Annotated in this window: 47 protein-coding genes (1 of these 47 running past the window's edge); 38 read left to right on the forward strand and 9 right to left on the reverse strand. The window is 73.1% G+C overall.

Annotation, left to right across the window (positions count from 1 at the left end; translation table 11 throughout):
• The 7 genes from ftsZ to ACFSHS_RS11795 form a co-directional block, all read left to right on the forward strand.
• Positions 1-39, forward strand: the end of a protein-coding gene (gene ftsZ / locus ACFSHS_RS11765) for a cell division protein FtsZ (protein ID WP_465252826.1). Its footprint begins 1080 nt before the window's first position; only the last 39 of its 1119 coding nucleotides appear in the window; its start codon lies off the left edge, out of view; its stop codon occupies positions 37-39.
• Complete coding sequence (locus ACFSHS_RS11770; RefSeq protein ID WP_376875759.1) at positions 36-161, forward strand: hypothetical protein; 126 nt, start codon at positions 36-38, stop codon at positions 159-161. Before ftsZ ends, ACFSHS_RS11770 begins: the two co-directional genes overlap by 4 nt.
• Before the next feature lie 96 nt (positions 162-257).
• Positions 258-989, forward strand: coding sequence for a peptidoglycan editing factor PgeF (pgeF, locus tag ACFSHS_RS11775; protein WP_376875762.1), 732 nt, complete (start codon positions 258-260; stop codon positions 987-989).
• Positions 990-1072: 83 nt separating this feature from the next.
• Positions 1073-1837 carry a YggS family pyridoxal phosphate-dependent enzyme gene (locus ACFSHS_RS11780; RefSeq protein ID WP_376875765.1) on the forward strand — a complete coding sequence of 255 codons (765 nt, stop codon included), beginning with the start codon at positions 1073-1075 and terminating at the stop codon, positions 1835-1837.
• 50 nt (positions 1838-1887) lie between these two features.
• Positions 1888-2700, forward strand: coding sequence for a cell division protein SepF (locus tag ACFSHS_RS22570; RefSeq protein ID WP_458199747.1), 813 nt, complete (start codon positions 1888-1890; stop codon positions 2698-2700).
• 67 nt (positions 2701-2767) lie between these two features.
• Positions 2768-3064 carry a YggT family protein gene (locus ACFSHS_RS11790; RefSeq protein WP_376875768.1) on the forward strand — a complete coding sequence of 99 codons (297 nt, stop codon included), beginning with the start codon at positions 2768-2770 and terminating at the stop codon, positions 3062-3064.
• Positions 3065-3173: 109 nt separating this feature from the next.
• Positions 3174-3893 carry a DivIVA domain-containing protein gene (locus tag ACFSHS_RS11795; RefSeq protein ID WP_376875771.1) on the forward strand — a complete coding sequence of 240 codons (720 nt, stop codon included), beginning with the start codon at positions 3174-3176 and terminating at the stop codon, positions 3891-3893.
• 177 nt (positions 3894-4070) lie between these two features.
• Here the strand turns inward: ACFSHS_RS11795 and ACFSHS_RS11800 are convergent, their stop codons facing one another.
• The 3 genes from ACFSHS_RS11800 to ACFSHS_RS11810 form a co-directional block, all read right to left on the reverse strand.
• Positions 4071-4991, reverse strand: a complete 921-nt coding sequence (locus ACFSHS_RS11800; protein WP_376875774.1) for a carbohydrate ABC transporter permease — start codon at positions 4989-4991, stop codon at positions 4071-4073.
• Entirely contained in the window at positions 4988-5977 is a 990-nt protein-coding gene (locus tag ACFSHS_RS11805) for a carbohydrate ABC transporter permease (protein WP_376875777.1), read from the reverse strand. Before ACFSHS_RS11805 ends, ACFSHS_RS11800 begins: the two co-directional genes overlap by 4 nt.
• A 148-nt stretch (positions 5978-6125) precedes the next feature.
• On the reverse strand, positions 6126-7496 hold the full coding sequence (locus tag ACFSHS_RS11810; protein ID WP_376875780.1) for an ABC transporter substrate-binding protein: 1371 nt from the start codon (positions 7494-7496) through the stop codon (positions 6126-6128).
• Between the two features lie 305 nt (positions 7497-7801).
• Between ACFSHS_RS11810 and ACFSHS_RS11815 the strand changes: the two genes are divergently transcribed.
• Positions 7802-8923, forward strand: a complete 1122-nt coding sequence (locus tag ACFSHS_RS11815) for an ABC transporter ATP-binding protein (protein WP_376875783.1) — start codon at positions 7802-7804, stop codon at positions 8921-8923.
• A gap of 52 nt (positions 8924-8975) precedes the next feature.
• Entirely contained in the window at positions 8976-9557 is a 582-nt protein-coding gene (locus ACFSHS_RS11820) for a hypothetical protein (protein ID WP_376875786.1), read from the forward strand.
• Positions 9558-9638: 81 nt separating this feature from the next.
• On the opposite strand, the gene ileS is transcribed toward ACFSHS_RS11820, so the two are convergent.
• Complete coding sequence (gene ileS, locus ACFSHS_RS11825; protein ID WP_376875789.1) at positions 9639-12806, reverse strand: isoleucine--tRNA ligase; 3168 nt, start codon at positions 12804-12806, stop codon at positions 9639-9641.
• 121 nt (positions 12807-12927) lie between these two features.
• Here ileS and ACFSHS_RS11830 point away from each other — a divergent pair, with 121 nt between their 5' ends.
• The 17 genes from ACFSHS_RS11830 (at position 12928) to ACFSHS_RS11910 (ending at position 35991) form a co-directional block, all read left to right on the forward strand.
• Positions 12928-14439, forward strand: coding sequence for a potassium/proton antiporter (locus ACFSHS_RS11830; protein WP_376875792.1), 1512 nt, complete (start codon positions 12928-12930; stop codon positions 14437-14439).
• A 177-nt stretch (positions 14440-14616) separates the two neighbouring features.
• Entirely contained in the window at positions 14617-15855 is a 1239-nt protein-coding gene (locus tag ACFSHS_RS11835; protein WP_376875795.1) for a DUF4032 domain-containing protein, read from the forward strand.
• A 139-nt stretch (positions 15856-15994) separates the two neighbouring features.
• Positions 15995-17347 (forward strand): extracellular solute-binding protein, encoded by a 1353-nt coding sequence (locus tag ACFSHS_RS11840; RefSeq protein WP_376875798.1) that lies wholly within the window; start codon positions 15995-15997, stop codon positions 17345-17347.
• Positions 17344-18303, forward strand: coding sequence for a carbohydrate ABC transporter permease (locus ACFSHS_RS11845; RefSeq protein ID WP_376875801.1), 960 nt, complete (start codon positions 17344-17346; stop codon positions 18301-18303). Before ACFSHS_RS11840 ends, ACFSHS_RS11845 begins: the two co-directional genes overlap by 4 nt.
• 3 nt (positions 18304-18306) lie before the next feature.
• Positions 18307-19140, forward strand: a complete 834-nt coding sequence (locus ACFSHS_RS11850; RefSeq protein ID WP_376875804.1) for a carbohydrate ABC transporter permease — start codon at positions 18307-18309, stop codon at positions 19138-19140.
• 64 nt (positions 19141-19204) lie between these two features.
• Positions 19205-20461, forward strand: a complete 1257-nt coding sequence (locus ACFSHS_RS11855; RefSeq protein WP_376875807.1) for an ABC transporter ATP-binding protein — start codon at positions 19205-19207, stop codon at positions 20459-20461.
• Positions 20462-20527: 66 nt separating this feature from the next.
• Complete coding sequence (locus ACFSHS_RS11860; RefSeq protein ID WP_376875810.1) at positions 20528-22174, forward strand: glycoside hydrolase family 13 protein; 1647 nt, start codon at positions 20528-20530, stop codon at positions 22172-22174.
• 48 nt (positions 22175-22222) lie between these two features.
• Positions 22223-22846, forward strand: coding sequence for a signal peptidase II (lspA, locus tag ACFSHS_RS11865; RefSeq protein ID WP_376875813.1), 624 nt, complete (start codon positions 22223-22225; stop codon positions 22844-22846).
• 35 nt (positions 22847-22881) lie between these two features.
• The gene (locus ACFSHS_RS11870) at positions 22882-23850 is read left to right on the forward strand and encodes an RluA family pseudouridine synthase (protein WP_376875816.1); all 969 of its coding nucleotides are present in this window, start codon (positions 22882-22884) and stop codon (positions 23848-23850) included.
• A 10-nt stretch (positions 23851-23860) separates the two neighbouring features.
• Complete coding sequence (locus ACFSHS_RS11875) at positions 23861-24643, forward strand: CPBP family intramembrane glutamic endopeptidase (RefSeq protein WP_376875819.1); 783 nt, start codon at positions 23861-23863, stop codon at positions 24641-24643.
• Positions 24644-24669: 26 nt separating this feature from the next.
• Positions 24670-25083, forward strand: a complete 414-nt coding sequence (locus ACFSHS_RS11880; protein ID WP_376875822.1) for a GNAT family N-acetyltransferase — start codon at positions 24670-24672, stop codon at positions 25081-25083.
• A gap of 339 nt (positions 25084-25422) precedes the next feature.
• Positions 25423-28998 carry a DNA polymerase III subunit alpha gene (gene dnaE / locus ACFSHS_RS11885; RefSeq protein WP_376875825.1) on the forward strand — a complete coding sequence of 1192 codons (3576 nt, stop codon included), beginning with the start codon at positions 25423-25425 and terminating at the stop codon, positions 28996-28998.
• 88 nt (positions 28999-29086) lie between these two features.
• Complete coding sequence (locus ACFSHS_RS11890; RefSeq protein ID WP_376875827.1) at positions 29087-29743, forward strand: DUF2567 domain-containing protein; 657 nt, start codon at positions 29087-29089, stop codon at positions 29741-29743.
• Positions 29744-29920: 177 nt separating this feature from the next.
• Positions 29921-31384: a class I adenylate-forming enzyme family protein gene (locus tag ACFSHS_RS11895; protein WP_376875830.1), complete on the forward strand. Its 1464-nt coding sequence runs from the start codon at positions 29921-29923 to the stop codon at positions 31382-31384.
• A gap of 79 nt (positions 31385-31463) precedes the next feature.
• Positions 31464-33269 (forward strand): DUF3556 domain-containing protein, encoded by a 1806-nt coding sequence (locus ACFSHS_RS11900; protein WP_376875833.1) that lies wholly within the window; start codon positions 31464-31466, stop codon positions 33267-33269.
• Positions 33266-34681, forward strand: coding sequence for a phytoene desaturase family protein (locus ACFSHS_RS11905; RefSeq protein WP_376875836.1), 1416 nt, complete (start codon positions 33266-33268; stop codon positions 34679-34681). Before ACFSHS_RS11900 ends, ACFSHS_RS11905 begins: the two co-directional genes overlap by 4 nt.
• Positions 34678-35991, forward strand: coding sequence for a PucR family transcriptional regulator (locus ACFSHS_RS11910; RefSeq protein ID WP_376875839.1), 1314 nt, complete (start codon positions 34678-34680; stop codon positions 35989-35991). Before ACFSHS_RS11905 ends, ACFSHS_RS11910 begins: the two co-directional genes overlap by 4 nt.
• Positions 35992-36021: 30 nt before the next feature.
• On the opposite strand, the gene ACFSHS_RS11915 is transcribed toward ACFSHS_RS11910, so the two are convergent.
• Entirely contained in the window at positions 36022-36855 is an 834-nt protein-coding gene (locus ACFSHS_RS11915; protein ID WP_376875842.1) for an LON peptidase substrate-binding domain-containing protein, read from the reverse strand.
• Positions 36856-36961: 106 nt separating this feature from the next.
• Between ACFSHS_RS11915 and hisD the strand changes: the two genes are divergently transcribed.
• Genes hisD through ACFSHS_RS11935 form a run of 4 tightly spaced genes read left to right on the forward strand, consistent with a single transcriptional unit; the run spans position 36962 to position 40161 of the window.
• Positions 36962-38266, forward strand: a complete 1305-nt coding sequence (gene hisD / locus ACFSHS_RS11920; protein ID WP_376875845.1) for a histidinol dehydrogenase — start codon at positions 36962-36964, stop codon at positions 38264-38266.
• A complete protein-coding gene (locus ACFSHS_RS11925) occupies positions 38266-39378 on the forward strand; it encodes a histidinol-phosphate transaminase (RefSeq protein WP_376875848.1) in 1113 nt (370 codons plus the stop codon). Before hisD ends, ACFSHS_RS11925 begins: the two co-directional genes overlap by 1 nt.
• A gap of 5 nt (positions 39379-39383) precedes the next feature.
• Positions 39384-39980 (forward strand): imidazoleglycerol-phosphate dehydratase HisB, encoded by a 597-nt coding sequence (gene hisB / locus ACFSHS_RS11930; RefSeq protein ID WP_376875851.1) that lies wholly within the window; start codon positions 39384-39386, stop codon positions 39978-39980.
• 4 nt (positions 39981-39984) lie between these two features.
• Complete coding sequence (locus ACFSHS_RS11935) at positions 39985-40161, forward strand: hypothetical protein (RefSeq protein WP_376875854.1); 177 nt, start codon at positions 39985-39987, stop codon at positions 40159-40161.
• A 32-nt stretch (positions 40162-40193) separates the two neighbouring features.
• On the opposite strand, the gene ACFSHS_RS11940 is transcribed toward ACFSHS_RS11935, so the two are convergent.
• On the reverse strand, positions 40194-41276 hold the full coding sequence (locus tag ACFSHS_RS11940) for a GGDEF domain-containing protein (protein WP_376875857.1): 1083 nt from the start codon (positions 41274-41276) through the stop codon (positions 40194-40196).
• A 162-nt stretch (positions 41277-41438) separates the two neighbouring features.
• Here ACFSHS_RS11940 and hisH point away from each other — a divergent pair, with 162 nt between their 5' ends.
• Both hisH and ACFSHS_RS11950 read left to right on the forward strand, forming a co-directional pair.
• A complete protein-coding gene (gene hisH, locus ACFSHS_RS11945; protein WP_376875860.1) occupies positions 41439-42077 on the forward strand; it encodes an imidazole glycerol phosphate synthase subunit HisH in 639 nt (212 codons plus the stop codon).
• Between the two features lie 40 nt (positions 42078-42117).
• Complete coding sequence (locus tag ACFSHS_RS11950; protein ID WP_376875863.1) at positions 42118-44457, forward strand: M20/M25/M40 family metallo-hydrolase; 2340 nt, start codon at positions 42118-42120, stop codon at positions 44455-44457.
• 85 nt (positions 44458-44542) lie between these two features.
• Here the strand turns inward: ACFSHS_RS11950 and ACFSHS_RS11955 are convergent, their stop codons facing one another.
• Positions 44543-45142, reverse strand: a complete 600-nt coding sequence (locus tag ACFSHS_RS11955) for a nitroreductase family protein (RefSeq protein ID WP_376875866.1) — start codon at positions 45140-45142, stop codon at positions 44543-44545.
• Between the two features lie 62 nt (positions 45143-45204).
• Between ACFSHS_RS11955 and priA the strand changes: the two genes are divergently transcribed.
• The 3 genes from priA to hisF are packed head-to-tail and all read left to right on the forward strand — an operon-like array spanning position 45205 to position 47131.
• Positions 45205-45951 (forward strand): bifunctional 1-(5-phosphoribosyl)-5-((5-phosphoribosylamino)methylideneamino)imidazole-4-carboxamide isomerase/phosphoribosylanthranilate isomerase PriA, encoded by a 747-nt coding sequence (gene priA / locus ACFSHS_RS11960; RefSeq protein ID WP_376875869.1) that lies wholly within the window; start codon positions 45205-45207, stop codon positions 45949-45951.
• On the forward strand, positions 45948-46340 hold the full coding sequence (locus ACFSHS_RS11965) for a RidA family protein (protein WP_376875872.1): 393 nt from the start codon (positions 45948-45950) through the stop codon (positions 46338-46340). The genes priA and ACFSHS_RS11965 overlap by 4 nt, the downstream gene beginning before the upstream one ends.
• A complete protein-coding gene (hisF, locus tag ACFSHS_RS11970; protein WP_376875875.1) occupies positions 46337-47131 on the forward strand; it encodes an imidazole glycerol phosphate synthase subunit HisF in 795 nt (264 codons plus the stop codon). The genes ACFSHS_RS11965 and hisF overlap by 4 nt, the downstream gene beginning before the upstream one ends.
• Here the strand turns inward: hisF and ACFSHS_RS11975 are convergent.
• Together ACFSHS_RS11975 and ACFSHS_RS11980 are read right to left on the reverse strand one after the other, a co-directional pair.
• The gene (locus tag ACFSHS_RS11975) at positions 47124-47540 is read right to left on the reverse strand and encodes a hypothetical protein (protein WP_376875878.1); all 417 of its coding nucleotides are present in this window, start codon (positions 47538-47540) and stop codon (positions 47124-47126) included. The two genes, hisF and ACFSHS_RS11975, sit on opposite strands and share 8 nt — an antisense overlap.
• 111 nt (positions 47541-47651) lie before the next feature.
• Complete coding sequence (locus tag ACFSHS_RS11980) at positions 47652-48263, reverse strand: TIGR03085 family metal-binding protein (RefSeq protein ID WP_376875881.1); 612 nt, start codon at positions 48261-48263, stop codon at positions 47652-47654.
• Between the two features lie 101 nt (positions 48264-48364).
• On the opposite strand from ACFSHS_RS11980, the gene ACFSHS_RS11985 reads away from it, so the two are divergent.
• The 3 genes from ACFSHS_RS11985 to ACFSHS_RS11995 are packed head-to-tail and all read left to right on the forward strand — an operon-like array spanning position 48365 to position 52427.
• On the forward strand, positions 48365-50140 hold the full coding sequence (locus ACFSHS_RS11985; RefSeq protein ID WP_376875884.1) for an ABC transporter ATP-binding protein: 1776 nt from the start codon (positions 48365-48367) through the stop codon (positions 50138-50140).
• Positions 50137-51987 carry an ABC transporter ATP-binding protein gene (locus ACFSHS_RS11990; protein ID WP_376875887.1) on the forward strand — a complete coding sequence of 617 codons (1851 nt, stop codon included), beginning with the start codon at positions 50137-50139 and terminating at the stop codon, positions 51985-51987. Before ACFSHS_RS11985 ends, ACFSHS_RS11990 begins: the two co-directional genes overlap by 4 nt.
• Positions 51988-52004: 17 nt before the next feature.
• Entirely contained in the window at positions 52005-52427 is a 423-nt protein-coding gene (locus ACFSHS_RS11995; RefSeq protein WP_376875891.1) for a hypothetical protein, read from the forward strand.
• Positions 52428-52482 lie beyond the last annotated feature (55 nt).

Genomic DNA, 52482 nt, shown 5'->3' on the forward strand with positions numbered 1-52482 from the left:
CGCCTGCCGCGGCGGCGTCCCGCCCGGCGGCCGCGGTGAACGGCGGCGGGATCACGGTTCCGCCGCTGCCGCCGATCCCGGGCCCGGTCTCCGGGCGGCGTCCGTTGTCCAGCGAGGACTTCGAGGAGGAGCTCGACATCCCGGAGTTCCTCAAGCAGTAACAGGACCCCCTTGCCCCCCCACCGCTCGCAGGCTCCCGGCGGGGCCCCTGCAAGGGGGCCGTTCCAGCGGACCGTCACCTCGTAGGCTTCGCCTACATGAGCACCTTCCCGGCCGCTCCGCAGGCGGTGCGACCCCGCAGGGTCGTCACAGACCGGCGGGGCGGCCGGTCCCGTTCCCCGTACGACTCCTTCAATCTCGGCGACCATGTGGGCGACGACGCGGGCGACGTCGCGGCCAACCGCAGCAGGGTGGCCCGCGAGCTCCGGGTGCCCGAGGACCGGCTGGTCTGGATGGAGCAGGTGCACGGTGCGTCCGTCGCCGTCGTGGACGGCCCCCAGGCGGGTCCGGTGGCTGCCACCGACGCCCTGGTGACCGCGACCCCGGGGCTCGTCCTCTGCGTGCTGGTGGCCGACTGCGTCCCGGTGCTGATCGCCGACCCCGTGGCCGGCGTCGTCGCGGCGGTCCACGCCGGACGGGAGGGCGTCGGGAAGGGCGTCGTCCCCGCCGCGCTGTCGGCCATGGCGAGCCTGGGTGCGCGCGCCCGCAACGTCAGCGCGCTCCTGGGGCCCGCCGTGTGCGGTGAGTGCTACGAGGTGCCGGCGCAGATGCAGGCCGACGTCGCCCGCGTCGCACCCGCCGCGGCGGTGCGCACGCGCGCGGGCACGCCGGGGCTCGACCTGCGCGCCGCCGTCGCCGACGGCCTGCGGCGTGCCGGGATCCCGGAGGTCGTCCAGGACCCGCGCTGCACCGTGGAGGACCCCCAGCTGTTCTCCCACCGGCGTGACGGCGTCACGGGGCGGCAGGCCGGGATCGTCTGGCTCGGCTGAGAGAGCACTGCGGTTCCCGCCGCTCGGGGCGCTGGAGGCGGGGGCTTGCGGAGAGACCGTGGCGAGCGGGCAGGATCGTCCCCGTGGCTCGCCTGGAGGAGAACCTGCGCGCGGTGCGGGAGCGGATCGCCGCGGCCGCCCGTGCGGCCGGCCGCGACCCCGCGACGGTCGCCCTGCTCGCCATCAGCAAGACGTGGCCGGCCTCCGACGTCCGGGAGCTGGCCGCGCTGGGCCAGCGGGACTTCGGCGAGAACCGGGCGCAGGAGCTCGTGGGCAAGGCCGGCGAGCTCACCGACCTCCCGCTGCGGTGGCACTTCGTCGGCCAGCTGCAGCGCAACAAGGCGGCCGCCGTCGCCCGCCTGGGCGCGACCGTCCACTCGGTCGACCGCCCCTCGCTGGCGCAGGCCCTCGACCGGGCCGGGCGGCAGGGGCGACCGGTGGACGTGCTGGTCCAGGTCGACCTCGGCGGGCCGGCCGGGGGAGCCGCGCCCCGGGGCGGGGCCCCGCCCGCCGACGTGCCGGCCCTGGCCGACCTCGTCGCCGGGTGCGAAGGCCTCCGGCTGCGCGGGCTCATGGCGGTGGCACCGCTCGGTGAGGACCCGCGGCCGGCGTTCGACCGTCTCGCCGCGCTGGCGGCGCGGGTGCGGGTCGACCATCCGGAGGCCGTCGAGCTCTCGGCCGGCATGAGCGGCGACCTGGAGGCGGCGATCGCGGCCGGCTCGACGATCGTGCGTGTCGGAACCGCGCTCTTCGGGAATCGGCCCCTACCCTGCGACGGAGATCAGAACTCACCAGCCACACGAGTCACACCGGTCACCCGGCCCCCCGGAGCACCCGCGGGGCCGTGACGACCGCAGACAGACGCGACGCGCAGGACGCCAGCAGAGGGGGAGGTCCGATGGCTGGAGCCATGCGGAGGATGGGGATCTACCTGGGGCTCGTCGAGGACGATGACGTCCGCGGCTACGGCCGGTACGACTCCCGTCAGTCCGAGCACCCGGACCATGAGCGGCGCTACGGCGGCCGCTACGCCGACGAGCGGTACGACGACCACTACGACGACGAGTACTCGGCCGGCTATGTCGAGGACGACGTCGACGACCTCCCCCCGGCCCGTGAGCCCGAGGCCCTGCCGGTGCGCCGCGAGCGTGCCGCGCGCCCGCTCGGCATCGCCCCGGCGGGCGCCTCCGGCGGCCCCTCCCGGGTGAGCGCCCTCGGCGCGGTCGGGCCGACCATGGGCGGCAGCGCCATGGCCGGCAACGGCGTGGGGGGCAAGGGCGTGGGCGGCAACGGTGTGGGGAGCAACGGCGTGGGCGGCAACGCCATGGGCGGCAACACCATGGGCAGCGGCCCGGTCGGCGCGACCGCGGCGAAGCTGGCCGTCCGCGAGCCGGTCGTGGTCGCGCCCGAGCCGGCGCCCGCGCCGCCGCAGCCCTACCGGATCACCACGCTGCACCCCCGCACCTACAACGAGGCGCGGACCATCGGCGAGCGGTTCCGGGAGGGCATGCCGGTCATCATGAACCTCACCGAGATGGACGATTCCGACGCCAAGCGCCTCGTCGACTTCGCTGCGGGCCTGTCCTTCGGACTGCGCGGTAGTATCGAGCGCGTCACGGCGAAGGTGTTCCTGCTCAGCCCGCAGAACGTCGACGTGACGGCCGAGGACAAGGCCCGGATCCGCGAAGGCGGGTTCTTCAACCAGTCCTGAGGCCTGCGCGAGGCGACTCGCGCGACGGTGGACACGGCACGCACAGTGCCCCGAACGAGCGAGGACCGTGGCTCTCTTCTGGCAGATCGTGTCGTCGGTCCTGCTCGTCTTCCTCGTCCTCCTGTTCGCGCGGTTCGTCGTGGACTGGGTGATGGTGCTGGCCCGCAGCTGGCGTCCCTCCGGGCTCGTTGCCGCAGGGCTCGAGGTCGTCTACACCACGACAGATCCTCCGCTGAAGGCGGTGCGCAAGGTCATCCCACCCCTGAACCTGGGGTCCATCAGACTGGACCTCGGGTTTATGGTGCTGTTGATCGCCGTGTTGTTCCTCCGTGGCATCACGACCTCACTCGCCGCCGCTGCGTGACTCCTGACCCCCACCGGGGCGGGGACGTGGAGCGGGCAAGCAGGCGGAGGTCCGCCGCCGCTCGCCCGAGAACGTCCCTGTTCCCGCCGTCCGACCCGAGGTGACCCCGATGCCACTGACGCCTGCCGACGTGCACAACGTCGTCTTCAAGAAGCCGCCCATCGGCAAGCGGGGCTACGACGAGGACGAGGTGGACGCCTTCCTCGACGTCGTGGAGGCCGAGCTGGCCCGCTTGATCGAGGAGAACAACGAGCTGCGCGCCAGCGTCGGTCGTGCCGCGGAGGCGCCGGCTCCCGTGCCGGCGTCGGCTCCGGCCGCGGCACCGCCGCCCCCGCCGGTGCAGCAGGCGCGTGAGGACGACAGCGCCCGGGCCTCCCGGATGCTCGCCCTGGCCACCGAGACCGCCGACCGGTACGTCAACGAGGCCAAGACCCAGGCCGAGCAGATGCTCAGCGGGGCCAAGACCAACAGCGAGCGGCTGATGAGCGAGGCCCGCGCCAAGAGCGAGCAGATGGTGGCCGAGGCCAAGCACCGCGCCGAGTCGATGGTCAGTGACGCCCGGACCCGCGCCGAGACGATGGAGCGGGAGTCCCGCGCCAAGGCCGCCGCCCTCGAGCAGGACGCCGAGCGCCGCCACGTCGAGGCCATGAGCGGCCTCGAGGAGAAGCGCAGCAGCTTGGAGCGGAAGATCGAGGAACTGCGCACCTTCGAGCGCGAGTACCGCACCCGCCTGCGGTCCTACCTCGAGTCGCACCTGCGCGACCTGGACAGCCGCGGGTCCGCCGAGCCGGCCGCGGCCAACCGGCAGAACCAGCACGCGCCCGCGTAACCGGCGACGAGAAGGGCCCCCGGACACGATGTCCGGGGGCCCTTTCTCGTCCGGGCCGGTTCGCCCGGGCCTCCCAGGCGCCGCCCCAGTCCGCGAGGTGGCCCCGCCGGGGCAGCGCCGCGAGCCTGCCGAGCGGTGGGGAGGACAGGGTCCTTCCGGGCGTTCCTCCGGGGGCCTTCAGCCCTTGACGCTGCCGGCCAGGAGCCCCCGGACGAAGTAGCGCTGCAGCCCGAGGAAGACCACGAGCGGCAGGATGATCGACACGAAGGCACCGGCCGCGAGCAGGTACCAGTCGGAGCCACGGGTCCCGACCATGTCCGCCAGGCGCACCGTCAGGGGAGCCACCTCGGGAGCACCGCCGGCGAACGTCAGGGCCACGAGCAGGTCGTTCCAGACCCAGAGGAACTGGAAGACGCTGAAGGCCGCGATGGCCGGGGTCAGCAGCGGCAGCAGGACCTGGAAGAAGATCTTGACGTGGCCGGCGCCGTCCATGCGCGCGGCCTCGACCAGCGAGGCCGGGATCTCCTTCATGAAGTTGTGCAGGAGGAAGACCGCCAGAGGCAGCGCGAAGATGGCGTGCGACAGCCAGATCGTCCAGAACGAGCCCGACAGGCCGGTGTCGACGTAGAGGCTCAGCAGCGGGATCAGCGTGACCTGGATCGGCACCACCTGCAGGGAGAAGACGGCGACGAACAGCACGTTGCGCCCGCGGAACTTCACCCAGGCGAACGCGTAGGCGGCCAGGACTGCCAGCGTGATCGGGATGACCACCGCCGGCAGCGTGATGACCAGCGAGTTGACGAACAGCGACGCGAAATTCGTGCCGCCGTAGAGCACCTCGTTGTAGTTGTCGAGGGTGAGCGTCGGATCGGTGAACACCGTCCACCAGCCCGAGCGCCGGATGTCGAGCTCCGGGCGGAACGACGTGACCAGCAGACCCAGCGTGGGCACGGTCCACAGCACCGCGATCACGATGGCCACGGCGGACGCCGCCGGCGAGCTCAGCTTGGTCTTGGCGGCCACCGCGCGCCGCTCGGCGCGGCTGAGCTTGCGCTCCTGGAGAGCGGCCGGGGACATCACGGGAGTCGTCGTGGTCATCGGATCTCCTCGGCCAGGCGCAGCTGACGGACGTTGTAGGCGATGATCGGGATCACCAGGACGAACAGCAGCACCGCGAGCGCCGCACCCAGGCCGACGTTGAACTGGCGGAAGGACTGCGTGTAGAACTCGTTGGCCACGACGCTCGTGCCGAACTGGCCCCCGGTCATGGTCCGCACCACGTCGAACACCTTGAGCGTGACGATGGCGACCGTCGTCAGGACGACGACCAGGGCCGGGCGGATGCTCGGCACGGTGACGTAGCGGAACATCTGCAGTCCGCTGACCCCGTCGAGCCGGGCGGCCTCGACGATGTCGTCGGGGATGGCCTTGATGGCCGCCGAGAGCACGGTCATGGCGAAGCCGGCCTGGATCCAGATCATCACGACGATCAGGTACAGGTTGTTGGACGGCTGGTTGAGCAGGAACTGCTGCGGTTCGATGCCCACGAGGACGAGCAGCTGGTTGAGCAGGCCGATCTGGTTCACCCCGGGCTGGTCGGGGCGGTACTCGTAGACGAACTTCCAGATGACGCCGGCACCGACCATGGAGATCGCCATGGGGAGGAAGACCAGGGCCTTGGCGAGCGCCTCGAAGCGGGTGCGGTCGACCAGGTAGGCGTAGACCAGCCCGAGGCCGGTGGTCACCAGCGGGACCAGCACCACCCAGAGGACGGTGTTGCGAAGGACGGTCTGGAAGCTGTCCTGGGTGAAGACGGTGACGTAGTTGTCCAGACCCACGAACTCCGAGCCGTCACGGTCGTAGAAGGAGCCGCGGATGGTTTCCAGGGCGGGATAGACCAGGCCCACCAGCAGCAGCACCAGGGTGGGGCCGAGGAAGCCGGCGGCGACCACCCAGTTGGGCACCCGCTTGGGCCGGTCGACGGCGAACAGGATCGCTCCCATCACGGCCGCGAACATCAGGATGGCGACCACCATCAGGGCGATCTTGTGCCCCGTGGTGTTCGCGTCGAGGAACCACGACACCGTTGACGACCTCTCCTCGAAAGCGGACGCCGGGGGACCGCAGCGCAGCTGCGATCCCCCGGCCTCCGGGGCTGGGTGGAGCGGCCCCGGTCAGCGCTCGGCTGACCGGGGCCTCTTCCCGGGACGGTGGGTCACCGGGATGGTGACATCAGGACGCCGGCCAGGCGTTCTCGACGTCGGTGAGGACCTGCTGGGTCGGCTTGTCGTTGGCGATCCAGTTGGTCAGCTCGGTCCACAGGGCACCAGCGCCGATCTCACCGGGCATGAGGTCCGAACCGTCGAAGCGGAAGACCGCCTCGGGGTCCTGGAACAGCTCGGCGGCCAGCTGGTCGATGGGCGAGGCCAGCAGTTCCGGGTCCAGACCGGTGTTGGCGCTCACCCAGCCGGGGCCGGAGACCTGGGCCTTGACGTTGGCCCAGTCGGCCGAGGACAGGTAGGTCTGCAGCGCCTGGGTGGCCGGGTCGTCGTTGAACGCGGCGGTGAACTCGCCACCGCCGAGAACCGGCGCGGCGTCGCCCTCCATGGGCGGCAGCGGGAAGGCGAAGACGTCGCCGTCCTCGGCCACCTCGGTGCCCTCGGGCCAGTTCGCCTGGTAGAAGGACGCCTGCCGGTGCATCCAGCAGCTGCCGTCGAGGATGGGCAGACCGGCGTCACCGAACTCGGTGGACGCGATGGACTGCACCTCGCCGAGGCCGCCGTTGACGTAGTCGGGGTTCTTGAGGATGCCGCCGACGACGTCGAGCGCCTCGACGATCCGCGGGTCGTTGAACGGGATCTCGTGGTTGATCCACTGGTCGTAGACCTCGGGGCCCGCGGTCCGCAGGACGACGTCCTCCAGCCAGTCCGTCGCCGGCCAGCCGGTCGCGTCACCGGAGCCGATGCCGGCACACCACGGCTTGGCGCCCGTGGCGGCGATCTCGTCGGACAGCTCGATCATCTCGTCCCAGGTCTGGGGGATCTCGTAGCCGGCCTCCTCGAAGGCCGACGGCGAGTACCAGACGAAGGACTTGGCGTTGGCCCCGAGCGGGGCGGCGTAGAAGGTGTCGCCGACGGTGCCGTAGGCCTTCCAGCTCTCGTCCCAGTACTCGTCGACGTTGGCCTCGACCTGCTCGGGAGCGGGGACGACGGCGCCGGTGTCGACCAGGGTCGCCAGGAGCCCCGGCTGCGGGATGAAGGCGATGTCGGGGGCGTTGCCGCTCTGGACGCGCACGACCAGCTGCGCCTCGAACTCGCGGGAGCCCTCGTACTGCACGTCGATGCCCGTGCACTCCTCGAAGGGCACGTAGGAGTCGATGTGCGGCTGGTCCTCGGGGTCGACGATCGAGGTGTAGACGCTGACCGTCTCGCCCTCCAGATCGCCGAACTCCTCGTAGGGGGCGCAGTCGATGGTGAGCTCGGAGGCCTCCGAGGTCCCTCCGCCGCCGTCCCCGCCGGTCTCGTCGGCGCCGCAGCCGGCGAGCACCAGGGCCACTCCGAGGCCGCTGGCCAGGGCCGCCGACCGCCGACCTCTCGCGCGCATGTTCATGTGCTTCCCTTCAGGTTCCTTGCGGCTCCGTCGCCGCATTGCCTTGCTCGACGCGTTCGGCACCGTGCCCGCCATCACGTTCGTCCGGGGACCATAACGTCGCGCTACGGCGACCTGCGGGGACAGTTCTGTAACCGTTATGAAACAGGCCCCGACGCCCGCCGTCCGGGGGAACCGCAGGTCACGCGCGGGTCACGGTCGGGGACACGGACGAGTAGCGCGCCGGCACGTGGGTGGTCTCCGGGACCGCGCGCATGTCAGAGTTGGGCCCGCTCTGCACCGGCGCAGAAGGGAACTCCATGGCCGCCATCACCTACGACCGGGCCACGCTCGTCTACCCGGGCGCGACGCGCCCGTCGGTCGACGCGCTCGACCTGTCCATCGCCGACGGGGAGTTCCTGGTCCTCGTCGGCCCGTCCGGGTGCGGGAAGTCCACCTCGCTCCGGATGCTCGCCGGGCTGGAGGAGGTCACCGACGGCACGATCCGGATCGGTGACCGGGACGTGACCCACCTGCCGCCCAAGGAGCGGGACATCGCCATGGTGTTCCAGAACTACGCGCTGTACCCGCACATGACGGTGGCCGACAACATGGGCTTCGCGCTCAAGATCGCCGGCATGCCCAAGGAGGAGCGCATGGCCCGGGTGCGCGAGGCGGCCAAGTTGCTCGACCTCGAGCAGTACCTGGACCGCAAGCCCAAGGCGCTGTCGGGCGGGCAGCGGCAGCGGGTCGCGATGGGGCGGGCGATCGTGCGCCAGCCGCAGGTGTTCCTGATGGACGAGCCGCTGTCCAACCTCGACGCGAAGCTGCGGGTGCAGACCCGCACCGAGATCGCCGCGCTGCAGCGCCGGCTGGGGACGACGACGGTCTACGTGACCCACGACCAGGTCGAGGCCATGACCATGGGCGACCGGGTGGCGGTGCTCAAGGAGGGCGTGCTCCAGCAGGTCGACACGCCCCGCAACCTCTACGACCGGCCCGCCAACGAGTTCGTCGCCGGCTTCATCGGGTCCCCGGCCATGAACCTGGTGTCGGTACCCCTGGCCGAGGGCGGCGCCGTCCTCGGCGGGCACCCCGTGTCCCTGCCCCGTTCGGCCCTGGCGCGGCTGGCCGAGGAGGGCAGTCGCACGGCGACGCTCGGGTTCCGGCCCGAGGCGGTCGAGTTCGTCGGCGCCGGGGAAGGCTTCCCGGTCGAGGTGCAGGTGGTGGAGGAGCTGGGTTCCGACGCCTTCGCCTACGGCCGCCTGCACACCGGCACCCCCGAGGGCGTCCACGACGTCGAGGACCGGCCTCTGGTGCTGCGGGCCGACGCCCGCAAGCCACCCGCGAAGGGGGAGATCGTCCACGTGGCCATCCGCGCCGGCGAGGCCCACGTCTTCTCCCCGCAGAACGGCCTGCGGGTCTCGCATGCGGACAGCTGAGAGGGGTCTCCGCCGCCGGGCGGCGGAGACGCCGGGCGCCTAGGGGGCGGCGGTGATCGCGGCTGCCGCACTCCTCGTGCTGCTGGGCCTGGGACTCTTCGTCGGGGGCATCCTCACCGGCCTGACCACCCTGTACTGGGCGTGCGTGGCCGTGTGCGTGGTAGCCGCCGTCCTGCTCGTCCTGGCGCGGCGGCAGGTGGACGCGCCCCCGCGGGCCACCGCGGCGACGGCTCCCGCGGCCACCCATCCGCTCGCCAGCGCCACCCCGGTGACCGCCGGGGGAGCCGCGGTGCAGCGCGCGGAGGCCGCGGACGCGCCGGCGACCCCGCCCGGCGCCACCACGCCCGCCGCGCCGGTCGCGCCCGGGCCGCCGCAGGACCTGCCGGACCCCCCGGTGGAGGAGGTGGAGGTCACCGACCTGCTCCTCGTCGTCGATCTCACCGACGAGGTGCTGGTGATCGACGAACACCCGCGCTACCACCTGGCCGGGTGCGTCCACCTCGCCGGGCGCACCACGATCCCCCTGCCCCTGGACGAGGCGCGCGCCGACGGCTTCACCCCGTGCGCGGTCTGCGCTCCCGACCGCAACCTGGCCGAGCGCGCGCGGGCACGGAAAGCCGCCGGCAGCACCTAAGCCCCTTCCAGGGCACCGGCCCGAGCCCCTTCCAGGGCACCGGCCCGAGCCTGCGAGGGACGGGGAGGAAGGGGTCCTCCATCAGGTGGCGCGGGCGAGCCAGAAGCGGAGACCGTCGGGTCCCTCGAACGCCGGTCCCGGGCCGGCTTCGGCGGGGTGGACCTGCGTGGCCAGGACCTCGCCGGCGACCCGGTCGGCATGCTCGCTCAGCGCCTGCGCCACCGCGCCCTCGGCCGTCCACCACAGCTCGATCCGGTCGCTGACCTCGAGGCCGCTGGACTTGCGTGCCTCCTGGACCAGGCGCACCACCTCGCGGACGAGACCGGCCCGTTCCAGCTCCGGCGTCAGGGTGAGGTCGAGGGCGACGGTCAGACCGCTGCCGCTGGCCACCGTCCAGCCCTCCCGCGGCGTCTCGGTGACGATCAGGTCGCCCTCCTCCAGCGCGACGGCGGTCCCGTCGACGTCGACGGTCGCGGTGCCCGCGCGATAGGCCGCGGCCAGCTCCGCGGCGTCGGCGGCGGCCACCGCCCTGGCCACCTCCTGCACCTGCTTGCCCAGCCGGCGTCCGACGGCCCGGAAGTCGACCTTCAGGCTGACGTCGACCAGGTTCCCGCTGCCGCCGGAGAGCTCGGCGAGGTCCACCACGTTGAGCTCGTCGGCCACCTCGGCCACCAGGTCCCGGGGCAGCGACGACCAGCCGGGGGCGGCCACGACCGCCCGGGCCAGCGGCTGGCGGGTGCGCACCTTGGCCGAGGTCCGGGCCGATCGGCCCAGCTCCACCAGGCGCCGGACGAGAGCCACCTGGGCGACCAGTGCGTCGTCCCGGGCGTCCTCGTCGGCGGCCGGCCAGGAGGCGAGGTGGACCGAGTCGGGAGCGTCCGCCCCGAGACCCGGCAGCACCGCCCGGGCCCACACCTCGTCGGTGACGAACGGCGTGAAGGGGGCCATCAGCCGGGTCAGCCCGTCGAGCACCTCGTGGAGCGTGGCCAGCGCCGCGGGGTCACCCTCCCAGAACCGCCGCCGCGAGCGGCGCACGTACCAGTTGGACAGGTCGTCGACGAAGCCGGCGATCAGCCGGCCCGCTCCCTGGGTGTCGAAGTCCTCCAGCGCCGCGGTGACGCCGTCGGTCACCGACGCCAGCTCCGCCAGGGCCCACCGGTCCAGCAGCGGCCGCTCGCTCCGCGCCGGACCGGGCGAGGCGGCGGCGTCCCAGCCCGCGGCCTCGGCGTAGAGAGTGAAGAAGCTGGCCGTGTTCCAGTAGGTGAGCAGCACCTTCCGGACCACCTCGGACAGCGTCTCGTGACCGACCCGGCGGGCCGACCACGGCGAGCCGCCGGCGAGCATGAACCAGCGGACGGCGTCGGCGCCGTGCCGGTCCATCAGCGGGATGGGCTCGAGGATGTTGCCCAGGTGCTTGCTCATCTTGCGGCCGTCCTCGGCGAGGATGTGGCCGAGGACGAGCACGTTCTCGTACGAGTTCCTGCCGAAGACCAGCGTGCCCACGGCCATGAGCGAGTAGAACCAGCCGCGGGTCTGGTCGATGGCCTCGGCGATGAACTGCGCCGGGTACGACGCCTCGAACTCCGCCTGGTTGCGGTAGGGCGCGCCCCACTGCGCGAAGGGCATCGAGCCGGAGTCGTACCAGGCGTCGATGACCTGCGGCACCCTCCGGTACGTGCCCTCCTCGCCGGGCCGGGTGAAGGTCACCTCGTCGATGAACGGCCGGTGGGGGTCGAGATCGGTGAGGTCGCGGCCGGTGAGCTCGGACAGCTCGGCCAGCGAGCCCACGACGACGAGCCGCGTCGGGTCGGCCTCGTTGCGCCAGACGGGCAGCGGCGTGCCCCAGTAGCGGTCGCGGGACAGCGCCCAGTCGACGTTGTTGTGCAGCCAGTCGCCGTACCGGCCCCACTGGATGTTCTCCGGGTGCCAGTGCGTCCGCTCGTTCTCGGCGAGCAGCTGCTCCTTGATCACGCTGGTGCGGATGTACCAGGAGGGCTGCGCGTAGTACATGAGCGGCGTGTGGCAGCGCCAGCAGTGCGGATAGCTGTGCTCGTAGCGCAGCTCCCGGTACAGGACGCCCCGCCCGCTCAGGTCCTCGACCAGCGCGGCGTCGGCGGCCTTGAAGAAGTGCCCACCGACCAGCGGGACCTCGGGGAGGAAGTGTCCCGTCGGGTCGATCGGGTTGACGACCGGCAGCCCGTAGGCCCGGCAGACGGCGAGGTCCTCGGCGCCGAAGGCGGGGGACTGGTGCACCAGTCCGGTGCCGTCGTCGGTGGTGACGTAGTCGGCGAGGACGACGTGGTGGGCGTCCCCCTCGGGGAACTCGACGAGCTCGAACGGCCGCTGGTAGTGCACCCGTTCCCAGTCCCGGCCGGTCGTGCGGGCCAGCACCTCGGCGTCCTCGCCGAGGACGGCGGTCAGCAGCGGCTCGGCGACGACGAACGTGCCGGCTGCCGGCCCGTCGCCGCCCACCCGCGCGACGACGTAGGTCACCTCGGGGTGGACGGCGACGGCGGTGTTCGACGGCAGCGTCCACGGCGTCGTCGTCCAGATCAGCAGGTCGGCCTTGCCGGCCCACTCGCCGCTGGTGACCGGCAGGCGGACGTAGACCGAGGGATCGGTGAGGGTCTCGTAGCCCTGGGCGACCTCGTGGTCGGACAGGCCGGTGCCGCAGCGCGGGCAGTAGGGCGCCACCCGGTGGTCCTCGACCAGCAGACCCTTCTCGAAGATCTGCTTGAGCGACCACCAGACGCTCTCGATGTAGGCGGGGTCCATCGTCCAGTAGGCGGTGGACATGTCGACCCAGTAGCCCATGCGGCGGGTGAGCTCGGAGAACGAGTCCACGTGCCGCTCCACCGACTCGCGGCAGCGGGCGTTGAACTCGGCGATGCCGTAGCGCTCGATGTCGGGCTTCCCGGCGAAGCCGAGCTCCTGCTCGACGGCGATCTCCACCGGCAGGCCGTGGCAGTCCCACCCGGCCCGGCGGGGCACGTGCCAGCCCTGCATGGTCTTGAACCGGGGGAAGACGTCCTTGAACGCCCGCGCCTCGATGTGGTGGGTGCCCGGCCGGCCGTTGGCCGTCGGCGGCCCCTCGTAGAAGTTCCACTGGGGCGAGCCCGCGGTGTTCTCCATCGATCGGGCGAAGACCTTGTCGGCCTCCCAGCGCTGCAGGACCTGCTGCTCCAGGGCGGGCAGGTCGACCTGCGGGGGCAGCGCGGTGAAGGGACCGGCGGGGGAGGCAGCACTCACGGGGACCATTCTCCCCGACCCGCCAAACCGTTTGCGGGCGTGTCCGCGGCCGGCCCGGCCGGCCCGACCGGCACGGCGGGGACGTGGGCGTACGGGAGACTGCCCCCATGGACGGTGCCCGGTGAACACCACGGTCACCGTGGCCCTGGCCGCCGGGGCGCTCGTCGTCCTGGTGGCCGCGATCGCCCTGCGGCTGGCCGACCGGGTGGGCCTGCCCAGCCTGCTGCTGTACCTCGCCCTCGGCATCGCCATGGGCGAGAGCGGGCTGGGCGTGCAATTCGAGGACTACCGGCTCACCCACACGCTGGGGTACGCCGCGCTCGTCGTCATCCTGGCCGAGGGCGGTCTCACGACGAGATGGGCCGACGTCCGCCGGGCGATCGGCCCCGGCGTCGCGCTGTCCACCATCGGCGTCGGGGTCAGCGTGGGCGTGACCGCGGCCGTCGGCGTGCTGCTCCTCGGCTTCGACTGGGGCTTCGCCCTCCTGCTGGCCGCGGTGATCAGCTCCACCGACGCCGCCGCCGTCTTCGCCACGCTGCGACGGCTGCCCCTGCCGCGCCGGCTGGCCGCCTCCCTGGAGGCCGAGAGCGGCCTCAACGACGCCCCGGTGATCCTGCTGGTGACCGTGCTGGCCGAGTCGCTCACGGGGGAGACGACGCAGCCGTGGTGGCTGGTGGGCCTGGTGGTGGCCGCCGAGCTCGCGGGCGGCGCGGTCATCGGCATCGGCATCGGCTTCGCGGGCGCCGCGCTGCTGCGCCGGGTGGCCCTCCCCGTCGCCGGCTTCTACCCCCTGGCGACGCTGGCGCTCTGCGTCCTCGCGTACTCGTCCGCGTCGCTGGCGCACACGTCGGGCTTCGTCGCCGTCTACCTCTGCGGTGTCGTGCTCGGCAACGCCGCGGTGCCGCACCGCACCGCCAGCGTCGGCTTCGCCGAGGGCATGGCCTCGCTCGCGCAGATCGGGCTGTTCGTGCTGCTCGGTCTGCTCGTGTCCCCCGGCCGGCTGCCCGAGGCGGTGGGGCCGGCGCTCGTCGTGGGCGTCGCGCTGCTGCTGCTCGCCCGGCCGCTGTCGGTGGTGGCCAGCCTGGTGTGGTTCCGGTTCCCCTGGCCCCAGCAGGTCTTCATCTCCTGGGCGGGCCTGCGCGGGGCGGTGCCGATCGTGGCGGCCATCATCCCGCTGACGGCGCAGGTGCCCGAGGCGACGAGGGTCTTCGACACGGTCTTCGTGCTGGTGGTCGTCTTCACGGTGATCCAGGGCTGGTCGCTGCCCTGGGTCGCGCGGCGGCTGCGGATCGCCACCCCCGTCACCCCCCGGGACGTGCAGGTCGAGGCCGCGCCGCTCGAGGAGCTCGATGCCGAGCTCATCCAGCTGACCGTGCCGCCCGGTTCCCGGCTGCACGGCGTGTACCTCCCCGAGCTGCGGCTGCCCGAGGACGCCGCGGTGGTGCTCATCGTCCGCGACGGCCGCTCGTTCGTGCCCGACGCCACGACCCGCCTCATGCGGGGCGACCAGGCGCTGCTGGTGTCGGCCCGCCGGTCCCGGCCCGAGGCCGAGCGCCGCCTGCGCGCCGTGAGCCGCGCCGGCCGGCTGGCCAGCTGGCGGGGCGAGGACGGGCGCGCGACCGAGGCCGACTGAAGAAGGACCACCGTTCCCCCACGCCTCGCGGGCCTGCCGCGGGTCCCTGAACGGTGGCCTCTCCAGTACGTCACCGGGCCGTCGGCGGGGCCCTGCGGGGGCCGAGCGGCGGGAGGCCGGGCGTGGGATGGTGACCCTCACTGGACGGCGTCCACCCGGACAACCACGGAGCGCGCGATGCGGTTCCTCTTCCGGCCGCCCGCCGCCGAGGCGACGGGTCTGCTCAGCCTGCCCTGGGACCGGCCGCTGGCCGAGTGGGACCCGAGCCTGCTGCTCGAGGTGCCGCAGCGAGGGATCTCGCGGCACGTCGTCCGGTTCGTGGCCACCGGCCGGCACGTCTTCGCGCTGAAGGAGATCAACGAGCGGCTCGCGCGGCACGAGTACCGGCTCCTCGGCGAGTTCGAGGAGGAGGGGCTGCCGACCGTGTCCGTGCTCGGCATCTGCGTCGACCGGCCGCGGGACCAGGAGGCCATCCTGGTGACTCGGTACCTGGAGTACTCGATGTCCTACCGCTGGCTGTTCTCCAGCCCCCGGGGCGAGCACTCCGCCGAGCGGCTCCTGGACACGATGGTGGAGCTGATGGTCCGGCTCCACCTGGCCGGCGTCTTCTGGGGCGACTGCTCCCTGTCGAACACCCTCTTCCGGCCGGATGCGGGGGCGCTGGCCGCCTACCTCGTCGACGCCGAGACCGTCGAGCGCTATCCCACCCTCTCGCCCGGCCAGCGGGCGTACGACGTCGACCTGGCGCGCGAGCGGGTCGGCGCGGAGCTGCTCGACCTGCAGTTCGGCGGCCTGCTCCCCGACGACATCGATCCGATCGAGGTCGCCGACAGCCTCGCGCCGCGCTACGAGGCGCTGTGGGACGAGGTGACCCACGAGCAGGTGTTCGGCGTCGACGAGCAGCAGTGGCGGATCGCCGAGCGGCTGCAGCGCCTCAACGACCTCGGCTTCGACGTGGGCGAGGTCGAGCTGATCACCTCTCCCGAGGGCGCGAAGCTGCGCGTCGAGACCCGCGTCGCCGAGCCCGGCCAGCACCGGCGGGAGCTGTTCCGGCTGACCGGCCTCGAGGTGCAGGAACGGCAGGCCCGGCGCCTGCTCAACGACATCCGGGCCTTCCGCGCCGACCTGGAGTCGAAGGCCGGGGGGCCGGTGTCGGAGTCCTTCGCCGCGCACCGGTGGCTCGCAGAGGTCTACCAGCCGGTCGTCGAGGCGATTCCCCGCGACCTGATGGGCCGCCTGGCCCCGGCCGAGGTGTTCCACGAGGTGCTGGAGCACCGGTGGTTCCTCTCCGAGAAGGCGCAGCGCGACGTCGGGACGGCGGAGGCGGCCCGCTCCTACTTCGACACCGTGCTGCCCCGCACACCTCGTGAGGTCACCACACCGTCGGTGATCGCGGAGCTCGGCCCGAACGCCTGACCGGACCGGCGGTCACGTCTCGTTCCGGTCGCGATCGGCGGCTCCGTGCCGGTTCGAATTGACACTCTCTGTGAGCTGCACCACGCTCCGAGAACCGCGGTGACCACCCGTCCCGTCGCGCCATCGGAGGAGATGACCGATGCCGAAAGCTGCTGGCCACGGACGATCCAGAGGCGGGTCGTCCTCCACCCGAAGGGCCGGGACGAGATCCCCTCGACGAGGGATCGCCGGCGCCGCCGCCCTTCTGGTCACGGCCGGCACGCTGGCCGCCTGCGGCTCCGACGACGGCGGGGCGTCGACCCTCACCTGGTACATCAACCCGGACGCCGGCGGCCAGGCCGAGATCGCCAGCCGGTGCACGGAGGAGGCCGGCGGCGCCTACACGATCCGCACCGCGCAGCTGCCCCGCGAGTCCTCGCAGCAGCGGGAGCAGCTGATCCGCCGCCTGGCCGCGGAGGACGAGTCGATCGACCTGGTGAGCCTGGACCCGCCCTACATCCCCGAGTTCGCCGAGGCCGGGTTCACCGCCCCGGTGCCCGAGGACGTGGCCGAGCGCGTCACGGAGGGCGTCGTCCAGAGCGCCATCGACGGCTCGACGTGGAACGACGAACTGGTCGCCATCCCGTTCTGGGCCAACACCCAGCTGCTGTGGTTCAAGAAGTCCGTCGCCGAGGCGGCCGGCCTGGACATGGAGCAGCCGGTCACCTGGGAGCAGCTGGTGCAGGCCGCGGAGGACCAGGACACCACCATCGCGGCCCAGGGCATCCGCGCCGAGGCGCTCACCGTCTGGCTCAACGCCCTCATCGAGTCCGCCGGCGGCTCGATCATCGAGGAGACGGCCGACGACCCCGCAGACATCCAGCTGGGCCTGACCTCGGACGCCGCCCAGGCCGCGGCCGAGGTGATGCGCTCGGTCAGCACCGTCGGGGGACCGGCGTTCACCACGGCCGGCGAGGACGCCAACGTCACCGACTTCGAGGAGGGCGACGCCGGCTTCATGGTCAACTGGCCGTTCGTCTGGGGCCGCGCCCTGGGGGCGGTCGAGGCCGGCACGCTCGACCCCAGCGTCCCCGAGGACTACGGCTGGGCGCTGTACCCGCGGGTGACCGAGGACGAGCCGAGCGCGCCGCCCTACGGGGGGATCAACCTCGTCGTCGGCGCCTTCAGCCAGAACGTCGACGCCGCGTTCGAGGCCGCGGAGTGCATCGTCTCCGAGGAGAACCAGGCCTACTACTTCACGACCAACGGCAACCCCGCGTCCAAGGCCTCGGTCTACGACGACCCCGAGGTGCTCGAGGTCTTCCCGCAGGCGCCGGTGATCCGGGAGTCCCTGGAGCTGGCGGCGCCGCGACCCCAGACCGTCTACTACAGCGAGGTCTCCGGGGCGCTCCAGCGCGTCTACCACCCGGCGACCGCGATCGACCCGGGAACGACCGGTGACCAGGCCAGCGAGCTGATCACCGCAGTCCTGCGAGGGGAGCAACTGCTGTGACCCAGACGACGCTGCCGCCGGTCAAGAAGACCGAACCGGTCTCGGCACCCACCCACGGGCTGAGTGACCGCTCGAGAGCGGAGCGACGGCTGGGCTGGCTGCTGGCCGGTCCCGCCTTCGTGGTGATGCTGGCCGTCACCGCGTACCCGATCCTGCAGGCGGTCTACGAGTCGCTGTTCTCCTACCGGCTCACCGACCCCGACAACCGCGCCTTCAACGGGCTGGGCAACTACTGGGTGATCCTCACCGACTCCCTGTGGTGGCAGTCGATCTGGGTGACCGTCCTCATCACCGTCATCACGGTCGCGGTGGAGCTGGTCCTCGGCTTCGCCCTGGCGATGGTGATGGCCAAGGCGCTGAAGTCCATCCGGCCGGTCGTCCGGGCGGCCATCCTCATCCCGTACGCGGTCATCACCGTGGTGTCGGCCTTCGCCTGGCAGTTCGCCTTCGACATCAACACCGGGTTCGTCAACAGCTGGTTCGCCTGGCTCCCCGGCGTCGCGGCGGACACCGACTGGTTCGGCGACTGGGGCACGTCGATCCTGGTCATCTGCCTGGCCGAGATCTGGAAGACCACGCCGTTCATCTCGCTGCTGCTGCTCGCCGGTCTGGCTCAGGTGCCCGACGTGCTGCAGGAGGCGGCCCAGGTCGACGGCGCCACCTGGTGGCAGCGGCTGTGGCGGGTCACGATCCCGAACATGAAGGCGGCGATCATGGTCGCCCTGCTGTTCCGCACCCTGGACGCGTTCCGGGTCTTCGACAGCATCTTCATCATGACCGCCGGCGCCAACGGCACCGAGTCGGTGTCGTTCCTGGCCTACCGGCAGACGATCGCCCGGCTCGAGATCGGACTCGGGTCCGCGGTCTCCGTCCTGCTGTTCATCGTGGTCGTGATGATCGCCTTCGGCTTCATCAAGGGCTTCAAGGTCGACCTGTCGCAGGCACGGGGGGAGTAGCACATGTCCACGCGCAAGAAGGTCATGTGGTGGATCGGCGGAGCGGTCATCGTCCTCTACGCGCTGTTCCCCATCGCCTGGATCATCTCCATCTCGCTCAAGGCGCCGTCGGACATCGCCAACGGCCAGTTCACCCCGACCAACGTGTCCTGGGTGAACTACCAGACGATCCTGACCGGCAGTGCCAGCGACCTGTTCCTGCCCTCACTGCGGAACTCGTTCGGGATCTGCCTCATCGCGACCGCCATCTCCTGCGTGCTCGCGATGTTCGCCGCCTACGCCATCGCCCGGCTGGACTTCCGCGGCAAGCGGCTGATCCTCTCGACGGCGCTGGCGGTGGCGATCTTCCCGGTTATCTCGATCGTCACGCCGCTGTTCAACGTGTGGCGCCAGATCGGGCTCTACGACACGTGGCCGGGGCTCATCCTCCCGTACCTGTCGCTCACGTTGCCCATCTCGATCTGGACCATGTCCGCGTTCTTCCGGGAGATCCCCTGGGAGATGGAGCAGGCCGCCCAGGTCGACGGCGCCACGACGTGGCAGGCCTTCCGCAAGGTGATCGTCCCGCTCGCCGCGCCGGGCGTGTTCACGACGGCGATCATCGCCTTCTTCATCGCCTGGAACGACTTCGTGTACGGCATCGTGCTGACCTCCACCGAGGCGGCGCGACCGGTGCCCGCGGCGCTGGGCCTGTTCAGCGGTGCGTCGCAGTTCGAGGACCCGACGGGGGCGATCGCCGCGGCCGCGGTCATCGTCACGATCCCCGTCGTCGTCCTGGTCCTCCTCTTCCAGCGGCGCATCGTCGCCGGCCTGACCAATGGCGCGGTCAAGGGATGACGCGGACCGTGCTCCGGCCACCAACTACCAGCACATCGCCGACCCACCGAGGGGACGAGATCTGATGGCTTCGATCGAGATGCGCAACATCGTCAAGCAGTACGGCGACGGGTTCCCCGCGGTCAACGACGTCAGCCTGGACATCGCCGACGGGGAGTTCATGATCCTGGTCGGCCCCTCCGGCTGCGGGAAGTCGACGCTGCTCCGGATGATCGTGGGGCTGGAGGACATCACCAGCGGTGACATGATCATCGGCGGCAAGCGGGTGAACGACCTGGCACCCCGTGACCGCAACCTGTCGATGGTGTTCCAGAACTACGCTCTGTACCCGCACATGACGGTGTACGAGAACATCGCCTTCCCGCTGCGGCTGTCGAAGACCCCCGACGAGGAGGTGCGCCGCCGCGTTACCGAGGCCGCCGAGGTGCTCGAGCTCAAGGACCACCTCGAGCGCAAGCCGGCCAACCTCTCGGGTGGCCAGCGGCAGCGCGTCGCCATGGGGCGGGCCATCGTCCGGCAGGCCGAGGCCTTCCTCTTCGACGAGCCGCTGTCCAACCTCGACGCCAAGCTGCGCGGGCAGATGCGGACGGAGATCGCCCGGCTGCAGCGGCGGCTGGGGATCACGACGGTCTACGTCACCCACGACCAGACCGAGGCGATGACGCTCGGCGACCGGGTGTGCGTGCTCCGCAAGGGGAAGATCCAGCAGGTCGCCTCGCCGCGCGAGCTCTACGAGCAGCCGGTCAACCTCTTCGTGGCCGGCTTCATCGGCTCGCCCCCCATGAACTTCCTGCCGGCGACGCCCGAGGGCAACGGGTTGAGGACACCGTTCGGCACGATCCAGCTCGACGAGCGCCGGGCCGCCGCGGTGCGCGGCCGCGACCTCCTCCTGGTCGGCATCCGTCCGGAGTACTTCGAGGACGCGTCGCTGGTCGACGAGGCCAAGCGCCCGCTCGGGTCGCTCTTCCGCGCGCGGGTCGACGTCACCGAGTGGCTCGGCGACTCCCAGTTCGCCTACATCCCCTACGAGGCGCCCGAGGCGGTGACCGCGCAGCTGCGCGACCTGTCGCGGGAGCTGGACTCCGAGGAGCTGCGCACCCAGGCGATCGTCTCCATCGACTCGACCAGCCGGATCCGTGAGGGCCGAGAGGCCGAGTTCTGGCTCGACAGCCGCAAGGTGCACGTCTTCGACCCCACCTCCGGGGAGAACCTGACCCGCGACGCCGAGGCCGGCGCCGAGCTGACGCGGATGGCGACGCAGGACCGGGTCGAGCAGGTCGACGAGGCCACGGGCGGTACCACCAGGGTCGGGGCTGCCTGAACGGAGAGGACGACCCTTCCCCCACGCCTCGCCCGCTCGGCGCGGGACCCTGGAGGGCGGCCGTCCATGACCTCACCCGACGATTGGTGGCGGGACGCCGTCGTCTACGAGGTGTACCTGCGGAGCTTCGCGGACTCGGACGGCGACGGGATCGGCGACCTCGGCGGCCTGCGCAGGAGGCTCCCGTACCTCGCCGACCTGGGCGTCGACGCGCTGTGGATCACCCCCTGGTACCCGTCGCCGATGGCCGACGGCGGGTACGACGTCGCCGACTACTGCGACATCGATCCCCGCTTCGGCACGCTGGCCGACGCCGACGCGCTGCTCGCCGAGGCCCACGCGCTGGGCCTGCGGGTGATCACCGACATGGTCGCCAACCACACCTCCGAGCAGCACCCGTGGTTCCGGGCGGCACTGGCCGCCGGGCCCGGGTCCCCCGAGCGCGGCCGGTACTTCTTCCGCGACGGCCGGGCCGGGGGCTCGCAGCCGCCGAACGACTGGATCAGTGCGTTCGGCGGTCCGGCCTGGACCCGGGTGCGGGAGCCCGACGGCTCCCCGGGCCAGTGGTACCTGCACCTGTTCGCCCCCGAGCAGCCCGACCTGGACTGGCAGCATCCCGGCGTGCGGGAGGACTTCGACGCCATCCTCCGGTTCTGGTTCGACCGCGGGATCGACGGCCTCCGGGTCGACGCGGCACCCGCCATGGCGAAGGTGACCGGCCTGCCCGATGCCGGGCACGGGCCGGGAGCGCTGTTCGAGTCGCGTGCCTGGGTGGGCAATCCGCACTGGGACGTCGACGAGGTGCACGACATCCTGCGCCGCTGGCGGCGGATCGGGGACTCCTACGAGGGCGGCCGGCTCTTCGTGACGGAGGCCGTGGTCAACGGCCCCGAACGGCTGAGCCGCTACGTGCGGCCCGACGAGATGCACACCAGCTTCAACTTCGACTACCTGAGCTGCCCGTGGGACGCCGGCCGGCTCCGCGCCGTGATCGACGCCAGCCTGGCCGCGCTGGAGCCGGTCGGGGCACCGGCCACCTGGGTGCTGTCCAGCCACGACGAGACCCGCCACGTGACCCGCTTCGGCCGGCAGCGGACCGGGGCGGCCACGATGGGTTTCGACACCGCGGAGGCGGCGACCGACCTGGCGCTCGGCCTGCGCCGGGCGCGCGCCGCGGCCCTGCTCACCCTCGCCCTGCCCGGCTCCGCCTACGTCTACCAGGGCGAGGAGCTCGGTCTGCCCGAGGTGGAGGACCTGCCGGAGGAGGTGCTGCAGGACCCGACCTGGGAGCGCTCCGGCCACACCGCCCGGGGCCGCGACGGCTGCCGGGTGCCGATCCCGTGGGAGGGCGACCGTCCCCCCTTCGGCTTCACCGAGGACGGCGTCCAGCCGTGGCTGCCCCAGCCGGCCGACTGGGCGGACCGCACCGTGGCCGCCGAGCTGGCGCAGCCGGCGTCGACCCTGTCGCTGTACCGCAGCGCGCTCCGGTTGCGCCGCCGCCTCATCGGCGGGACCGACGTGCCGCTGTCCTGGCACGACGCGGGAGACGCCGTCCTGTCCTTCGGCCGCGGGCCGACGTTCCGGTGCGTCGTCAACCTGTCCGGGCAGCACGTCCCCCTGCCCGCAGCCGGCCGCGTCGTCCTGGTCAGTGGTCCCTGCGCCGGGGGCCTCCCGCCCGACACGGCCGCGTGGCTGCAGATCGCCGACACCTGACGGGGACCGGTGCCGCGACGTCCCGCTGCCGGGTCCGCGGCTATCGTCGTGGGCACGGCGGCCGACCGGCGGCCGGGGAAACGACACCGAGCCGAGGAGCCCGTCCTGTCCGAGCAGCCCGACGCGGTCGACGGCTCCGCCGTCCCGGGGCGGCGTCCGCGGACCCGGCTCCTGCTGGCCCTCGCCGCCGGCGTCCTGGTGGCCGACCTGGTCACCAAGCTGGCGGTGGTGGCGACCATCGAGCCGGGGGAGGACATCCGGCTGCTCGGCGGCGCCCTGTACCTCACCCATCTGCGCAACACCGGCGCGGCGTTCTCCTTCGCGGAGGGCTTCACCGTGGTGTTCACCCTGGTCGCCGTGGCCGTCGCCGTCGTCATCGTCCGGGTCGCGCGGCGGCTGTTCTCCACGGCCTGGGCCGTCACCCTCGGCCTGGTCCTTGGCGGGGCGCTCGGCAATCTGATCGACCGGGTGTTCCGGGATCCCGGGTTCCTGCGCGGGGGAGTCGTCGACTTCCTCTCGGTGTTCGGGCCCGACGGGCAGGTCTGGCCGGTGTTCAACATCGCCGACTCGGCGATCGTCTGCGGCGGCGTCCTGGGCGCGGTGCTGGCGCTGCGCGGCATCGAGTTCGACGGCTCCCGCGGCAAGGACGAGGCGGCCGCCGACGCCGCCTGAGCCGTGCGGCTCCGCGGGCACGTCACAATGGGTCGGTGACCAGCTCTCCGGGCCTGCCGTCGACGGGGATGCCCCCGTCCGGGCAGCACCGTGCCCTGCCGGTGCCCGACGGGCTCGAGGGGCAGCGGGTGGACCAGGCGCTCTCGCGGCTGTTCGGCCTCTCCCGGACGGCGGCGGCCGACGTCGCCGACGCCGGCCACGTCGTGGTGGATGGCCGCGTCCGCGGCAAGGGCGACCGGCTCACCGGCGGCAGCTGGCTCGAGGTCGAGCTGCCGCCGCCGCCGGGCGAACCGGTCGCGCCCCGGCCGGTCGAGGGGATAACCATCCTCCATGACGACGACGACCTCGTCGTCGTCGACAAGCCCGTCGGCGTCGCGGCCCATCCCAGTCCCGGCTGGGACGGGCCCACGGTCGTCGGCGGCCTGGCCGCGGCCGGCTACCGGATCTCCACCTCGGGTGCCGCGGAGCGGCAGGGCGTCGTGCACCGCCTCGATGCCGCGACCACCGGCGTCATGGTGGTCGCCAAGAGCGAGCGGGCCTACACCGCCCTCAAGGCGGCCTTCAAGGGGCGCACGGTCGAGAAGGGGTACCACGCGCTCGTCCAGGGCCACCCCGACCCCTCCCGCGGGACGATCGACGCGCCGATCGACCGCCATCCGCGGCACGACTGGAAGTTCGCCGTGGTCACCGGCGGCCGCCCGTCGGTCACCCACTACGAGGTGGTCGAGGCGTTCCCCGCCGCGAGCCTGGTCGACATCCGGCTGGAGACGGGGCGCACCCACCAGATCCGGGTGCACTTCTCCGCCCTGCGGCACCCCTGCGTGGGCGACACGACCTACGGCGCCGACCCGACGTTGGCCGCCCGGCTGGGGGTCGAGCGGCAATGGCTGCACGCCGTCCGGCTGGGGTTCCCGCACCCCGCGGACGGCCGCTGGGTGGAGTTCGCCAGCGACTATCCGCCCGACCTCGCCGGCGCGCTGGCCGTCCTGCGCGCCGAGGCCTGATCCCCTCGCCGTGAGCGGCCTGCCCGGCTCACTGGCCGACTTCGGCCCCGCGGCCCTGGCGGCGGTCGTGGTCGCGGGCTACCTGGTCGTCGGCGAGCCGATGGTGGGCCACGTGCTGCACCGGCGCTTCGAGGGCCGGCTCCGGGAGGATCCGGGGGCCCGCCGCTCGTTCTACCGGCGGCTGCTCGTGCTCGAGTGGGGGCTGGCCGTCGTCGCCCTGGTCGTCTGGCTGTCGGCCCCCGGTGTCGACGCCGGCGAGGTGGGTCTCCGCTGGCCGCAGCAGTGGCCCGGGCCGCTGACGGGGCTGGTGGTGCTGTTGGTCCTGGCCTTCGTCGTCGTCTCCACCCGCGTGCTGCGGTCCGGTGCGCTGCTCGAGGGGGCCGAGCCGGTCCGCAGGCCCGGGGAGGCGCGCCACGCCGAGCCGCCGGGACAGGCCACGCTGGCGCTGCTGCCGCGGACGGCTGGTGAGCGGCGGCTGTTCACGCTGGTGGGGGTGACCGCCGGGGTGTGCGAGGAGTGGCTCTACCGGGGCTTCTTCCTGGCGGTGGTCGCTGCGCTGGCCGGCGGCCCGCCCACCGGGGTGCTGGTCCTCGTGGCGGCCGCCGCGTTCGGGCTGGCGCACGCCTACCAGGGCGGGGTGGGGATCGTCACGACCGGGCTGCTCGGCGGAGTCATGGCCGCCGTCTACCTGCAGACCGGGTCGCTGCTCCTGCCGGTGCTCCTGCACGCCGTCATCGACCTGCGGTTCCTGCTCGTCCCGGCGCGGGCGCTGCCCGCCGCGCGGCCGGCGTGACCGGGGCGAGCGCGGTGCGTGCGTCGGTGGCGACGCCCGCGGACTGGCCCGAGATCGCGGCGCTGCGCACCCGGGTCTTCGTCGAGGAGCAGGGTGTTCCCCCCGAGATCGAGCAGGACGACGCCGACGCGACGGCCGTGCACGCGCTGAGCCGGGACGTGGACGGCCGGGTGGTCGCCACCGGCCGGCTGGTGCTCCGGCACGACGGGACGGCGTCGATCGGGCGGATGGCGGCCGATGCGTCGGTCCGCGGCCGCGGGCACGGGGCGGCCGTGCTGGCCGAGCTGCACCGCCAGGCGGCCCTGCGCGGCGTGACCGAGATCGAGCTGCACGCGCAGCTGACCGCCCGCGGCTTCTACGAGCGGGCCGGGTACACGCCGGTCGGCGGGGTGTACGAGGAGGCCGGCATCGCGCACGTGACGATGGTCCGGCGGGTCTGAGGGCGGCCTCCTGCGAGGGCCCGGCCCCGTCCCGGGTACCGCCCTGAGCGTGCGAAGGTGGGGAGGACGGGGTCCTTCGTGGATCGGTCCGCCTGTGAGGAGACACGTTCTGTCAGACCCTCGGCGTAGACACCTTCCAGTGCGAGGATCAGGGGCAACCCAGACACCTCCCGAAGGCCCCGTGCCGAGGGAGATCGCACGCCGGTCTTCCCCGCCGGTCGCCCGCCGGAGTCCCTGCGCGCCGGAGACACAGCGCGCAGAGATCCAGCGCGCGGAGACACCGCTCGCCGGAGACACTGCCGGCGGGCACGCACGACCACCGAGGAGCACCGACCGCCCGTGAGCAGCACTGCCAGTTCCCGATCCGCGGGGTCCTCGTTCGCGCACCTGCACGTCCACACCGAGTACTCGATGCTCGACGGCGCGGCCAAGCTCCCCGAGGTCACCGCGGCGGCGGCCGCCGAGGGCATGCCGGCCCTCGCCATGACCGACCACGGCAACGTCTTCGGCGCCTACGACTTCTACAAGCAGGCGACGGGTGCCGGGATCAAGCCGATCATCGGCATGGAGGGCTACTACACGCCCGGTTCCCGGTTCGACCGCGCCCCCTTCGACTTCGGCGACAACCTCATCGACGAGGAGGGCGACGGCGGGTCCAACCGCGGCAAGGCCGCGTACACCCACATGACGCTCCTGGCGCGGACGACGGAGGGCATGCACAACCTCTTCCGCATCTCCTCGCTGGCCAGCCTCGAGGGGCAGTACCGCAAGCCGCGCTTCGACCGCGACCTCCTCGAGCGCTACGGCAAGGGCCTGATCGCCACCACCGGCTGCCCGTCGGGCGAGGTGAACATGTGGCTGCGGGCCGGCAAGTTCGACCAGGCCCGGCAGGCCGCGGCGGACTTCCAGGACATCTTCGGCAAGGAGAACTTCTACGCCGAGCTGATGGACCACGGGCTGGCCATCGAGCAGAAGACCCGCCCGCAGCTGCTGAAGATCGCCGAGGACCTCGGCATCCCGCTCCTGGCGACCAACGACCTGCACTACACGCACAAGGAGGACGCCGACGCCCACGACGCGCTCCTGTGCATCCAGACCGGCTCGCGGCTGAACGAGACCAACCGCTTCCGGTTCAACGGCGACGGTTACTACCTGAAGAGCGCCGCGGAGATGCGGGCGCTGTTCACCGACCTGCCGGAGGCCTGCGACAACACCCTCCTGGTCGCCGAGCAGTGCGAGGTGACGTTCACCGAGGGCGCCGACCTCATGCCCCGCTTCCCCCTGCCGCCGGGTGAGGACGAGACCTCCTGGTTCGTCAAGGAGGTCGAGCGGGGGCTGCACAAGCGCTGGCCGAACGGGATCCCCGACCACGTGCGCAAGCAGGCTGACTACGAGGTCGGGATCATCACCCAGATGGGCTTCCCGGGGTACTTCCTCGTGGTCGCCGACTTCATCAACTGGGCCAAGGACAACGGCATCCGCGTCGGTCCCGGCCGTGGCTCGGCTGCCGGCTCGCTGGCCGCCTACGCCATGGGCATCACCGACCTCGACCCGCTGGCCCACGGCCTGATCTTCGAGCGGTTCCTCAACCCCGAGCGCGTCTCCATGCCCGACGTCGACATCGACTTCGACGACCGCCGGCGCGGCGAGGTGATCCGCTACGTGTCGGAGAAGTACGGCGAGGAGCGGGTCAGCCAGATCGTCACCTACGGCACGATCAAGGCGAAGGCCGCGATCAAGGACGCCGCCCGCGTGCTCGACCGGCCGTACTCGGTGGGCGACGAGCTGACCAAGCTCATGCCGCCGGCGGTCATGGGCAAGGACATCCCCCTGTCGGGCATCTTCGACCCGGCCCACCCCCGCCACAAGGAGGCCGCGGAGTTCCGGGCCCGCTACGAGTCCGACCCCGGCGCGGCGGAGGTGGTCGACCAGGCCCGGAAGCTCGAGGGGCTGAAGCGGCAGTGGGGGGTGCACGCCGCGGGCGTGATCATCGGGCGCTACCCGCTGATCGACAGCATCCCGATCATGCGACGGGAGTCCGACGGCGCGGTCATCACGCAGTTCGACTACCCCACCTGCGAGACGCTCGGGCTGTTGAAGATGGACTTCCTGGGGCTGCGCAACCTCACGGTCATCGACGACGCCCTGCGCAACATCGTCGCGAACGGCAAGGAGCCGATCGATCTCGACGAGATCAGCAAGGACCTGACCGACAAGAACACCTACGAGCTGCTGGCCCGGGGTGACACCCTGGGCGTCTTCCAGTTCGACGGCGGCCCGATGCGGTCGCTGCTGCGGCTGATGCGGCCGGACAACTTCGAGGACATCTCCGCCGTCGGCGCGCTCTACCGGCCCGGCCCGATGGGTGCGAACTCGCACACCAACTACGCGCTGCGCAAGAACGGGCAGCAGGAGATCACGCCGATCCACCCGGAGCTCGCCGAGCCGCTGGAGGAGATCCTCGGCCAGACCTACGGCCTGATCGTCTACCAGGAGCAGGTCATGGCGATCGCGCAGAAGGTCGCCGGGTACTCCCTCGGCAAGGCCGACCTGCTGCGCCGCGCGATGGGCAAGAAGAAGAAGTCGGTCCTGGACGCGGAGTTCGTCGGCTTCGAGGCCGGCATGAAGGAGCGCGGCTACTCCGACGCGGCGATCAAGACCCTCTGGGACATCCTCGTCCCGTTCGCCGACTACGCGTTCAACAAGGCGCACTCGGCGGCGTACGGCCTGGTGTCGTACTGGACGGCGTACCTCAAGGCCAACTACCCGACCGAGTACATGGCCGCGCTGCTCACCAGCGTCGGCGACGACAAGGACAAGCGGCCGATCTACCTCGCCGAGTGCCGCCGGATGGGCATCAAGGTCCTGCCGCCGGACGTCAACGAGTCGGCGGCGGACTTCACCCCGGTCGGCAGCGACATCCGCTTCGGGCTGGCGTCGGTGCGCAACGTGGGGCACAACGTCGTGGACTCGATCGTCCGGGCGCGTGAGCAGAACGGGGCGTTCAAGGACTTCCCCGACTTCATGCGCAAGATCGACACGGTGGCCTGCAACAAGAAGGTCATCGAGTCCCTGGCCAAGGCCGGCGCCTTCGACTCCATGGGTCACTCCCGGCAGGGCATCGCCGCGGTCCACGCCCAGGCCGTCGACTCCGCCATGGCACTCAAGCGCAAGGAGGCCGAGGGCCAGTTCGACCTGTTCGGCAGCTTCGGAGACGGCGCGGGGGAGGACGACCCGTTCGGTGGGGCGCTGGACATCGTGATCCCGACGGCCGACTGGTCGAAGTCCGAGCGGCTGGTCTTCGAACGCGACATGCTCGGGCTCTACGTGTCCGACCACCCGCTGCACGGCGTGGAGCACGTGCTGGCGGCCAACGCCGACACCCCCATCGCCGAGATCAACGCCGGTGGCGTCGAGGACGGCGCGAACGTGACCATCGCGGGCATCCTCACCGCGGTCGGGCCGCGCACCAACAAGCAGGGCGCCCCCTGGGCCATCGCCACCCTGGAGGACCTCGAGTCCGGCATCGAGGTGCTCTTCTTCCCGAAGACGTGGGCCGAGGTGTCGGAGAAGGTGGTCCGCGACCAGATCGTCGTCATCAAGGGCCGGATCAGCCGGCGCGACGACCAGCCTTCGCTGTTCGCCTCCGAGGTGACCATTCCCGAGCTGACCGAGGGGCCCCGCGGCCCGGTGCTGGTGTCGATGGCGGCGGCTCGCTGCACCCCGCCGGTCGTGGAACGCCTGCGCGAGGTGCTCGGCAGCCATCCCGGCACCACCGAGGTGCAGCTCAAGCTGGTCAACGGCAGCCGCGAGACGGTGCTGCGCCTCGACCAAGGGCTCCGAGTGCGCCCGAGCACCGCGCTGATGGGCGACATCAAGGCCCTGCTCGGCCCCACGAGCGTGGCGCTGCTGTGACGGAGGACCTCCGGGCGGGGCCGTACTGACCGGCCGGCCCCCGGGTCGTGGCCCGGCGTCTCCCAGGAAGCCGTTGTTCACTGGAACGGTGCGCCCTCCTTCGCCCGCCGCCCGTCCGGCTTCCGCCTACTGGCGCGGGTGGGAGGAGGTCCGCGCCGACCTGCGCAGCTCCGCCCGGATCGTCCTGGTCCTGGCGCTGGCCGGCCTCCCCACGGGGCTGGCCTGGTGGTGGCTGGCCCCGCGGGCGGAGTTCCGCGTCACCGGGACCGGACCGGTCGCCGTCGGCAACCCCTCCGACGAGCTGCTGGTGGCCGACGACGTCGTGTTCGCCCTCCTCCTCGCCGGCGTGGGCCTGCTGGCCGGCGCGGCGGCATGGTTCCTCCAGCGGCGAAGGGGAGTGGCCACGCTGCTGGCCCTCGCCGTGGGCACCTGCCTCACCGGCGTCGTCGCGTGGCAGGTCGGGCAGCTGCTGGGGGCCGGGCCGACCGAGGCGCAGCTCGCCGACGTGGGGGCGCTCGTGACGACCGGCCTGGACCTCGGGTCGCCGGCGCCTCTGGCGCTGGCGCCGTTCACGGCCGTGCTGGCCTACGTCGTGGCGGTCCTCGCCGCGCCGGGCGACGACCTGGGCCGCACCGAGCCCGACGATGCCGCACCGGTCCGGGGCGCGCTGCCCGGCGGCGCGGAGCCGTTGCCCGAGGAGCGGCCCCTCGTCGACGTCCCCCCGGCCGGCCGCCCGCCGAGCTGAATCTGCTCGCCGGCCGTCGCCGGTGATGTGCGGAGGCCTGTGCACCGTGCACAACCGCCTCCGCGAAGTTCGTCCTCGCAGGACGTGGGCGGCAGCTCGGCGCGTCCTTAGTGTCCTTGATCACAGGGCACCGGTGGTGTCCGTCACACGACATCAGGTTTGAGGGGCGCGGAGCGCATGTTCGGTCATCTGCCCTGGCAGCAGCCGCGGTCGGTCGCCGGTCGACCGTGCGTCCGGGACGACGGCGTGGAGCTGACCTACGCCGAGTTCGACGCGCGGATCGCCGCCTTCGCCGAGCAGCTGGCCGAGGCCGGCTTCGGGCGCGGGCACGTCCTGGCGGTCATGCTGCCCAACCGGGTGGAACTCCTCGTCGCGCTCTTCGCTGCCTGGCGCCTCGGCGGCGCGGCGACTCCCGTCAACCCGGTCTTCACCGCCAGCGAGGCCGACCACCAGATCGCCGACTCGGGCGCCGTCGTGGTGGTCAACCAGGGCCCGGACGCGCCCACGGGGGGCCGGCCGGTGATCCACGTCGGCGACATGCGCACCACCGTCACCGGTGCGCCGGTCGCCCCGGTGGCACTCCGGCCCGACGACCTGGCGCTGCTGATCTACACCAGTGGCTCCACGGGACGGCCCAAGGGGGTGATGCTCGACCACGCCAACGCCGAGGCCATGTCCAGCACGATGGCGGCGCACTTCGCGCTGACCGAGCGCGACCACTGCCTGCTGGTCCTGCCGCTGTTCCACGTCAACGCCATCATGGTCAGCGCCCTGGCGAGCTTCCGGTCCGGCGGTCAGCTCAGCATCGTCGGCAGCTTCTCGGCCAGCCGCTTCTTCGACCAGGTCGAGCGCCTGCGGCCCACGTACTTCTCCGCGGTGCCGACCATCTACGCCCTGCTGGCCTCCCTCCCCGAGCACGTCCGCCCCGACACGTCGTCGCTGCGCTTCGTCGTCTGCGGCGCCGCCCCGGTCTCCGCCGAGCTCCTGGACCGCTGCGAGGAGCGGTTCGGCTTCACGATGGTGGAGGGCTACGGCCTGACCGAGGGCACCTGCGCGTCGGCGTGCAACCCGGTCGACGGCGTGCGCAAGCTCGGCACCGTGGGCCCCGCCCTGCCCGGGCAGCGCATCGAGATCCGCGGCGGGGACGGCGCGGCCGTGCCGGCCGGGCAGGTCGGCGAGGTGGTCATCTCGGGCCCGACCGTCATGCGCGGCTACCTGAACCAGCCCGACGCCACGGCGGAGACGCTGGTGGACGGCTGGCTGCGCACCGGCGACGTCGGCCGGCTGGACGAGGACGGCTACCTCACCATCGTCGACCGCGTGAAGGACATGATCATCCGGGGCGGGGAGAACATCTACCCCAAGGAGATCGAGGCCGTGCTGACCGCCGTGCCCGGCGTCCTCGAGGCGGCCGTCGTCGGCCGGCCGGACCCCGTGCTCGGGGAGTCGCCCGTGGCCTACGTGAGCCTTTACCCGGACGCCCGGGTCAGCGACGAGGACCTGCTGGAGCACTGCCGGCGCCACCTCACCCGGGTGAAGGTCCCGGAGCGGATCGAGATCCTCGACGGCCTGCCCAAGAACCCGGTCGGCAAGACCGACAAGCCGACCCTCCGCCGATCGCTGCAGCCGCAGCCGGTCTGACCGCACCTCCACCAGCAGCAGTTCCCACCGCACGAGCACCTCTCGTGCTGATCACCCCTGCCCGGACGAAGGAGCCCCCGTGGGATTCAAGACAGCAGACATGCCGCCGGTGGACCCGGCCCGGTACGAGTCGATGCCGTTCATGGAGCGGATGCGCATGCTCGCCACGCACTGGTGCGAGTACGGCTTCGGCGGTCCCAAGACCAACCACATGCTCTACGTCTACAAGCTCGCCTTCTACGTGGTCGGCGGCTTCCTGGTGGTCGGCCTCACCACCCCCGGCCTGAGCCTGGGGGACCTCGGCGCGTGGTGGGGTGAGCCGATCGTCTACGAAAAGCTGATCGTCTGGACGGTCCTCTTCGAGATCACCGGCTGGGCTTCGTCATCCGGGCCGCTGGCCTTCAAGTTCAAGCCGTTCATCGGCGGCTTCCTCTACTGGTCACGGCGCAACACCCTCCGGCTGCCCCCGTGGCCGGGCAAGGTGCCCTTCACCGCCGGCGACCACCGCACCACCTTCGACGTCGCCCTGTACTCCCTGATCCTCGCCGATCTGCTGTTCCTCCTCCTGGGCCCCGGCGTGCGCACCGACGCCCTGCCCGGCAGCGAGGCCGGCCTGCTGCCGCAGTGGGCACTGCTGGCCTACGTCGGCCTGATCGTCGTCATGGGCCTGCGCGACCGGGTGGTCTTCCTGGCGGCGCGCTCCGAGCAGTACGTCGCGGTGCTCTTCTTCTTCGGCATCCTGAGCAACCACGTCGACATGGTCCTGGCCGCCAAGATCGCGATGGTGACCATCTGGATGGGCGCCGGCGTCTCCAAGTTCGGGAAGCACTTCACCAACGTCGTCCCGCCGATGATGAGCAACACCCCGTGGCTCACGTCGCTGCGCTTCAAGCGGGCGCTCTACCGCGACTTCCCGAACGACCTCCGGCCGTCGAAGGTCGCCTGGGGCTTCGCGCACATCGGCGGCACGGTCGTCGAGCTGGTGCTGCCGCTGGTCCTGCTGTTCTCGACGAACTCCACCATCACGTGGCTGGCGATCGCCGGGATGATCTTCTTCCACATCTTCATCACGTCGACCTTCCCGCTGGCCGTGCCGCTGGAGTGGAACGTGTTCTTCATGTTCGCCACGGCCTGGTTGTTCGGTGGGTTCCCCGCCGCCGACGGCTACGGCCTGGGTGACGTCAGCTCCCCGTGGCTGCTCGTGCCCATCGTGGCCGCCTTCGTCACCTTCCCGATCCTGGGCAACCTGCGCCCGGACCTGGTGTCCTTCCTGCCGTCGATGCGGCAGTACGCCGGCAACTGGGCGTCGGCGACCTGGGCGTTCCGCGGCGACGACGCGGAGGACAAGCTGAACCGCCACCTGGTCAAGTTCAACGCCAACCAGGTCGACCAGCTCTCCGGCGCGTTCGGCAAGGAGATCGCGGAGATCTTCATGCAGAAGGCCATGGCCTGGCGGACCATGCACAGCCAGGGACGCGGCCTGATGTCGCTGATGATGCGGCACCTCGACCGGCTGGAGGACTACCGCATCCGCGAGGGCGAGTTCGTCTGCACCACGCTGGTGGGCTGGCAGTTCGGCGACGCCCACCTGCACAACGAGCAGACCATCACGGCGGTCCAGAAGCGCTGCGCATTCGAGCCGGGCGAGTGCATCGTCGTCTGGGTGGAGTCCCAGCCGATCCACCGCGGCACCCAGGAGTACAAGGTCATCGACGCCGCCCTGGGCGTCGTCGAGCGGGGCTACTACCGGGTCGCCGACGCGGTCGAGGAGCAGCCGTGGCTGCCCAACGGGCCCATCCCGCACACCGTCACGTGGCGGGCCCAGGGCTACACCCCGGCGGGGGAGCACCCCCACCCGGTCGTCCGTGCCAGTGTGACTGCATGACAGACGCAGTCGTGGTCGGCAGCGGGCCCAACGGGCTCGCTGCCGCCCTCACGCTCGCCGCTGCGGGCCTCGGGGTCACGGTCCTGGAGGCCTCCGACACCATCGGCGGGGGAACCCGCAGCGGCGAGCTGACCCTGCCCGGGCTGGTGCACGACCACTGCTCGGCCCTGCACCCCCTGGCGGTCGACACGCCGTTCTCGCGGTCGTTCGACCTCGGTGGCGCCGGGCTGACCTGGCGGTGGGCCCCCGTCGAGTACGCCCACCCCCTGGACGGCGGCCGCGGTGCCGCCGTCCGGCGGTCGGTGGAGGACACCGCCGCAGGGCTGGGCGAGGACGCCCGCGCCTGGCGCCGGGTCTTCGGGCCGTTGACCGAGCGGTTCGACGCCATCACCGAGGACTTCCTCCGCCCGATGCTGCACGTGCCGCGGCATCCGCTGGCGCTGGGCCGCTTCGGTGCCTACTCGATGCTCCCCGCCTCGCTCCTGGCCCGGCGGTGGTCCACTCCCGAGGGCCGCGCGCTGTTCGCCGGCATCACCGCGCACGCCTTCCGGCCCTTCGACACCCCCGCGTCGTCGGCCATCGGACTGGCGCTGGGTGTCGCCGCTCACCGATACGGCTGGCCCGCTGCCGAGGGCGGTTCCGCCGCGATCGCCCGGGCCATGGCCGAGCTGCTCGCCGGCTACGGCGCCAAGATCGAGACCGGGGTGACCGTGCGCTCGCTCGCCGAGGTCGGGAACGCCGACGTGGTCATGCTCGACGTCGCCCCGGCGGCCGCCGCCGACATCGTGGGTGACCGGATGCCGGCCCGGATCGCCCGGGCGCTGCGGCGGTTCCGGCACGGGCCCGCGGCGTTCAAGGTCGAGTTCGCCGTCGAGGGCGGCGTGCCCTGGACCCACGCCGACTCCCGGCTGGCCGGCACCGTGCACGTCGGCGGCTCCTTCGAGGAGATCGCCGACGCCGAGCGGGAGGTCCGCCGCGGGCGGATGCCGGAGAACCCGTTCGTGCTCGTGGGCCAGCAGTACCTGGCCGACCCGTCCCGGTCCGCGGGCGACGTCCACCCGCTCTACGCCTACGCGCACGTGCCGGCGGGCTGGGCCGGCGACGCCACGGAGGCCATCGAGCGCCAGATCGAGCGGTTCGCGCCCGGCTTCCGCGACCGGATCCTGGCCCGCCACGTCACCTCTCCCGCCGCGATGGAGGCGTACAACCCCAACTACGTGGCCGGGGACATCGTGACCGGCGCCAACGATGCCCTGCAGCTGGTCTTCCGGCCTCGGGTGGCCCTGGATCCGTACACGGTCGGCGTCGACGGCGTGTACCTGTGCTCGGCGGCCACGCCGCCGGGGGCCGGCGCCCACGGGATGTGCGGCTACAACGCCGCGCGGTCCGCCCTGGCGCGGCTGGCGCGGTGACGACCGCGATGCGGGCGGAGCAAGCGGGTGCCGGCGGGAGAGAGGTCCCGCCGGAGCGGGTGAAGGCCCTGGTGGCCGAGGCCGCGCTGCGGCTGGACCGCCGGCAGCCGCAGATCGCGCGGATGATGAGCGACCTGATCGCCCGCGAGATCAAATCCCTCGACGTCGACCAGGTCTTCCTCGAGCTCCTCCGCGCGAGCGTGGACGCCAACACGAAGACGATCACGCACATCCTGATCAACGACATCCCGATCGAGCGCCTGCAACCGACCACGGCCGCGGTCGAGTACGCGCTGCGGCTCGCGCAGCGGGACATCCCGGCGAACTCCCTGGTCCGCGCCTACAGCGTGGGCAAGGACGACTTCATCGAGCAGACCTTCCCCGACGTCCAGGCGCTGGACTGCTCGCCCGAGGAGAAGTTCGCCGTCCTGCAGCACATGTCGTCGGTGGTGGGCCGGTACATCGACTGGATCTCGCAGTACGTGTTCGACGTCTACGAGCAGGAGCGCGAGCGCTGGATCACCACCCAGGGCAACGTGCGCGCCACCCTCATCCACGACGTCCTCAACCGGCGCACGGTGAACCCGCGCGAGTTCGAGCGCGAGACGCGCTACCGGCTCGACGCCCACCACCTGGGCATGGTGGTCTGGTCGGTGCGCAGGGAACCGGCGCCCGACGAGCTGCGGATCATGACGCAGGTCGTGACGAAGGCAGCCGCGACCGCCGGCTGCTCGGGCCCGCCGCTGATCACGGCGGTGGACCGCACGACCGCGTGGGCCTGGTTGCCCTTCGTCGTGCGGCCGGCGCACCTGGACATGGAGCAGCTGCGCGAGATCGTGGACCTGGCGGGCGTGTGCCGGGCCGCCTTCGGCCTGTCCGGCGCCGGCCTCGCCGGGTTCCGGCGCACCCACGCCCAGGCGCAGGCCGCGCGCCGCGTCGCCGTGACCTCCGGCGAGACGGCCCCGGCCATCAGCTTCGGCGACGACGGTGTCGCGATCACGTCCCTGCTGGCCAACGACCTGGAGTCCACCAGGGCCTGGGTCGCCGAGGTCCTCGGCCCGCTCGCGTCCGACACGGAGAGCGCGCGGTCGCTGCGGGAGACGCTGCGCGTCTTCTTCCTCACCGGTGAGAGCTACACGGACACCGCAAGGATCATGCAGCTGCACCGCAACACCGTGAAGTACCGCGTCAGCAAGGCGCTCAGCCACGGCGAGACGGCCATCAGCACCAACCGGGTCGACCTGGCCGTGGCGCTCAGCGTCTGCCATTTCCTCGGTCTGGCCGTGCTCAGCGAGCGCGCCGGGCAGTGATCCGGCGGCCCGGGGACCCGGCCGCGCCGCTCAGTTGACGGTCATGGGGACGGCGAACTGCTGGAGCGGCACCGGCACGGCGCCCAGCGTCTGCAGCAGCGTCAGCTCGCGGCGCAGCAGGCGGGCCTCCAGCGTCAGGCGCCGGCGGGTGGCCGACTCGGCGAGCAGGGCCTGGCGGTCGTCGGTGGTCAGCAGGGCGGCCGAGGCCACCAGGTAGGACAGCGCCGTCGGGTCGTCGCCGACCGCGTCGAGCCGGACGGCGGTCTCCGCGTCGACCGCGGGCCCGCCGCCGTCGGCGTCGCCACCGGTGCCGAGTCCGGAGACCTCGGCGACATAGTGGGTGAACAGGTCCCGGACGGCGTGGGACAGGAGGTCCAGGGAGCCGCGGGCGACGGCGGCGACGACCTCGTCGAGGCTCTCGTCGCACGGCACGGCGGCCTCGGTGACGCCCGGGACGAGCAGGCCGTCGGTGTCGCCGGCCGCCTCCTCCGCGGCCTCCTCCTCGGCCAGCCACTCGACCTCTCCCCGCAGGTAGGGCGGGTCGTCGGCGACCACGACGTCCACCAGCCGGAAGCGCTCACCGCCTACGGTGGTGATCCGGAACCCGCCGTCGGGCTGCTGGCGCACCGACCGGACCCGGGCCGTGCAGCCCACGTCGTAGAGCGCCGCAGCCGGCGCCACCCGCTCCACCTCCCAGCCCTGCCGGATCGCCACCACACCGAAGAACCGCCGGTCGCCGGCCTCGGGGAGGCTCAGCAGGTCGCGCACCAGCCGCCGGTACCGCGGCTCGAAGATCTGCAGGGGCAGGACGACGCCGGGGAACAGAGGGGTCCCGAGCGGGAACAAGGGGATGAGCTCACCCATCACCCCACCGTACGGGCGGCGGACGGGGGCGCGCCGCCGCTGGCTACCCTGGAGTTCCCCCGTCGCGCGCTGTGCGCACATCCGCCCACCACCCCGGAGGCCTCCCGTGCTCGCCCGCATCGACCTGCGTGGATCGGCGCTGCCCGGGCCGCGCGACCTGGCCGCACTCCTCCCGCGGGCCGGCACCGACATCGACTCGGTCATGGCGACGGTCCGCCCGCTGTGCGAGGACGTGCGCGTCCGGGGCGCCCAGGCGGTCCGCGAGATCACCGCCCGTCTCGACGGCGTGGACAACGAGGACTTCGCCGTGCCGCAGGAGGCGCTCGACCGGGCCCTCGCCGCGTGCGACCCGACGCTCCGTGCCGCCCTCGAGGAGGCCATCACCCGGGTGCGGACGGTGCACGCCGACCAGCGGCGCACCGACGTGACGACCGAGGTGGTCCCCGGGGGCACGGTCACCGAGCGCTGGGTCCCGGTGCGCCGCGTGGGCCTCTACGTGCCCGGCGGCCTGGCACCGCTGCTGTCGAGCGTCGTCATGAACGTCGTCCCCGCCCAGATCGCGGGGGTGGAGTCGATCGCTGTGGCGTCACCGCCGCAGCGCGACCACGGCGGGCTGCCCGACCCCGGGGTGCTCGCGGCCTGCGCGCTGCTGGGGGTCACCGAGGTCTACGCCGTCGGCGGGGCGCAGGCGGTCGCGGTGTTCGGCTACGGCGCGGGTTCCTGCGAGCCGGTCGACATGGTCACCGGCCCGGGCAACGTCTACGTGACGGCGGCCAAGCGGCTGCTGCGCGGGCTGATCGGGATCGACTCGGAGGCCGGCCCCACCGAGGTCGCGATCCTGGCCGACGACATCGCCGACCCGGCGCACGTCGCGGCGGACCTGATCAGCCAGGCCGAGCACGACCCGTTGGCCGGAGCGGTGCTGGTGACGCCCAGCGAGGCGCTCGCCGACGCCATCCTGGACCTGGTGCCCGGTCAGGTCGCGGCCACCAAGCACTCCGACCGCATCGCGACCGCGCTCGACGGGACCCAGTCGGGCATCGTGCTCGTCGACGACCTCGAGGCGGGGCTGCGGGTGGTCGACGCGTACGCCGCCGAGCACCTGGAGATCCAGACCCGGGACGCGCGGGAGGTGGCGGCGCGGGTCCGCAACGCCGGAGCGATCTTCGTGGGCGCCTGGTCGCCGGTGTCGCTGGGCGACTACTGCGCCGGCTCGAACCACGTGCTGCCCACGGGCGGGTGCGCGCGGTTCTCCAGCGGCCTGTCGGTGCAGTCGTTCCTGCGCGGCATCCACGTCGTGGAGTACGACCGGCAGGCGCTGGCCGGCGTGGCCGGGCACATCGACGCCCTCGCCGGCGCGGAGGACCTGCCGGCCCACGCGGCCGCCGTCAGGATCCGGCAGAACCGCTGATGGCCTCCCCCGACGAGCTCCCGCTGCGGCCGGAGCTCCGCGGCCGCTCGCCCTACGGCGCTCCGCAGGTCCCCGCGGCCCACCGGCTCAACACCAACGAGAACCCGTTCCCGCTGCCCGCCGAGCTGCTCGCCGACCTCGGGGCGGCCCTCGGGCACGCGGCGCTGGAGCTCAACCGGTACCCCGATCGCGACGCCGTCGAGCTGCGCGCGGGCCTGGCCGAGTACCTCTCCCGCACCAGTGGCGAGGCGATCGGCCCGCGGCAGGTGTGGGCGGCCAACGGCTCCAACGAGGTGCTGCAGCAGATCCTGCAGGCCTTCGGCGGGGCCGGCCGGACGGCGCTGGGCTTCACGCCGTCGTACTCGATGCACCCGATCATCGCGGCCGGCACCGGCACCGGGTGGGCCGACGGCCACCGCCGCGCCGACTTCACCATCGACGCCGAGCAGGCGGCCGCGCAGGTGCGGGACACCGCGCCCGACGTCGTCTTCGTGACCAGCCCCAACAACCCGACCGGCACCGCGGTCGCGCTGGAGACGATCGGCCGGATCTACGACGCCACGACGGGCGTCGTCGTGGTGGACGAGGCGTACGCCGAGTTCGCGCGGGCCGGCACGCCCTCGGCGCTGACCCTGCTGCCCGGCCGTCCCCGGCTGATCGTCAGCCGGACGATGAGCAAGGCCTTCGGCATGGCGGGGCTGCGCCTGGGCTACCTGGCCGCCGACCCCGCCGTCGTCGACGCCCTCCAGCTGGTCCGGTTGCCCTACCACCTCGGCTCCCTGACCCAGGCCGCCGCCCGCACCGCCCTGGCGCACACCGACGCGCTGCTGGCCACCGTGGACGCGGTGAAGGCGCAGCGGGACCGGATCGTGGCCGCGCTGCCCGTCATGGGCCTCACCAGCGTGCCGAGCGATGCGAACTTCGTGCTGTTCGGCCACTTCCTGGACCAGGCGAAGGCCTGGCAGGCGCTGCTGGACCGGGGCGTCCTCGTGCGCGACGTCGGCCTGCCGGGCTGGCTGAGGGTGACGGCGGGGACGGAGGAGGAGACCGACGCGTTCCTCACCGCGCTGGGTGAGATCGCGCCCGACCACCGCACCACTCAGGGAGGATGACCGGCATGGCGCGCACTGCACGGGTCGAGCGGGAGACGAGCGAGACCAAGCTGGTCGTCGAGCTCGATCTCGACGGCACCGGGACCAGCTCGATCAGCACGGGCGTGGGCTTCTACGACCACATGCTCACCGCGCTGTCCAAGCACAGCGGCATCGACCTGACCGTGCGGGCCGACGGGGACCTGCACATCGACGCGCACCACACGGTCGAGGACGTCGCGATCGCCCTGGGCCAGGCCTTCGCGCAGGCCCTGGGCGACAAGCGCGGCATCACCCGGTACGGCGACGCCACCATCCCGATGGACGAGGTGCTCGCCCAGGCCGCGGTCGACCTGTCCGGCCGGCCGTACTTCGTGCACGCCGAGCCCGAGGACATGACGCCGATGATCGGGCCGGACTACCCGACCAGCCTGACCAAGCACGTGCTCGAGTCCTTCGCCTTCAACGCCCGGATCAGCCTGCACGTGCGCGTGCTCTACGCCGGCCGCGACGCCCACCACATCGTCGAAGGGCAGTTCAAGGCCCTGGCCCGGGCGCTGCGCCAGGCTGTCGCGATCGATCCGCGCATCTCCGACGTGCCCTCGACCAAGGGCACGCTGTAGCCGCGTGACCTCCGGACTGGTCCTCCTGCTCGTCGGCGGCTTCCTGCTCGGCGGAGCATGGAGCATCTGGCGCTCGGACGACGACACGAAGGGGCGCACCGGCCCGCAGGTGGTCTTCGCGGTCGTCCTGCTCCTCGCCGCCCTGCTGGCGACCGCGGCGGGGCTGCTCCGCCTGATCTGACCGGCGCCTCGAGAACCGCCTCAGGAACCGCCTCAGGAACCGCTGACCGCGGGGCAGCCGGTCAGCTGGTCGGCCGTGGTCTCCGTCGCACTGACGACGCGGTCCCGGCCGCCGCGCTTGGCGCGGTAGGCCGCCGCGTCGGCGGCGGCGTGCAGGCCGCGGGCGTCCGGAGACCCGACCGTGGCCGAGCCGACGCTGACCGTCGCGCCGTAGGCGGAGGCGACGGTGCGGACCCGCTGCCGGAGCCGTTCGGCCACTGCGGCGGCGTCCTCCGACCCGGTGCCCGGGAGCAGCAGCGCGAACTCATCACCTCCGAGCCGGCCGGCGGAGTCCCCGGGGCGGGTGAGCCCGGTCAGCACACCTGCGACCAGCGTCAGCACGCCGTCCCCGGCGGGATGGCCGTAGGTGTCGTTGACGGTCTTGAACTGGTCGATGTCGACGATCAACAGGCTCAGTGGGTGGTCGGCGGTCGCCCTGCGCGCCTCGAGCTCCAGCCGCTCGTGGAACGCCCGGTGGTTCAGCGTCCCGGTGAGTCCGTCCCGTTCCGCCAGGGTGGCGAGCTCGTGCGCATAGGCCGCCGTTCGCTCGTACACCCGCACGTGGTTGGCCGAGGCGAAGGCGCAGGTGGCGGTGGTCACCACCAGTGCCAGGACGACGACGAGGACGAACTCCGTCAGGGGCGCTCCGGTCAGCACGGCCATGGTGAGGTAGCCGGTGACGATGATCGAGCCCGCCAGGGCCACGCCGACCGGGGGATAGGCCAGTGCCGCATGCGCCAGCAGGACGAAGAGGAAGAGGCTGTAGGGGCTGCTCACGCCCCCGTCCAGCACGGCGAAGAGGATGATCAGCGCGATGCCGACCGCCTCCCAGGCGTCGAAGAACAACCGACCCCGCGGATCGCGGACCAGCCGCTCCACCGGGACGAGGAGCAGCAACGGCGAGGGCACGGCGATCGCCGCGGCCAGGGCCAGGACCAGGGCGTCGTTCGGCCCGGTGGGGGAGGCCCAGGTGTGCAGGGCGACGATCGCGGGCAGCACCACGCACAGGACGACGCCGCCCACCGTGTGACGGCGCCAGAAGGCGACGCGCTCCTCGTCCTGGGCCAGTGCGCGCATGCCCCTGCCATCGGACGCGCAGGCCGATCGGTTGAGCGGGTCCACCTTCCTCTCCCCCCTGAGGGGTAGTGGAGCCGCACCCGTCTTCCCTGCCGCGCGGGCGTGTGCGTGCCGGCGGGAATGCGGGACGCTCCACCGCCGCTGATCGGTAGCGTGGCGGGTGTGCAGAAGGTGACCATCCTCGACTACGGGTCGGGCAACCTCCGGTCGGCCGAGCGGGCGCTGGCCCGCGTCGGCGCCGACGTGACGGTGACCGCCGATCCGCGGGCCGCGCTCGAGGCCGACGGCCTCGTCGTGCCCGGGGTCGGGGCCTTCGCCGCCTGCATGACGGGGCTGCGCGCCGTCGACGGACCCCGCATCATCGGCCGGCGCCTGGCCGGCGGTCGCCCGGTCCTCGGCATCTGCGTGGGCATGCAGATCCTCTTCGAGCGCGGCGTCGAGCACGGGCAGGACGCAGAGGGGTGCGGCGAGTGGCCGGGCGTGGTCGAGCAGCTGAAGGCGCCGGTCCTGCCGCACATGGGCTGGAACACCGTCGAGGCGCCCGAGGGCAGCGTGCTGTTCGACGGCCTGGCCGACGAGCGCTTCTACTTCGTGCACTCCTACGGCGTCCGCGACTTCCCGCTCGGCGCCGACGGTCCTCCCACGCCGCTGGCCAAGCCGTTGGTCACGTGGGCCGAGCACGGCGACCGGTTCGTGGCCGGGGTGGAGAACGGCGCGCTGTCGGCGACGCAGTTCCACCCCGAGAAGAGCGGTGACGCGGGCGCGCAGCTGCTGACGAACTGGCTGCGGACACTGGACTGACCTGCGCGGGCCGGACCGGTCGCCGACCTAGGGTGACCGCGTGCCAGCCAACCGGTCACGAGCGGCCGGCCGCCCCGACCACCCCCGCCGCACCGGTGGGCTGCTGGTGCTCGCGCTGCTGCTCGGCCTGACCGCCTGGAGCGGCGTCTCGCTCCAGCCGCCCGACCCGGCCCCGGCCGACGCGCCCGCCACCGGGTTCAGCGCGACGCGTGCCTTCGCGCACGTCGAGGCTGTCGCGTCGGAGGTGCACGTCCCGGGCAGCGCGGCGTCCGACCGGGTCGTCGACGGCCTCGTCGACACGCTCGGCGGGCTCGGCCTGGACGCCCGCGTGCAGAACGCGGTCGGGGCGGTGCGCACCGCGTCAGGGGAGACGCGGATGGCCCGGGTCCGGAACGTCGTCGGCGTGCTGGAGGGCAGCGATCCCACCGGCCGGGTGTTCCTCACCGCCCACCACGACTCGGTGGAGACCGGGCCGGGGGCGGCCGACGACGCGGCCGGGGTGGCGGCGGTCCTGGAATCGGTCCGCGCGCTGGCCGCCGGGCCGCCCCTGCGCAACGACGTGGTGGTGGTCCTGACCGATGCCGAGGAGGCCTGCACCTGCGGCGCGGAGGCGTTCGCCGCCGCCCACCCGCTCGCCTCCGGGGGTGGTGTGGTCCTCAACCTGGAGGCCCGTGGCACCCGCGGTCCGCCCATCATGTTCGAGACGTCACCGGGCAACGCCGAGCTCGCCGAGGTCTACGCCGCGGCCGCGCCGCATCCGGTCGCGACCAGCTTCGCCGTCGAGGTCTACCGCCTCCTGCCGAACGTCACCGACTTCAGCACGCTGATGGCCGAGGGGGACTTCACCGGCCTCAACACAGCCTTCATCGACGGCGCGGCCGCGTACCACACGCCGCAGGACGTGCCCGAGCGGCTCGACCGCGGCACGCTGCAGGCGCTCGGGGACAACGCGCTGGCCACGGCCCGGGAACTGGCCGGCCGGGACCTGTCCGGGCTCGCCGTCCCGGCCGCGGGCGACGCCACCTACTTCCCGGTGCTGGGGGACCTGGTGCGCTATCCGGGCGAGCTGGTGGGGCCGCTCGCGGCGGCGGCCGTGGCGGCGGTCGCGCTCCTGGTCCTCGTCGTCCACCGGCGGGGGAGCAGCCCGCTGCGCCGGACGGTGGCCGGCACGGTGCTCGCGGTCGTCCCCCTCGTCGGCGGCCCGCTGGCCGCGCAGGGGCTGTGGCTGCTGCTGGTCGCCGTGCGCCCCGGCTACGCCCAGATGCTGGACCCGTGGCGCCCCGGCTGGTTCCGGCTGGCCACCGTCGCGCTGGTCGCCGCGGTGGTGCTGAGCTGGTACGCGCTGCTTCGGCGCCGGGTGGGCGCCGTTCCTCTCGCGGTCGGGGGGCTGGTGTGGCTCGCCGTGCTGGCCGCCGTCCTGGCTGTCGTCGCGCCGGGTGGGGCGTACCTGGCCGCCTGGCCGGCGATGGCGGGGGCGCTGGCCGGGCTGACGACCGCGGTCGTGCCCGCGCCGGTGGTCCGGCCGGCGGCCGCACTGCTGGCCGGCGCGGTCGCCGTCGTGGTCCTCGCCCCCACCGTGGCCCTGTTCCTCCCCGCGCTCGGGGTGAGCACGGCCGCCGCCCCGTCGGCGCCGGCAGCCCTGCTGCTGCTCGCCCTCCTGCCGGCGCTCGAGCTGCTCTTCCCCGACCCGGACGCTGCCGGCCGGTGGGGCGCCGCGGTGGTGCCCGCGACCGCGTTCGTCCTCGCCGCGGCGTGCACGGCCGCCGGCCTGGCCGTGGACCGGTTCGACGCCGGGCACCCGGTGCCCAGCCGGCTGGCCTACGTGCTCGACCGGGACACCGGCCAGGCCTCGTGGGTGAGCACCGAGCGGAGCCCGGGCGCCTGGACCGCCGGCCACGTCGGGAGCCGGTTCGAGCTGCCGACGCAGTACCCCTACCTCGACGGGGCGGTGTGGTCGGGCCGGGCGGAGCCGGCCGACCTGGCCGCGGCGGAGGTGGAGACGGTGGCCGACACGGTCCTGGGCACGCGCCGCGAGCTCACCGTGCGTGTCACGCCGCGCCGTCCCGGGGTCCGCATGCTCGCCCTCGACCTGCGCACCGACAGCGGGACCGTCGTCGCCGGCCGGATCGCGGGCCGGGACGTGCCCCAGGAGGAGCTGGGCGGCAGCCGGGTGTGGATCGTCTTCCACGCGCCGCCCGAGGGCGGGCTGCAGGCCACGTTCAGCATCGATCGGGACGCCGCCGTCGACCTGCGGGTGGTCGAGGGCAGCGACGGCCTCGAGGGGCTGCCCGGCTTCCGTCCGCGACCGGACGGCGTCGACACCGCCGGCTCGCACAGCGCCGACGTCGTCCTCGTCGCGGCGACCACGCGGCTGGGCTGATCGGCCGGTCCCGGTCCGCACGCCGCGCGGCACCGCCACGCGGGTGACCGGGATGCCGAGGACGGGGACCGGCCGACCACCGGCCTCACCACCGTCCGCGGTGGACCACCTCCTGCACGCCGCGGCGGCCGCGCCGCAGGGACGGCGACCGCCGGTCCTCGGCGCCCGGGTAGCCGACCGACACGCAGCCGACCGGCCGGTACCGGTCGGGCACGCCGAAGGCCTCGCGGAAGGGACCCAGCCGCTGGGGCGGGATGCCGAAGAAGCAGGCCCCGAGCCCCTCGTCCACGGCCGTGAGCAGCATGAGCAGCGCCGCCATCCCGGTGTCGACGTCCCAGTAGGGCACCGGCCAGCGCGACTCGTCACGGTCGGTCCAGCCCTTGTCCGGCTCGGCGTAGCGGTCGAGGTAGGCCGACTTGTCCGACAGGGGGACGACGAGCAGCGGTGCCCTGCGCATCCGGGTGAGCCAGCCGTCGGGGGCCGTCCCCTCGGTCGTGGCCGCCCAGAAGCGCTCCCGGTCGCCGGGCGTCTCCAGCACCAGGAACGCCCAGCCCTGGCTGAACCCGGCCGACGGGGCCCGGATCGCATGCGCGAGCAGCCGCTCCCGCACCTCCGGCGGCACGGGCCGGTTGGGGTCGTAGTCGCGCACCATGCGACGGCGGCGCACCACCTCGGCGAACTCCATGCGCAGGAGCCTGCCGCAGGGCCCCGCCGAACCGGCGTGCGGGCGCTCCTACGCTGGTCGCCGTGCCGAAGCTGCAGCTGCTCCCCGCCGTCGACGTCGCCGACGGCCAGGCCGTCCGCCTCGTGCAGGGGGAGGCCGGGAGCGAGACCTCCTACGGCGACCCCCTCGAGGCCGCCCTGGCCTGGCAGCGCGACGGCGCCGAGTGGGTCCACCTGGTCGACCTGGACGCGGCCTTCGGCCGGGGCAGCAACCGGGAACTGCTCGCCCGCGTCGTGCGCGCGCTCGACGTCGACGTCGAGCTGTCCGGCGGCATCCGGGACGACGAGTCGCTGGCCGCCGCGCTGGCCACCGGCTGCCGCCGGGTGAACCTGGGCACCGCGGCGCTGGAGTCGCCGGAGTGGTGCGCCCGGGCGATCGCCGAGCACGGCGACCGGATCGCCGTCGGGCTGGACGTGCGCGGCACCCGGCTGGCGGCCCGCGGCTGGACCAAGGAGGGCGGCGAGCTGTACGAGACCCTGGCCCGCCTGGACGCCGAGGGCTGCGCGCGCTACGTCGTCACCGACATCACCAAGGACGGCACGCTCCGCGGCCCCAACCTCAAGCTCCTGCGCGAGGTCTGCGCCGCCACCCCGCGGCCGGTCATCGCCTCCGGCGGCGTGAGCTCGCTCGACGACATCCGCGCGCTGGCCGGGCTGACCACCGTGGGCGTCGAGGGGGCGATCGTCGGCAAGGCGCTCTACGCGGGCGCGTTCACCCTGCCGGAGGCCCTGCGGGTGGCCTCGGGGGAGAACGGCGGGGAGGCGGCATGAGCGTCATCCGCCTCGCCTCCGACAACCCCTGGGAGCCGGTGGTCGGCTACAGCCGGGTGGTGGTGCGCGGGGACACCGCGTGGGTGAGCGGCACGACCGCGACGGTGGACGGCGTCGTCGCGCATCCGGGTGACGCAGGGGCACAGACCCGCCAGGTGCTGGCCGCCATCGGGCAGGCCCTCGAGCGGGCGGGTTTCACCCTGGCCGACGTCGTCCGCACCCGCATGTTCGTCACCGACATCTCCCGCTGGGAGGAGATCGGGCGCGCCCACGGCGAGGTGTTCGGCGACATCCGCCCGGCGGCCACGATGGTGGAGGTCGCCGCGCTGATCGACCCGGGGATGCTGGTCGAGATCGAGGCGGACGCGGTGCGGGGGGTGCCGGCGTGAGCCTGGCCGTGCGTGTGATCCCGTGCCTGGACGTCGACGCCGGCCGGGTGGTCAAGGGCGTGAACTTCGTCGACCTGCGCGACGCCGGCGATCCGGTCGAGATGGCCCGCGTCTACGACGCCGAGGGCGCCGACGAGCTGACCTTCCTCGACATCACCGCGAGCTCCGGCGACCGGGCGACCACGTACGACGTGGTGAGCCGGACCGCCGAGAGCGTGTTCATCCCGCTCACCGTCGGCGGCGGCGTGCGCAGCCCGCAGGACGTGGACCGGCTGCTGCGCGCCGGCGCGGACAAGGTGGCGGTCAACACGGCCGCGGTCGCCCGCCCCGAGCTGATCGCCGAGATCGCCGACCGGTTCGGCAACCAGGTGCTGGTGCTCTCGCTCGACGCGCGGCGCTGCCAGGACGGCGCGGTCACCGACTCGGGCTTCGAGATCACCACGCACGGCGGACGGCGGGGCACCGGCCAGGACGCCGTCGAGTGGTGCATCCGCGCCGCGGAGCTCGGGGCGGGGGAGATCCTGCTCAACTCGATGGACGCCGACGGCACCCGCGCCGGCTTCGACACCGACCTGATCCGCATGGTGCGACGCGAGGTCTCCGTGCCGCTGATCGCCAGCGGGGGAGCGGGAGCGGTCGAGCACTTCCCCCCGGCGGTCGAGGCCGGTGCCGACGCCGTGCTGGCCGCCAGCGTCTTCCACTTCGGCGTGCTGCGCATCGGCGAGGTGAAGGACGCCCTCGCGAAGGCGGGCATCCCGGTGCGGCACGAAGCGGACACCCCCCTCAGCTGACGGGCGCGCCGCGTGGCGTCCGGGTGCCCGCGAGGAAGAGCGCGGCGCCCGACAGCAGGTTCAGGGCGACGGTCGTCCGAGCCGCTGACGATCTGGGCCGGACTCCCCACGACGCGGGTTCGGCGAGCGTTCCCACGAGCACGACGGCGCCGAGGACGGCGCACGTCCGCTCGGGCCATGCGGCGCCGGATCCGGCCCGTGCGGCGGCGGTCAGCGCGATGACCGGCATGGGCCAGGGTGCCGCCACCCCGGACCCCAGTCCGAGCGCGAGGTGGACCGGGACCCTGCCGGGGAACCGGATCCCGAACGGCTCGTCCGGAAGCTGCGGCTGCCGCAGCGAGACGGCCGTGGTGAACGCCGTCGCCGCCGCGAAGAAGCTCCCCGCTGCGAGCATCGTCCGGTCGCTCATGGGGTCTCCCTCGCTCGTTCGACGCGCGCCGCGTCACGCGACAGTGAATCGGCTGTCCGTGGTGCAGGACAAGGGCGGTGCCGCGTCGGCGATGCCGGTCGGCGCGTCGGGTCAGGACACCGTCACGCGGGCGACGTCGCGGCGGCCGGAGGCCCACAGCAGCAGCTCCAGGGGCTCGCCCTCGACGGTGCGCCCGGCCGCGCCGAAGCGCTGCTCCGCCCCGGGGACGTCGCTGCGGCGCAGCAGCAGCCCGCGGCGCCCCGCGGCCGGCCGGGCGAACAGCGCCGTCAGGGCCCACAGCTGGTCCTGCGCCGGGCGCGGGAGGTCGCGGGGTTCCCAGGCCGGCTGTGCCCGCCGCACGTCCTCGTGGTGGATCGCGTACTCGGTCACGTCCAGCCGCCGGGCCACGACCGGCCAGGCCATGGGCGACCAGGCGGTCGGCCCCGACCGCACCCGGTCGACCACCTCCGCGTACGGCGCGCCCTCCCGCAGCCGGTCCTCCAGCCGGTGCGCCCAGGCGGCCAGCGGCCCGCCCAGTCCGACGACCTCCGCGGCGTAGCCCGCCAGCGCGTCGGGGCGCCGGTCACGGACGACCAGGTGCGCGGCCAGATGGGCCGTCGACCAGCCCGCGCAGCAGGTCGGGGCGTCCGGGCCCAGCTTCTCGAACAGGTCGGCCAGGGCGGCACGCTCGCGTTCGGCGAACGAGGAGGAAGAGGAAGCCATCGGCGAGGGTTACCCCCATGCTGTCCCGGGCAGTCCGCCGATACCGGTTAGCCGCCCTAAGCAATACGCGACCATCCGAAGACCGATCCCCGAGGAGCACCGTGGTCCGCCGCCGAGACGCCGTCGTGCGGCGCGGCCTCCGTCACGTGGGGCGCTCCATCGTCGAGCAGCCGGGCATGTTCACTCTCGCCGTCCTCGCCAGCAGCCTCTACGGCGCGATGACCGTGGCCAGCGCCTGGGTCATCGGCGAGATCACCGACCGCGTGCTGCTGCCCTCGTTCGACGAGGGCGTCACCACCGCCGCCGCGCTCTCCCTCGCTGCCGCCGCGATCCTCGGCGTGGCGCTGCTGAAGATCGTCGGCATCCTCGGCCGTCGGCTCTTCGCCGGCGTCATGAGCTACCGGCTGCAGGCCGACTACCGCCGCCGGGTCACCCGGCAGTACCTGCGCCTGCCCCTCTCGTGGCACCAGCGCCACCCGACCGGCCAGCTGCTGTCCAACGCCAACTCCGACGTCGAGGCGGCCTGGTTCTTCGTCGCACCGCTGCCCTTCGCCGTCGGGGCCCTGGTGATGATCGCCATCACCTCCGTGGCGCTGGTCCTCACCGACCCTCTGCTGGCGCTCGTCGGGCTGGTGGTGTTCCCGCTCGTCTTCGCGGTCAACGTCGTCTACTCGCAGGTCATGTCGCCGCGGATGCAGCGGGCCCAGCAGCTGCGCGCCGAGGTCAGCGAGATCGCCCACGAGAGCTTCGACGCCGCCCTGGTGGTCAAGACCCTGGGCCGCGAGGAGGCCGAGACGCGGCGCTTCGCCGCCCGGGCCGAGGAGCTGCGCGACGGCCTGGTCGCCGTCGGCCGGGTGCGGGGCCTGTTCGACCCGCTGATGGAGGCCCTGCCCAACCTCGGCACGCTGGCCGTGCTGCTCATCGGCGCCGGCCGGGTGGCCGACGGCAGCACCGACGCCGGCAGCCTGGTCTCCATCGCCTACCTGTTCACGCTTCTGGCGCTGCCCATCCGGGCCATCGGCTGGGTGCTGGCCGACCTGCCGCGCGCCCTGGCCGGCTTCGACCGGGTCACGCCGGTGCTGCAGGCGACCGGCGAGACGCCCTACGGACCGGAGACCGCGCGCGCGGCCGGCGCGGGAGCCGCGCTCGGCGTGGCTGGTGTCGACTTCGCCTTCACCGACGCCACCTCACCGACGCTGCGCGGGGTCACCTTCGACGTGCCGGCCGGCCGCACGGTGGCGGTGGTGGGTCCGACCGGTTCGGGCAAGTCGACCCTGGCCGGCCTGCTGGTCCGGCTGGTCGACCCGGCCGACGGCGCGGTGCTCCTCGACGGCGTGGACCTGCGCCGGCTGCGCGAGGGCGAGGTCAGCGGCCAGGCGGCGTTCGTCGCGCAGGGCACCTTCCTCTTCGACGACACCGTGCGCGGCAACGTCACCCTCGGCGCCCCGTTCACCGACGACGAGGTCTGGGCCGCCCTCCGGGTGGCCGCGGCCGACGAGTTCGTCACGGCGCTGCCCCAGGGCCTCGGCACCCGGGTCGGCGAGCGGGGGGCCACGCTCTCCGGCGGCCAGCGGCAGCGGCTTGCGCTGGCGCGGGCCGTCGTCCGGCGGCCGCGCCTGCTGGTGCTCGACGACGCCACCAGCGCCGTCGACCCGGCCGTGGAGGCCCGCATCCTCGACGCGCTCCGCGCCGGCGACCCGCCCGCCACCGTCGTGGTGATCGCCTACCGCCAGGCCACGATCGCCCTGGCCGACGAGGTGGTCTGGCTCGAGCAGGGGCGGGTGCTCGCGCGGGGCACCCACGAGGAGCTGCTGGCCGACGTCCCCGGCTACACGGCGCTGGTCCGTGCCTACTCGCAGGCGGAGGTGGCGGCATGACCCGGGCCGCGGGAACAGCGCCCGCGCCGCCTCCCGACCGGCCGGGCGAGGGCGCCCTCGCCACGCTGCGCCGCGGCCTGCGGATGATGCCGGAGTTCCGCCGCGGGCTGCCGGTCACCTTCGCGCTGGCGCTGCTGGCCACCGCCGGCCGCGTGGTGGTGCCCATCGCCGTCCAGCAGGTGATCGACCGCGGGCTGGCCGCCCCCGGCGGTCCCGACCTGGGCCTGGTCACCGAGCTGGTGCTGGCCTGCGCCGTCGTCGTGCTCATCACCGCGGTCGCGGTGTACCGCATGAACGTGCGCCTGTTCCGCACCACCGAGACCGCGCTGGCCGGGCTGCGGGTGCGCGCCTTCCGGCACGTCCACGACCTCTCGGTCCTGCACCAGCAGGGGGAGCGCCGGGGATCGCTGGTCTCCCGGGTGACCAGCGACGTCGACCAGCTGTCCACGTTCATGCAGTGGGGCGGTGTGCTCGGCCTGGTCAGCGTCGGCCAGCTGGTCGTGGCCACGGCCGTCATGACCGTCTACTCGTGGCAGCTCACGCTGCTCGTCCTCGTCTGCTTCGTGCCCCTGGCCGTGGCGGTGCGCTGGTTCGCCCGGCGCCTGGCCACCGCCTACGGCGTCGTCCGCGAACGGGTGGGCGACGTGCTGGGCGCGGTCGCGGAGTCCGTCGTCGGCGCCCCCACCGTGCGCGCGTACGGCATCGGCGCCCGGACGGCGGCCCGCATCGACACCGCGATCGACCGGCAGTACCGCGCGCAGGTCGACGCGCAGAAGGTGACCGCGGCGGTGTTCGTCAGCGGCGAGTTCGTGGCCGCGGTCGCCAACGCGGCCGTCGTCGTGGTGGGCGTACTCCTGGGCCTGGCCGGGGAGATCTCGGCCGGGACGCTGGTCGCCTTCCTGTTCCTGGTCACCCTGTTCGTGGCGCCGGTGCAGATGGCCAGCGAGGTGCTCAACGAGGCGCAGAACGCCGTCGCCGGCTTCCGCCGGGTGCTCGACGTCATCGACACCGCGCCCGACGTCCGCGACCCGGCGGTCGCCGATCCCGGCCGGGTGCACGAATTGCCCGCCGGACCCTTGGGTGTCCGGTTCGAGGGGGTGTGCTTCCGCTACGCGCCCGGGGCCCGCCCCGCCCTCGACGGCGTGACCCTGACGATCGAGCCCCGGCAGCGGGTGGCGATCGTCGGCGAGACCGGCTCGGGCAAGACCACGTTCGCCAAGCTGGTGACCCGGCTCATGGACCCCGTCGCCGGCCGGGTGCTCCTGGGCTCCGACGCCGGGGGGTGGGTGCCCCTGGACGAGGTGGCCTTCTCCTCGCTGCGCTCGCGGGTGGTGATGGTGCCGCAGGACGGGTTCCTCTTCGACGCGACCGTCGCCGACAACGTCCGCTACGGACGCCCGGGCATGAGCGACGAGGAGGTGGCCGGTGCCTTCGCCGACCTGGGCCTGGGCGCCTGGGTGGCCGGGCTCGACCAGGGCGTCGCCACGCCGGTGGGGCAGCGCGGGGAGTCGCTGTCGTCGGGGGAGCGGCAGCTGGTCGCCGTCGCCCGCGCCTACGTGGCCGATCCCGACCTCCTGGTGCTCGACGAGGCGACCAGCGCGGTCGACCCCGCCACCGAGCGGCGGCTGACGCACGCGCTGGACCGGCTGACCGACGGCCGCACCACCCTCACCATCGCCCACCGGCTGTCCACCGCCGAGCGCGCCGACGAGGTGCTGGTCGTCGACGCCGGGCGCGTGGTGCAGCGGGGCACGCACGCCGACCTGGTCGAGGCCGAGGGTCCCTACGCCCGGCTGCACGCCTCGTGGCGACGCTCGTCGGCCGGGAGCCCGGCGCCGGCGGCGTGAGCCCCTACGCTGCGGCCGTGGCTCCCGCTCCCGACGCGACCCCGGCGTCCCGGACCCCGCCCGTCCCGGTGTTCGCCGCCGCGGTGCTCGCGATGATCAGCGCCCTCGTGACCGCCTTCTTCGGGGTGCTCGTGCTGGCCTTCTCCGGAGGGCGGTTCGAGGGCAGCGCCTGGCTGCTGGTCGTCGTGCCCGTGATGCTGTTCGTCGGCCTCGTCGCCGGGGCCGTGCTCCTGCTCACGGGCCGGTCGTGGCTGGTGCTCGCGGTCGCGGCCGGCGTCATGACCGCGCTGGTCCTGACGGGGTACGTCGCGGGTGGTTGGGGCGGTGGTTCCTTCGGGGTGCTCACCCTCGTGGTCCCGCTGCTGACCACCGTCCTGGCGGCGCTGCCCCGGGTGCGCTCCTGGGTGGCCGCCCGTCGCGCCGCCCGGGCCGGCGGCTGACGTGGCGGCGCGCAGCCGCGCCGCGGGGCGGCGCTCGCCCCGGCCGGCCCGGCGG

Origin of the sequence: Blastococcus deserti (genome assembly GCF_042682525.1) — a bacterium.
Classification (GTDB): Bacteria; Actinomycetota; Actinomycetes; order Mycobacteriales; family Geodermatophilaceae; genus Blastococcus_B; species Blastococcus_B deserti.

What these genes read in the sequence shown, in the direction of transcription:
- ACFSHS_RS11895 (WP_376875830.1), top strand. Translation starts at nt 29,921, where the DNA reads ATGTTCGGTCATCTGCCCTGGCAGCAGCCGCGGTCGGTCGCCGGTCGA.
- ACFSHS_RS11855 (WP_376875807.1), top strand. Translation starts at nt 19,205, where the DNA reads ATGGCTTCGATCGAGATGCGCAACATCGTCAAGCAGTACGGCGACGGG.
- ACFSHS_RS11835 (WP_376875795.1), top strand. Translation starts at nt 14,617, where the DNA reads ATGCGGTTCCTCTTCCGGCCGCCCGCCGCCGAGGCGACGGGTCTGCTC.
- ACFSHS_RS22570 (WP_458199747.1), top strand. Translation starts at nt 1,888, where the DNA reads ATGGCTGGAGCCATGCGGAGGATGGGGATCTACCTGGGGCTCGTCGAG.
- ACFSHS_RS11810 (WP_376875780.1), bottom strand. Translation starts at nt 7,496, where the DNA reads ATGCGCGCGAGAGGTCGGCGGTCGGCGGCCCTGGCCAGCGGCCTCGGA.
- hisB (WP_376875851.1), top strand. Translation starts at nt 39,384, where the DNA reads ATGGCGCGCACTGCACGGGTCGAGCGGGAGACGAGCGAGACCAAGCTG.
- ACFSHS_RS11975 (WP_376875878.1), bottom strand. Translation starts at nt 47,540, where the DNA reads ATGAGCGACCGGACGATGCTCGCAGCGGGGAGCTTCTTCGCGGCGGCG.
- ACFSHS_RS11815 (WP_376875783.1), top strand. Translation starts at nt 7,802, where the DNA reads ATGGCCGCCATCACCTACGACCGGGCCACGCTCGTCTACCCGGGCGCG.
- ACFSHS_RS11800 (WP_376875774.1), bottom strand. Translation starts at nt 4,991, where the DNA reads ATGACCACGACGACTCCCGTGATGTCCCCGGCCGCTCTCCAGGAGCGC.
- ACFSHS_RS11990 (WP_376875887.1), top strand. Translation starts at nt 50,137, where the DNA reads ATGACCCGGGCCGCGGGAACAGCGCCCGCGCCGCCTCCCGACCGGCCG.
- ACFSHS_RS11965 (WP_376875872.1), top strand. Translation starts at nt 45,948, where the DNA reads ATGAGCGTCATCCGCCTCGCCTCCGACAACCCCTGGGAGCCGGTGGTC.
- ACFSHS_RS11905 (WP_376875836.1), top strand. Translation starts at nt 33,266, where the DNA reads ATGACAGACGCAGTCGTGGTCGGCAGCGGGCCCAACGGGCTCGCTGCC.
- ACFSHS_RS11925 (WP_376875848.1), top strand. Translation starts at nt 38,266, where the DNA reads ATGGCCTCCCCCGACGAGCTCCCGCTGCGGCCGGAGCTCCGCGGCCGC.
- ACFSHS_RS11850 (WP_376875804.1), top strand. Translation starts at nt 18,307, where the DNA reads ATGTCCACGCGCAAGAAGGTCATGTGGTGGATCGGCGGAGCGGTCATC.
- ACFSHS_RS11860 (WP_376875810.1), top strand. Translation starts at nt 20,528, where the DNA reads ATGACCTCACCCGACGATTGGTGGCGGGACGCCGTCGTCTACGAGGTG.
- ACFSHS_RS11840 (WP_376875798.1), top strand. Translation starts at nt 15,995, where the DNA reads ATGCCGAAAGCTGCTGGCCACGGACGATCCAGAGGCGGGTCGTCCTCC.
- pgeF (WP_376875762.1), top strand. Translation starts at nt 258, where the DNA reads ATGAGCACCTTCCCGGCCGCTCCGCAGGCGGTGCGACCCCGCAGGGTC.
- ACFSHS_RS11940 (WP_376875857.1), bottom strand. Translation starts at nt 41,276, where the DNA reads ATGCGCGCACTGGCCCAGGACGAGGAGCGCGTCGCCTTCTGGCGCCGT.
- ACFSHS_RS11795 (WP_376875771.1), top strand. Translation starts at nt 3,174, where the DNA reads ATGCCACTGACGCCTGCCGACGTGCACAACGTCGTCTTCAAGAAGCCG.
- ACFSHS_RS11955 (WP_376875866.1), bottom strand. Translation starts at nt 45,142, where the DNA reads ATGGAGTTCGCCGAGGTGGTGCGCCGCCGTCGCATGGTGCGCGACTAC.
- ACFSHS_RS11980 (WP_376875881.1), bottom strand. Translation starts at nt 48,263, where the DNA reads ATGGCTTCCTCTTCCTCCTCGTTCGCCGAACGCGAGCGTGCCGCCCTG.
- ACFSHS_RS11915 (WP_376875842.1), bottom strand. Translation starts at nt 36,855, where the DNA reads ATGGGTGAGCTCATCCCCTTGTTCCCGCTCGGGACCCCTCTGTTCCCC.